The sequence below is a fragment of the Porphyrobacter sp. MBR-155 genome (assembly GCF_040547625.1).
Classification (GTDB): domain Bacteria; phylum Pseudomonadota; class Alphaproteobacteria; order Sphingomonadales; family Sphingomonadaceae; genus Erythrobacter.
This window is the reverse complement of sequence record NZ_JBEPQB010000015.1, coordinates 1-55,623: the sequence shown is the minus strand read 5'-3', so window position 1 is coordinate 55,623 and position 55,623 is coordinate 1. Positions and strand designations below refer to the sequence as shown.

52 protein-coding genes, 2 tRNA genes, 1 pseudogene and 1 riboswitch (1 of these 56 only partly in view) are annotated in these 55,623 nt (G+C 60.9%); of the genes and pseudogenes, 27 read left to right on the top strand and 28 right to left on the bottom strand.

What is annotated here, in order from left to right; genetic code table 11:
* Window positions 1-933: the 3' portion of a threonine synthase gene (locus ABIE62_RS14315; protein WP_354327028.1), read on the top strand. 291 nt of this gene lie to the left of the window's left edge; only the last 933 of its 1,224 coding nucleotides appear in the window; its start codon lies beyond the left edge, outside the window; the stop codon is at window positions 931-933.
* Between the two features lie 128 nt (window positions 934-1,061).
* Here ABIE62_RS14315 and ABIE62_RS14310 read toward each other — a convergent pair whose 3' ends face one another.
* The 4 genes from ABIE62_RS14310 to ABIE62_RS14295 all read right to left on the bottom strand — a co-directional run bounded on the left by ABIE62_RS14310 (window position 1,062) and on the right by ABIE62_RS14295 (window position 6,610).
* On the bottom strand, window positions 1,062-3,329 hold the full coding sequence (locus ABIE62_RS14310) for a penicillin acylase family protein (protein WP_354327026.1): 2,268 nt from the start codon (window positions 3,327-3,329) through the stop codon (window positions 1,062-1,064).
* A gap of 125 nt (window positions 3,330-3,454) precedes the next feature.
* A complete protein-coding gene (locus ABIE62_RS14305) occupies window positions 3,455-4,417 on the bottom strand; it encodes a TorF family putative porin (protein ID WP_354327025.1) in 963 nt (320 codons plus the stop codon).
* A 200-nt stretch (window positions 4,418-4,617) separates the two neighbouring features.
* Window positions 4,618-5,688, bottom strand: a complete 1,071-nt coding sequence (locus ABIE62_RS14300) for an NAD(P)-dependent alcohol dehydrogenase (protein ID WP_354327024.1) — start codon at window positions 5,686-5,688, stop codon at window positions 4,618-4,620.
* A gap of 127 nt (window positions 5,689-5,815) precedes the next feature.
* Complete coding sequence (locus ABIE62_RS14295; protein WP_354327023.1) at window positions 5,816-6,610, bottom strand: SDR family oxidoreductase; 795 nt, start codon at window positions 6,608-6,610, stop codon at window positions 5,816-5,818.
* Window positions 6,611-6,809: 199 nt separating this feature from the next.
* Between ABIE62_RS14295 and ABIE62_RS14290 the strand changes: the two genes are divergently transcribed.
* The 6 genes from ABIE62_RS14290 (at window position 6,810) to ABIE62_RS14265 (ending at window position 13,478) form a co-directional block, all read left to right on the top strand.
* The gene (locus tag ABIE62_RS14290) at window positions 6,810-9,203 is read left to right on the top strand and encodes a TonB-dependent receptor plug domain-containing protein (RefSeq protein ID WP_354327022.1); all 2,394 of its coding nucleotides are present in this window, start codon (window positions 6,810-6,812) and stop codon (window positions 9,201-9,203) included.
* Window positions 9,203-10,240 carry a phytase gene (locus ABIE62_RS14285; protein ID WP_354327020.1) on the top strand — a complete coding sequence of 346 codons (1,038 nt, stop codon included), beginning with the start codon at window positions 9,203-9,205 and terminating at the stop codon, window positions 10,238-10,240. The genes ABIE62_RS14290 and ABIE62_RS14285 overlap by 1 nt, the downstream gene beginning before the upstream one ends.
* A 9-nt stretch (window positions 10,241-10,249) precedes the next feature.
* A complete protein-coding gene (locus ABIE62_RS14280; RefSeq protein ID WP_354327018.1) occupies window positions 10,250-11,608 on the top strand; it encodes an alkaline phosphatase PhoX in 1,359 nt (452 codons plus the stop codon).
* 17 nt (window positions 11,609-11,625) lie between these two features.
* Complete coding sequence (locus tag ABIE62_RS14275) at window positions 11,626-12,189, top strand: hypothetical protein (RefSeq protein WP_354327016.1); 564 nt, start codon at window positions 11,626-11,628, stop codon at window positions 12,187-12,189.
* 174 nt (window positions 12,190-12,363) lie between these two features.
* Window positions 12,364-12,996 carry a 6-phosphogluconolactonase gene (locus ABIE62_RS14270; RefSeq protein WP_354327014.1) on the top strand — a complete coding sequence of 211 codons (633 nt, stop codon included), beginning with the start codon at window positions 12,364-12,366 and terminating at the stop codon, window positions 12,994-12,996.
* Complete coding sequence (locus ABIE62_RS14265) at window positions 12,993-13,478, top strand: NUDIX hydrolase (protein WP_354327011.1); 486 nt, start codon at window positions 12,993-12,995, stop codon at window positions 13,476-13,478. Before ABIE62_RS14270 ends, ABIE62_RS14265 begins: the two co-directional genes overlap by 4 nt.
* Here the strand turns inward: ABIE62_RS14265 and dinB are convergent.
* The gene (gene dinB, locus ABIE62_RS14260) at window positions 13,475-14,608 is read right to left on the bottom strand and encodes a DNA polymerase IV (protein WP_354327009.1); all 1,134 of its coding nucleotides are present in this window, start codon (window positions 14,606-14,608) and stop codon (window positions 13,475-13,477) included. The two genes, ABIE62_RS14265 and dinB, sit on opposite strands and share 4 nt — an antisense overlap.
* Window positions 14,609-14,735: 127 nt before the next feature.
* On the opposite strand from dinB, the gene ABIE62_RS14255 reads away from it, so the two are divergent.
* Entirely contained in the window at window positions 14,736-15,998 is a 1,263-nt protein-coding gene (locus ABIE62_RS14255; RefSeq protein WP_354327007.1) for a multidrug effflux MFS transporter, read from the top strand.
* Between the two features lie 126 nt (window positions 15,999-16,124).
* Here ABIE62_RS14255 and ABIE62_RS14250 read toward each other — a convergent pair whose 3' ends face one another.
* The 7 genes from ABIE62_RS14250 to crtY all read right to left on the bottom strand — a co-directional run bounded on the left by ABIE62_RS14250 (window position 16,125) and on the right by crtY (window position 24,846).
* Window positions 16,125-17,672, bottom strand: coding sequence for an acyl-CoA carboxylase subunit beta (locus ABIE62_RS14250; RefSeq protein ID WP_354327005.1), 1,548 nt, complete (start codon window positions 17,670-17,672; stop codon window positions 16,125-16,127).
* 162 nt (window positions 17,673-17,834) lie between these two features.
* Window positions 17,835-19,775, bottom strand: coding sequence for an acetyl/propionyl/methylcrotonyl-CoA carboxylase subunit alpha (locus ABIE62_RS14245; RefSeq protein ID WP_354327003.1), 1,941 nt, complete (start codon window positions 19,773-19,775; stop codon window positions 17,835-17,837).
* Window positions 19,776-19,889: 114 nt separating this feature from the next.
* The gene (locus ABIE62_RS14240) at window positions 19,890-20,864 is read right to left on the bottom strand and encodes a phytoene/squalene synthase family protein (RefSeq protein ID WP_354327002.1); all 975 of its coding nucleotides are present in this window, start codon (window positions 20,862-20,864) and stop codon (window positions 19,890-19,892) included.
* A gap of 91 nt (window positions 20,865-20,955) precedes the next feature.
* The gene (locus ABIE62_RS14235) at window positions 20,956-21,537 is read right to left on the bottom strand and encodes an LOG family protein (protein WP_354326999.1); all 582 of its coding nucleotides are present in this window, start codon (window positions 21,535-21,537) and stop codon (window positions 20,956-20,958) included.
* Entirely contained in the window at window positions 21,534-21,989 is a 456-nt protein-coding gene (locus tag ABIE62_RS14230) for an endonuclease domain-containing protein (RefSeq protein WP_354326998.1), read from the bottom strand. The genes ABIE62_RS14235 and ABIE62_RS14230 overlap by 4 nt, the downstream gene beginning before the upstream one ends.
* A 26-nt stretch (window positions 21,990-22,015) precedes the next feature.
* Complete coding sequence (locus ABIE62_RS14225; RefSeq protein WP_354326996.1) at window positions 22,016-23,587, bottom strand: phytoene desaturase; 1,572 nt, start codon at window positions 23,585-23,587, stop codon at window positions 22,016-22,018.
* Entirely contained in the window at window positions 23,584-24,846 is a 1,263-nt protein-coding gene (gene crtY / locus ABIE62_RS14220) for a lycopene beta-cyclase CrtY (RefSeq protein WP_354326995.1), read from the bottom strand. Before crtY ends, ABIE62_RS14225 begins: the two co-directional genes overlap by 4 nt.
* Window positions 24,847-24,970: 124 nt before the next feature.
* Between crtY and ABIE62_RS14215 the strand changes: the two genes are divergently transcribed.
* From ABIE62_RS14215 to ABIE62_RS14185, 7 genes are all read left to right on the top strand, one after another.
* Window positions 24,971-26,251, top strand: a complete 1,281-nt coding sequence (locus tag ABIE62_RS14215; protein ID WP_354326993.1) for a metal-dependent hydrolase family protein — start codon at window positions 24,971-24,973, stop codon at window positions 26,249-26,251.
* Between the two features lie 46 nt (window positions 26,252-26,297).
* On the top strand, window positions 26,298-27,356 hold the full coding sequence (locus ABIE62_RS14210; protein WP_354326991.1) for a DUF3179 domain-containing protein: 1,059 nt from the start codon (window positions 26,298-26,300) through the stop codon (window positions 27,354-27,356).
* Window positions 27,349-27,780, top strand: a complete 432-nt coding sequence (locus ABIE62_RS14205) for a thioredoxin family protein (RefSeq protein WP_354326988.1) — start codon at window positions 27,349-27,351, stop codon at window positions 27,778-27,780. Before ABIE62_RS14210 ends, ABIE62_RS14205 begins: the two co-directional genes overlap by 8 nt.
* Window positions 27,781-27,849: 69 nt before the next feature.
* Entirely contained in the window at window positions 27,850-28,452 is a 603-nt protein-coding gene (locus tag ABIE62_RS14200) for a carboxymuconolactone decarboxylase family protein (protein ID WP_354326986.1), read from the top strand.
* A gap of 58 nt (window positions 28,453-28,510) precedes the next feature.
* Window positions 28,511-28,618, top strand: a riboswitch (TPP riboswitch).
* A 41-nt stretch (window positions 28,619-28,659) separates the two neighbouring features.
* Window positions 28,660-30,564 carry a phosphomethylpyrimidine synthase ThiC gene (gene thiC / locus ABIE62_RS14195; RefSeq protein ID WP_354326984.1) on the top strand — a complete coding sequence of 635 codons (1,905 nt, stop codon included), beginning with the start codon at window positions 28,660-28,662 and terminating at the stop codon, window positions 30,562-30,564.
* Between the two features lie 94 nt (window positions 30,565-30,658).
* Window positions 30,659-31,045 (top strand): DUF6632 domain-containing protein, encoded by a 387-nt coding sequence (locus tag ABIE62_RS14190; protein ID WP_354326982.1) that lies wholly within the window; start codon window positions 30,659-30,661, stop codon window positions 31,043-31,045.
* Between the two features lie 71 nt (window positions 31,046-31,116).
* Window positions 31,117-31,641: a DUF3833 family protein gene (locus ABIE62_RS14185; protein ID WP_354326980.1), complete on the top strand. Its 525-nt coding sequence runs from the start codon at window positions 31,117-31,119 to the stop codon at window positions 31,639-31,641.
* 67 nt (window positions 31,642-31,708) lie between these two features.
* Here the strand turns inward: ABIE62_RS14185 and ABIE62_RS14180 are convergent, their stop codons facing one another.
* The 3 genes from ABIE62_RS14180 to ABIE62_RS14170 form a co-directional block, all read right to left on the bottom strand.
* Window positions 31,709-31,843, bottom strand: coding sequence for a hypothetical protein (locus ABIE62_RS14180; RefSeq protein WP_354326979.1), 135 nt, complete (start codon window positions 31,841-31,843; stop codon window positions 31,709-31,711).
* A 169-nt stretch (window positions 31,844-32,012) separates the two neighbouring features.
* On the bottom strand, window positions 32,013-32,648 hold the full coding sequence (locus tag ABIE62_RS14175; protein ID WP_354326978.1) for a DUF2726 domain-containing protein: 636 nt from the start codon (window positions 32,646-32,648) through the stop codon (window positions 32,013-32,015).
* An 87-nt stretch (window positions 32,649-32,735) separates the two neighbouring features.
* A complete protein-coding gene (locus ABIE62_RS14170; RefSeq protein ID WP_354326977.1) occupies window positions 32,736-33,221 on the bottom strand; it encodes a YaiI/YqxD family protein in 486 nt (161 codons plus the stop codon).
* A gap of 599 nt (window positions 33,222-33,820) precedes the next feature.
* Here ABIE62_RS14170 and ABIE62_RS14165 point away from each other — a divergent pair.
* The 3 genes from ABIE62_RS14165 to ABIE62_RS14155 all read left to right on the top strand — a co-directional run bounded on the left by ABIE62_RS14165 (window position 33,821) and on the right by ABIE62_RS14155 (window position 34,828).
* Window positions 33,821-34,033, top strand: a complete 213-nt coding sequence (locus ABIE62_RS14165) for a cold-shock protein (RefSeq protein ID WP_067407366.1) — start codon at window positions 33,821-33,823, stop codon at window positions 34,031-34,033.
* 113 nt (window positions 34,034-34,146) lie between these two features.
* Complete coding sequence (locus ABIE62_RS14160) at window positions 34,147-34,392, top strand: hypothetical protein (protein ID WP_354326976.1); 246 nt, start codon at window positions 34,147-34,149, stop codon at window positions 34,390-34,392.
* Between the two features lie 82 nt (window positions 34,393-34,474).
* Window positions 34,475-34,828: an HPF/RaiA family ribosome-associated protein gene (locus ABIE62_RS14155; RefSeq protein WP_354326975.1), complete on the top strand. Its 354-nt coding sequence runs from the start codon at window positions 34,475-34,477 to the stop codon at window positions 34,826-34,828.
* Between the two features lie 203 nt (window positions 34,829-35,031).
* Here ABIE62_RS14155 and ABIE62_RS14150 read toward each other — a convergent pair whose 3' ends face one another.
* Together ABIE62_RS14150 and ABIE62_RS14145 are read right to left on the bottom strand one after the other, a co-directional pair.
* Window positions 35,032-35,187, bottom strand: a complete 156-nt coding sequence (locus ABIE62_RS14150) for a DUF6538 domain-containing protein (RefSeq protein ID WP_354326974.1) — start codon at window positions 35,185-35,187, stop codon at window positions 35,032-35,034.
* Window positions 35,188-35,301: 114 nt separating this feature from the next.
* Window positions 35,302-35,391, bottom strand: a tRNA-Ser gene (locus tag ABIE62_RS14145).
* A 178-nt stretch (window positions 35,392-35,569) separates the two neighbouring features.
* Between ABIE62_RS14145 and hspQ the strand changes: the two genes are divergently transcribed.
* Complete coding sequence (gene hspQ, locus ABIE62_RS14140) at window positions 35,570-35,950, top strand: heat shock protein HspQ (protein WP_354326973.1); 381 nt, start codon at window positions 35,570-35,572, stop codon at window positions 35,948-35,950.
* Between the two features lie 5 nt (window positions 35,951-35,955).
* On the opposite strand, the gene ABIE62_RS14135 is transcribed toward hspQ, so the two are convergent.
* A complete protein-coding gene (locus ABIE62_RS14135) occupies window positions 35,956-36,813 on the bottom strand; it encodes an ABC transporter permease (protein ID WP_354326972.1) in 858 nt (285 codons plus the stop codon).
* A 115-nt stretch (window positions 36,814-36,928) separates the two neighbouring features.
* On the opposite strand from ABIE62_RS14135, the gene ABIE62_RS14130 reads away from it, so the two are divergent.
* The gene (locus ABIE62_RS14130; RefSeq protein ID WP_354326971.1) at window positions 36,929-37,639 is read left to right on the top strand and encodes a GcrA family cell cycle regulator; all 711 of its coding nucleotides are present in this window, start codon (window positions 36,929-36,931) and stop codon (window positions 37,637-37,639) included.
* A 63-nt stretch (window positions 37,640-37,702) separates the two neighbouring features.
* Here ABIE62_RS14130 and ABIE62_RS14125 read toward each other — a convergent pair whose 3' ends face one another.
* The gene (locus ABIE62_RS14125) at window positions 37,703-38,470 is read right to left on the bottom strand and encodes a queuosine precursor transporter (protein ID WP_354326970.1); all 768 of its coding nucleotides are present in this window, start codon (window positions 38,468-38,470) and stop codon (window positions 37,703-37,705) included.
* A 61-nt stretch (window positions 38,471-38,531) separates the two neighbouring features.
* Here ABIE62_RS14125 and ABIE62_RS14120 point away from each other — a divergent pair.
* Window positions 38,532-38,608 (top strand) — tRNA-Arg (locus ABIE62_RS14120).
* Window positions 38,609-38,938: 330 nt separating this feature from the next.
* On the opposite strand, the gene ABIE62_RS14115 is transcribed toward ABIE62_RS14120, so the two are convergent.
* The 4 genes from ABIE62_RS14115 to ABIE62_RS14100 form a co-directional block, all read right to left on the bottom strand.
* Window positions 38,939-39,520 (bottom strand): hypothetical protein, encoded by a 582-nt coding sequence (locus ABIE62_RS14115; RefSeq protein ID WP_354326969.1) that lies wholly within the window; start codon window positions 39,518-39,520, stop codon window positions 38,939-38,941.
* A 78-nt stretch (window positions 39,521-39,598) separates the two neighbouring features.
* Window positions 39,599-40,444 carry a hypothetical protein gene (locus ABIE62_RS14110; RefSeq protein ID WP_354326967.1) on the bottom strand — a complete coding sequence of 282 codons (846 nt, stop codon included), beginning with the start codon at window positions 40,442-40,444 and terminating at the stop codon, window positions 39,599-39,601.
* A complete protein-coding gene (locus tag ABIE62_RS14105) occupies window positions 40,444-41,175 on the bottom strand; it encodes a hypothetical protein (protein WP_354326965.1) in 732 nt (243 codons plus the stop codon). The genes ABIE62_RS14110 and ABIE62_RS14105 overlap by 1 nt, the downstream gene beginning before the upstream one ends.
* A gap of 134 nt (window positions 41,176-41,309) precedes the next feature.
* On the bottom strand, window positions 41,310-42,176 hold the full coding sequence (locus tag ABIE62_RS14100) for a 3'-5' exonuclease (RefSeq protein ID WP_354326964.1): 867 nt from the start codon (window positions 42,174-42,176) through the stop codon (window positions 41,310-41,312).
* Between ABIE62_RS14100 and ABIE62_RS14095 the strand changes: the two genes are divergently transcribed.
* Together ABIE62_RS14095 and ABIE62_RS14090 are read left to right on the top strand one after the other, a co-directional pair.
* Window positions 42,175-42,456, top strand: a complete 282-nt coding sequence (locus tag ABIE62_RS14095; RefSeq protein WP_354326962.1) for a hypothetical protein — start codon at window positions 42,175-42,177, stop codon at window positions 42,454-42,456. The genes ABIE62_RS14100 and ABIE62_RS14095 overlap by 2 nt on opposite strands.
* A 240-nt stretch (window positions 42,457-42,696) precedes the next feature.
* On the top strand, window positions 42,697-42,969 hold the full coding sequence (locus tag ABIE62_RS14090) for an ArsR/SmtB family transcription factor (protein ID WP_354326960.1): 273 nt from the start codon (window positions 42,697-42,699) through the stop codon (window positions 42,967-42,969).
* A gap of 55 nt (window positions 42,970-43,024) precedes the next feature.
* Here ABIE62_RS14090 and ABIE62_RS14085 read toward each other — a convergent pair whose 3' ends face one another.
* The 4 genes from ABIE62_RS14085 to ABIE62_RS14070 are packed head-to-tail and all read right to left on the bottom strand — an operon-like array spanning window position 43,025 to window position 47,716.
* On the bottom strand, window positions 43,025-44,059 hold the full coding sequence (locus ABIE62_RS14085; protein ID WP_354326958.1) for a hypothetical protein: 1,035 nt from the start codon (window positions 44,057-44,059) through the stop codon (window positions 43,025-43,027).
* Between the two features lie 43 nt (window positions 44,060-44,102).
* On the bottom strand, window positions 44,103-46,286 hold the full coding sequence (locus ABIE62_RS14080) for a topoisomerase DNA-binding C4 zinc finger domain-containing protein (protein ID WP_354326956.1): 2,184 nt from the start codon (window positions 46,284-46,286) through the stop codon (window positions 44,103-44,105).
* The gene (locus ABIE62_RS14075) at window positions 46,283-47,029 is read right to left on the bottom strand and encodes a PP2C family serine/threonine-protein phosphatase (protein WP_354326954.1); all 747 of its coding nucleotides are present in this window, start codon (window positions 47,027-47,029) and stop codon (window positions 46,283-46,285) included. The genes ABIE62_RS14080 and ABIE62_RS14075 overlap by 4 nt, the downstream gene beginning before the upstream one ends.
* 6 nt (window positions 47,030-47,035) lie before the next feature.
* Entirely contained in the window at window positions 47,036-47,716 is a 681-nt protein-coding gene (locus tag ABIE62_RS14070) for a vWA domain-containing protein (protein WP_354326952.1), read from the bottom strand.
* Window positions 47,717-47,848: 132 nt separating this feature from the next.
* Between ABIE62_RS14070 and ABIE62_RS14065 the strand changes: the two genes are divergently transcribed.
* Genes ABIE62_RS14065 through ABIE62_RS14050 form a run of 4 tightly spaced genes read left to right on the top strand, consistent with a single transcriptional unit; the run spans window position 47,849 to window position 54,907 of the window.
* Complete coding sequence (locus ABIE62_RS14065) at window positions 47,849-50,653, top strand: class I SAM-dependent DNA methyltransferase (RefSeq protein ID WP_354326950.1); 2,805 nt, start codon at window positions 47,849-47,851, stop codon at window positions 50,651-50,653.
* A gap of 13 nt (window positions 50,654-50,666) precedes the next feature.
* Window positions 50,667-52,718: a DEAD/DEAH box helicase family protein gene (locus ABIE62_RS14060; protein ID WP_354326949.1), complete on the top strand. Its 2,052-nt coding sequence runs from the start codon at window positions 50,667-50,669 to the stop codon at window positions 52,716-52,718.
* A complete protein-coding gene (locus ABIE62_RS14055; protein ID WP_354326948.1) occupies window positions 52,718-53,908 on the top strand; it encodes a GIY-YIG nuclease family protein in 1,191 nt (396 codons plus the stop codon). The genes ABIE62_RS14060 and ABIE62_RS14055 overlap by 1 nt, the downstream gene beginning before the upstream one ends.
* Before the next feature lie 30 nt (window positions 53,909-53,938).
* Entirely contained in the window at window positions 53,939-54,907 is a 969-nt protein-coding gene (locus ABIE62_RS14050) for a DUF6161 domain-containing protein (RefSeq protein ID WP_354326947.1), read from the top strand.
* Here ABIE62_RS14050 and tnpC read toward each other — a convergent pair.
* Window positions 54,852-55,544 (bottom strand): annotated as a pseudogene (tnpC, locus tag ABIE62_RS14040) (IS66 family transposase); the annotation flags it as partial. The gene ABIE62_RS14050 and the pseudogene tnpC sit on opposite strands and share 56 nt — an antisense overlap.
* Window positions 55,545-55,623 lie beyond the last annotated feature (79 nt).

Here is a 55,623-nt window from a genome sequence, read left to right as displayed (position 1 = left end):
GCACGGGCGGTGCTGGTCAAGGATGAAGGCCGCCTGCCGACCGGATCGTTCAAGGCGCGCGGGTTGGCACTGGCGCTGTCCATGGCCAAGGAGTTAGGGGTTGCCAAGATCGCCATGCCCACCAATGGCAATGCCGGCGCGGCGGCGGCGGCCTATGCAGCGGCGGGGGGAATCGAGGCGGTAATCTTCGCCCCGGAAGAAACGCCCGAAATCAACATCCGCGAAATCGCGGCATACGGCGCGCGGGTTTACCGGGTCAACGGCCAGATCGATGATTGCGGCAAGCTGGTTGCGGCAGGCAAGGACGCGCAGGGGTGGTTTGATCTTTCGACGCTGAAAGAACCCTACCGGATCGAAGGCAAGAAGACGATGGGGCTGGAACTGGTCGAACAGCTCGGCTGGCGGGTGCCCGATGTGATCTTTTATCCGACCGGGGGCGGCACCGGGCTGATCGGGATGTGGAAAGCCTTTGCCGAACTCGAAGCGATTGGCCTGATCGGCCCCGAACGTCCGCGCATGGTGGCGGTGCAGGCCGAAGGCTGCGCGCCGATGGTGCGCGCCTATGAGCAGGGGGAACGTCACGCTGTGCGCTGGGATGATCCGGCCACCGTTGCTGCGGGCATTCGTGTGCCGCAGGCGGTGGGCGATTTCCTGATCCTTGACGCGGTGCGCGAAAGCGGCGGGTTTGCAATTGCCGTGTCCGATGCTGCCATCGAAGAAGCGGTATCGGCGGTCGCCCGCGAGGACGGCACGTTGCTATGCCCGGAAGGCGGGGCGACGCTTGCGGCCTATGAAAAGGCGCTGCGCAATGGCCTGGTCAGCGCGGATGAGGAGGTTCTGCTGTTCAATTGTGCATCAGGGCTGAAATATCCGCTGGCCGATCAATCGCGGCGGCTTGACCGGCATCAGCCAATCGACTGGGCCAATTTGTGATCAGCTGAATTCTGCGCCCCATGCTTATACCAGCACGCTGAGATGCTCACGCATCACGCGCTGGAATTGCTCAAACGCCGCACAGGCTTAACCAAAGCGCGATGAGTCAGACTCATCGCGCTTTGGTATTACTCCGCTATTCGCTTGGCCGGGGTGATGGTTTGCGCTGCGATGTCATCGGCGTGGAACGGCAGGCGGTGCCAGGCCTTGGCGGCGTAGGCGTTGGTCTGATCGGTGAAGTGCGCGGAGGCCGGGTCGGTCGACTGGCTGTAGCTGAGGATCGCGTCGACCACCGGGCCAGCATCATCAAACCCTACGATTTGGATATAGCTGGTTCCGTGCACCGGCACCAATCCGCCGCCGGGTGCAGGGCGCGCGTCCTGATAATTGAGCACGCCTGCGGTGCCGGGGCCGCCGTGGATGGCGATGCGCTGATCACCGTCCCGCCATTGTTGCACGCTGCCCCATTCGGCATCGAGCGCAATCCCGGCGGCATCAAGTTCGGCCACCGCATCGCCCAGCGCGGCCAGCAGTCTGTCACCGATGGCCGCGGTGTTGAGATCGCGCGGGGTGTTGACCGGATCGGCGGCATCGAACGGCACCGCCCACAGTCCGGGGATGCGCGCAGCCTTGGCCCAGAACGCGCGGAACAGCGCCGCGCCCTTGCTGGACGCTTCATAGCGGCGATCCCAGCCCGCCAGCGCGGTGCAGCCGCGTGATGGCTCGGCAGCGTCCGCGCACAGCGCCAGCAGCGGTTCCAGCGTCATATCAGCGGCCAGCGTCTTGTTGGCGAACACCATCGCCTTGGCCCGCGCCCGGTCAACCTTGCCCGCTGCCAGCAGCGCCTCGGTTTCGGTGAAGTTCGACCGCACCCGCAGAGTCAGCTCGCTGGTATGGCCGCCAAGGATTGGCGAAAGCGCGGCGTGCGGCATGCGCGGATTGCTGAGCCAGTAGCTGTTGTTGGAGTTGGTGAGGTATTCGCGGGCGATGGTTGCGGCCTGATCGCTGGCGGGCATCAGTCCCGGTTCGGGGGTGCCGGGGGCCACGTCCCAATCACATTCCGCGCGCGTGCCGTCGAGCAGCGTGGCGAGCGAGGCGAACAGCCCGGAAATCGGGGTGGAACAGGCGGCGATCTTGGCTGCCGAAACATTGGGAACAGCGGTCACATCGGCGTGCAGCGCATCGCCGTGGCGATCCGCCGCGATGGTGTTGACCCACGGAATGCCGAGCGTTTCGCTCACCGCTGCGTTGATCTCGCCCACGCTTTTCGCCTGACCGATCCGCAGCCAGGTGTCGATCGCGCGCATATTGCCGCGATTGGCATCCTTCATTGCAAAGGCACTGGTCGCGCTCCACGTTACGCCCGATTGCGGGGCGACGAACACGGGGCCGTGGCGGGTGGAATAGAGCGTGCGGGTGACGTCCGGCGCGCCATCGGGCATCGGCACGGTCACGGTAAGCGGGGTCATCGCCACGCTTTCACCGTCGACCATATAGCGCGTCGGATCAGCCGGATCGAGCGTCAGCGCAAAAAGCGTGAAATGCCGCGCGGCGGTGACGGTGTGCGTCCAGGCGACATCGCGGTTAAAACCCAGCGTCGGGATCGGCGAACCGGCAATGCCCACCCCCATCGCGTCATAACCATCAGGGCCGCTGACGTGCATCTGCCAGAACCGGCTCGGCCCGTTCCACGGGAAATGCGGATTGCCGATCAGGAAGCCGCGCCCATCCGAAGTGGCATCGCCGCCGAATGCCCAGCCATTGCTGCCCAGCCCCAGCTCGTCCGCACGGGGAAGCGTCTGATCGAACCGGGCGAGCGTCTTGCCCGGAGGCGCGGCATTGGCGATGCCAGATGCCAGCGCCAGCGAACTTGCCAGCAGCATCTGTTTTTCGGTGAGGCGCAGCACATCATCAAGCGTGATCGGCTGCACCCAGGCCTTGCCCCGGCATTCGGCGGGCACACCCTCCGCGCCAGCATCTTTCAGGAAGCGGTTGTAGCCCGCGACATAGCCTTCGGCCAGCAACAGCGCCTCACGGCCTTGCGATTTTGCGCCTTTGCGCAGCATCGGCAGATCAATCATCGCGCGGAAGAACACGTCGGAAGAAAGGTTGTCGACCTCCTGAAAGCCCAGCACTGCCTTGGCTTCCGGCCCGAAATGCTGCGAGCGCGTGCCCGCCACGGTCGCGAATTCCTCTGCCAGCAGGCACAGGTTATCTTCGGCATAGGCATAGGCGACCCCGTATCCGACCCCCTGCCAGGTATCGGCGGTGATATGCGGGATGCCGAAAGTGGTGCGGGTGATGCTGGCTTCGTATCGGCTCTTGGCCTCAGCCTCGGCCACCGGGGTCAATGCCAGCGCAGCGCAGCCAACTGCCAGAACCGCAATCCGCTTCATCGTCTCTCTCCCGCATGCCTGTTATCAGTTGTCGGGAGAAACCTATCGGCAAGTGCTGGGAAAAGTAAAGGGGCGCCCTGCCATCCCGGCAGGGCGCCCCTTCATGCCAGCAATTGTGCCTGAGATCAGAACGCGGCCGTAACCGAGAACACTATGGTCGCATCAGCGATCTTGCCGCCGTTCAGTTTGGAAAAATTGGGTAGCAGAAATGCGCTGTCGGCAGCCGAGATGTCGGTGTCTACATAGGCGGCTGACAGCGTCAGCCCTTCAATCGGCACAACATCAATGCCCAGCGACCAATCGAAATAGGTGCCGGTCGGCGCGATGCTGGTGCCATTGGGGCCAAGCCCGGCATTGCCATCCGAATAGCCGATATGGGCATTCAGCGTGACCGGCGTACCGGAAATGCCATAGGCCGCGTCGCCATACAGGTAGAGGTTGTCTTCCTTGTCGCCCGGATCATCCGGGATACCGGCGGCGGCCGCCGCGCCGGTCAGGAACACCTTGCCCAGCGCCTCTTGCGACGGCGCGTAGGCGACCCCTGCGGTCAGCGATAGCGGGCCGATATCACCCGAGACACTGGCGTAAAGTTCGGCGAAATCGCTGGTGTCCGCGCCTTCGGGATACATGAACCAGGTGAGCCCCAGATCGAAATTGGCATTACCCGCGCTGAAGGCATAGCCGGCGATCAGGTCAAGTTCCGTATTGGCGCCGCCAAAGGTGCCCCATCCGGCGAGGCTAGAACCCCAGGTGCCGACATAAAAGCCGCTTTCATGGCCGATGGTAAAGCCGCCCTGGATGGCGATACCTTCGTCAGACTGCGAAACGCCGCGGAAGCGGTAGTCCGATGTCAGCGTGGCGCTGCCCGAAACGGTGATTGCCGGTTCGGCATCATCAGCGTGGCTGGCGGTGGCAAGGTCAATCGGTTCGATCGCGCGCAGCGAGCCAGCAGCCGGTTGGCTTTGACCGTCAGCGATTTCAAGAATGGGGCCGACATCGGCGTCTTGCGCTTCTCCGGCAAAGGCGGGAGTGGAAAGACAGGCGACGAGAGCGACGGCGGAAGCAGCCGAGGCAAAACGAATAAACATAAGGAACGCTCCATAGAGAGGGTTGGATCGTTCCACCTGCGTGCTGCGCGGAGCCTCTTGTTCTTTTGATCGGGCATCCGTCGCGGCGCACTCATGGCCTGCCAGATTCTTCGCACTTGCACAATTGTTTTGCGACCGGCCTTCCTTACATTCCGTTTGTTGCGTTGCAAACTTGCATCAGTCGCAATTGCGCTTTGCCCTCACGTTGTGCGCAAGCTCTCCATGTCGATCACGAAGCGGTATTTGATATCGCTGGCTTCCATCCGGTCATAGGCGTTCTGGATATCCTGCATCGCGATCACCTCGATATCGGGCAGGATGTTATGCTCCGCGCAGAAATCGAGCATTTCCTGTGTTTCAGCCAGCCCGCCAATGCCGCTGCCGGTCAACACCTTGCGGCCCAGCAGCACGCTGGTGTGCAATTCGGGCATCATCCCGATCATCCCGACCAGCACCTGCACCCCGTCGACCCGCAACAGGTGCAGATAGGGCACCACATCGTGCCGCACCGGAATGGTGTTGAGCACCATGTCGAACGTGCCGCGCGCGGCCTTCATCGCCACTTTGTCTTCGGTGTTGAGAAAGGCGTGCGCGCCCAGCTTTTCGGCATCGGCGCGCTTGCTTTCGCTGCGGCTGAGCACGGTCACCTGTGCCCCCATCGCCGCTGCCAGCTTCACCCCCATGTGCCCCAACCCGCCAAGCCCCGCGACGGCGACCTTGCTGCCGGGGCCGGTCTTCCAGGTGCGAAGCGGTGAGTAGGTGGTGATCCCGGCGCACAGCAACGGCGCGGCTTCGGCGCTGGGCAGGTTGGCGGGGACTTTGAGCACGAATTCCTCGCGGCACACGATCCGTTCGGAATAGCCCCCAAAGGTGGGTGTGCCATCGTGCCGGTCAACGCCGTTATAGGTGCCGGTATTGCCGCCATCGAGGCAATATTGTTCAAGATCAGCGGCGCAGTGGCGGCACTCCATGCAGGCATCGACCATGCAGCCAATCGCCACCCGGTCGCCGACCTTGTGACGGGTAACGCTCTCGCCCACAGCGCTGACCGTGCCGACGATTTCGTGTCCCGGCACAATAGGATATTTGGTAAAACCCCAATCGTTGCGCGCTGTATGCAGATCGGAATGGCAGATGCCGCAATGGCTGATTTCGATCAGCACATCATCATCGCGCAACCCCCGGCGGATGATCTGCATTGGCCCCACGCCGCTATCGGGCGCAGTCGCGCCGTAAGCTTTGGTGGGGTATTCGTTGGTTTGGGCAGGCATGATAAATCCTTTTGTTCGAGCACTGATCGCACCCGAAGGGTTCGCAAGTGCACCAAAGTGTTCCGGTGCCCGTCGGCCGGTAGGCCGCCCCTCGGAGGCGCTGGCGAAGCCAGCTAGCCGTGAGAGATCATTTAGGCGGCATTCTGATCGCCCCGTCCAGCCGGAACTGGTGGCCGTTGATGTAGGAATTGCGGGCAATTTCCAGCACCAGCGATGCAAACTCCTCCGGTTCGCCGAGCCGTTTGGGGAAGGGCACGGATGCGTTCAATTGCGCCCACATCGGCGGGTTGCGATCTTTCATCCCCAGCATCAGCGGGGTCGCGAAGATGCCCGGCATGACTGAATTGACCCGGATGCCCATGTCCATCAGATCGCGCGCCATCGGCAGGACGAGACCATTCACCCCGGCCTTGCACGAACCATAGATCACCTGCCCGATTTGCCCGTCCTGCGCAGCGACGCTGGCGGTCAGGATGATCGCGCCGCGTTCACCATCATCATTCACCGGATCGGCATTGGCCATGCCCAGAGCCGAGATGCTGGCGACGCGGTAACTCGCGACCAGAATCCCTTCCGCTCCGAAGGCGTAATCCTCGGTCGAAAGGCGTTTGAACGCGCCCGCCTGCTTGTCCCACCCCAGCGTCTTGCCGCGCCGTGAAGCCATCGCGCAGTGCAGCGTCACACGTTCCTGCCCGTGGGCCGCGCGCGCGGCGGCAAACCCGGCTTCGACGCTGGATTCGTCCATGATGTCGACATGGTGGAATGTCCCGCCAATCGCGGCTGCGTGGGCTTCACCCGCTTCGTCGTTAATGTCGAAAATTGCGACTTTCATGCCCGCTTCGGCAAAGGCCTGCGCGCTCGCCTTGCCCAACCCACTCGCGCCGCCGGTGACTACCGCTGCCATGCCCGGTTTGATCTTCATCGGTTCATTCTCCCACTGTCATGTTTGCCCGATGCTAGGCGCTTGCGCGGCGGTGCGCCACACCTCTCATTGCGGCAATTGCGCAACATTTCATCATGTCATTGATCCGTCATTGCGCGGTCGCGTGTCTGTCATTGCCCGCGGTTAAGCGCGTCCCCGGAAGCGGCCCCAAGTCGGGCCAGCACAGGGGAAATACCACATGATTCGCACCCAATTTCTCGTCGGCAGCGCGGCTGCGGCGCTCACAATCGGTTTGGCCGCGCCTGCCTTTGCCAACACTGCCGATCCGCAGGCGACCGCCGCTGCGCTGCAATCGGGCGGGGCCTTGGCCGAGACTGACGAGAGCGAGGACGACCGCATCCAGACCGCCAAGGAAATCGTCGTGCAGGGGAGCATCGGTTTTCGCAACCGCAGCGATTCTGCCGAGCCGATTCTGGTCTATGATGAAGAATATTTCCAACGCTTCGAACCGCTGACAGCGGGCGATGCGCTGAAACGTGTTCCGGGCGTGACCTTCCTGTCGGACGTGATCGAAAGCGATGGCGCACGGCTGCGCGGGCTTGACCCGGGTTATACCCAGATCCTGATCAATGGCGAACGGGTGCCGGGCGGCCAGTCCGACCGTTCGTTCTTCCTTGACCGCATCCCGGCCGAATTGATCGAGCAGGTCGAAATCGTGCGCTCGTCATCAGCGCGGCGCACCGGCGATGCGGTGGCAGGATCGCTCAATATCAAGCTGCGCGACGGGTTCTCGCTTGATGGCGGCTATGTGCGCGCGGGCGGACTGTTGTTCGACGATGGCGAATTCAAGCCTTCGGGCGGGTTTTATTACGGCGGCGAATTGGCCGGGGGGCGCGTGCTGATCGGGGCGAACGTGCAAGGGCGTTACAACCCCAAGGAAAAGTTCAGCCAGCGGTTCACCGACTCGCCCGAAAACAACCCCAATTTCCGCACCGAAGATTTCGACAACCGCGAAGACCAGACCGATACCCGCGACGGCACTGATTATGCCTTCAATGCCAGTTGGGGGATCGAGACCGAAACCACCGAGTTCGAAATCCTCGGCAATTTCGTGCGCACCGAACGCACTGAGGATGAACGCTCGTTCGAATATGACGATCCGACCGCGATCAACGGCCCGGTGCGCACGGCCAATCCCGGCAACCTTTTGACCGACAATGCCAACGTCAATGATATCACCACCGAAAGCTGGTCAGTGATCGCCAAGCTGGATCACGAATGGAGCCTTGGCGAAACCCAATTGCGGGTTGGCTACGCCAACTTCACCGATTTTCAGGACGAGTTTGAATTTGAGGTCGATTTCGACCGTTCAACCCCGCGCTTTACCGGCGACCTTCAGGTGGTCGACATCGATGACACGGAGGTTTTCGTCAATCTCGAACACGAATTCGAGCTGAGCGATAACCTGGAATTTGCCATCGGCGGGTTCTGGCAGGACAAGGATCGCGACACCAGCCTGCAGGCGGTGCGCAGCCGTTTCAACCTGACCGCGGCTGACCGCGAAGGATATGACCAGTTCACCCGCAATCCGGGCGAATTTGCGCCTGCCACCTTCCCGCCGCTCGATGCAACGATCACGCGGATTGAGGAGAAGCGCAAGGATCTCTATGCGTTGGTCGAAGGCGAGTATGACAGCCTCACCTTCGAAGTCGGGATCCGCTGGGAAAACACCGATGTGCGCATCGCCGACCTTGGCACGCCGGGTGCGCCTGAAATCACCAGCGATTACGACAAGTTCCTGCCGTCAGCCTCGCTGAAATATGAATTGGGCGATGGCCGTGTCACCCTGTCAGGCGCGCGCACGCTGCGCCGCCCGCGTTTCGATTTCCTGACGCCCAACCTGCTGGAGGCGGAACTGGGCGACAATGACTTCCTCGGCAACCCGCTATTGCTGCCGGAAACGGCGTGGGGCGGCGATCTGGGTTACGAACACAAGATCGGCAAAACCGGGGTCATCGGCGTCAATCTGTTCTACCGCGACGTGTCCAACCTCACCGAAATCGCCACCGTGCTCGATGCAGGCGGCGCGCCGGTCGAAGGTTCGGAAGGGCCGGGCACCTTTGTGTTCACCCCGCGCAACACCGGCAGCGGCGAAGTTTACGGGATCGAATTCGACGCCTCGTTCAGCCTCGCCTTTGCCGGCCTGCCCGACACCGGGGTGTTCGGCAACCTCGCGCTGCTCGATAGCAGCATCAGCGACGAATTCGGCAAGCGCCGCTTCAACGACCAATCCAAATATGTCTACAATTTCGGGGCGATCCAGAACCTGCCCGATTTCGGCGCGGCGTTCGGCGCGACCTACCGCAAGCAGGGTGAGGCGTTTGGCCGCGTGGTGGCAAGGGAAGTCTTCACCCGCTACGGCGCTGACTTGGAAATCTTCGTTGAAAAGCGGTTCGGTGACAGCCTGACCATCCGCGCGGTGGGATCGAACCTGCTCGACAGCACCAAGGATGAAGATTTCAACAAGTTCAACACGGTGCAGGAGCAGTTTGACCGCGATTTCGATGAGTTCGAACTGGAAAGCGAACGCGCCGGGCCGGTGTTCCAGATCGTGGCGAGGTATGCATTCTGATGATCCGGCCCTTTCACGGCTTCGCGCTGCTGACGATCGGGATCGCTGCTGCTTGCGCGACAGTGCCCCCGATCATCGGCGATCCGGCGGTGACTGTCACCGCAGTGGCGGAAACCGTCCCCGTCGGCACATCGAACGCGGATGCCGCCGATGATCCGGCAATCTGGCGCAATCCGGCCAATCCTGCGGCCAGCCTGATTGTCGGCACCGACAAGAAGGGCGGGCTGTATGTCTATGATCTGAAAGGCACGCAGCTTTCGTTTTTGCCCGCGCCGGGGCTGAACAATGTCGATCTGGTCGATCTGGCCGATGGAACGATCCTGGTTATCGCCAGCGACCGCAGCGATCTGGCGACGGCGCGGCTGTTCCTCGCGCTGCTTGACCCCGAAACCGCTGCTCTGACCCCGGCGGGCCAGATCGCGGTCGGGCCGGGAGAGGGTTATGGCATCTGCATCGCCAAGTCTTCCAGCAGCGTCGATGTAGCGGTGTTCAGCGCCCCCAAGAACGGCATCATCTACCGCACCATCATTACGCGCGGCGCAGCGGGCTTTGCCGGGGCCACCACCACGCTCGCCACCGTGGCGAGCCAGCCCGAAGGCTGCATCGCCGACCCGCGCACCGGCACGCTGTATATCGGCGAAGAAGTGGACGGGATCTGGGCGATCGACATGACCACCGGGGCCAAACGCATGGTCGCATCGGTCGATAACAAACTGCTGGTCGCCGATCTTGAAGGCCTCGCCATCGCACCCGAAGGCGATAACGGCGGTTATCTGGTGGCGTCATCACAGGGGGACAATGCCTACGCCGTGTTCCGTCTGCCCGATATGACCCCGGTGGGCCGGTTCCGCATTGCGGCGGGCACGTTTGGCAGCACCGAGGAAACCGATGGGATTGAACTCGACAACCGCGATTTCGGCCCGGACTTCCCCGGCGGCATCTTCATCGCGCAAGACGGGATCAATCCGCCCGCTGCGCAGAATTTCAAATATGCGCGGTGGGACGAAATTCTTGGCTTACTGGAGGCAGGGCAGTAAGCCGGGGGCATGACCATACCCTTCACGATCACGCCCGACCGTCGCCGCTTTCTCGGCGCGACCGCCTCTGCCTTTGCCGCGCTGGCAGCCAGCGGTTGTACGAACCGCAGCGCACCTGCAGGCAAGTCCCGCGCCGTCGCGGCAGGCAGCGGGTTTGGCGGTTATGGCGCGCTGGTGCCCGATCCGGAAGGGTTGCTCGATCTGCCCGAAGGGTTCTCCTACCGCGTGGTATCGCGGCTGGGTGATAGAATGGATGACGGCGGCACCGTGCCCGACCGCGCCGACGGCATGGGCTGTTTCGATATCGGAAATGGCGAAATCGCGCTGGTGCGCAACCACGAATTGCAGCCGCATCATGACGCAGGCGGCCCGATTGCCAAGGGGTTTGGCAAGCGTAATGGCGTGTTCGTTCCCGGCGGCACCACCACCATCGTGCTCGACGCGGCGACACTGGCGGTCAAACGCCAGTTCCGCAGCCTTGGCGGAACAATCCGCAATTGTTCGGGCGGGGTGACGCCGTGGGGCACCTGGCTTTCGTGCGAAGAAGCGCCGACCGGGCCGGGCCAGCGCTATGGTGATGGGCTGGAGCGCAATCACGGCTGGGTGTTTGAAGTTCCCGCTGCCGCGCCCGGTCTGGTGGACGCCGTGCCGCTCACCGCGATGGGCCGTTTCAACCACGAAGCCGCCGCCGTCGATCCGGCGACCGGCATCGTTTACATGACCGAAGATCGCGATGACGGCGTGCTTTACCGCTTCGTGCCGAACGTGCCGGGCAAGCTGGCCGATGGCGGGCGGTTGCAGGCGATGGTGATCGATGGGCTGGCCGATACGCGCAACTGGAACAGCCCCGCCATGCCGGTGGGCCAAAGCTACCCGGTGGGCTGGGTCGATCTCGACGGCGTGGAAGCCCCCAAGGATGATCTGCGCCAGCGCGCGGTAGCCAAGGGCGCAGCGCTGATCGCGCGCGGTGAAGGGCTGCATATGGGCACGGGCGAAGTGTTCGCCTGCGCCACCAGCGGCGGCGCCAAGGAATTGGGCCAGATCTTCAAACTGACACCGGGGCTGGCGGGCGCACCCGATAGGGTCGAACTGTTTTTCGAAAGCGAAAGCACCGATCAGTTCAACTATGGCGACAATCTGACCGTTGCCCCCAATGGCCACCTGATCGTGTGCGAAGATCAATATACCGACGTGGTCGACAACCACCTGCGCGGGGTGACGCCGCAGGGCCGCGCCTATGAATTTGCGCGGCTGCGCATCCAGACCGAACCGGCAGGCGCGTGCTTCTCACCCGATGGCAAGTGGCTGTTCGTCAACGCCTATTCCCCCACCGCCACGCTGGCCATTACGGGGCCTTGGACGGCTTAGGGAACGGGCCTTAGGCCATGGACGGCTTTCTGCTCGCGCTGTTGCTGGTGTTCGCGCTGGCGCTGGGCGGGCGCGATCAATGGTTGGTTGCGCAACTGGCCGATGCGTTGGAGCGCAGTGCGCCCTTGCTGGTGATCGGTGTCATGACGGCGACGATCAGTGCGGCGGTGATGGCATGGGTCGGCGCAGAGTTTGCCGCGCTGCTGCCGCGCCGCGCAGCGCAGATGCTGGTCGCCTTTGCGCTGGGTCTGGCCGCGCTGGAACTCGCCTGGCCGGTGCGGATGAAGCCGCCGCAAGAACCCACCCGTTCGCTCGGCGCCATCGCCATCGTGCTGCTGGCGCGTCAGATTGGGGATGGTGCGCGCTTCGTGGTGTTTGCACTGGCGGCGTGGGCCAATCTGCCTGCCGCCACCGGGTTGGGCGGCGCGCTGGGCGGTGCGGCGGCGGTGGCGCTGGGCTGGGGCGTGGGGACGGCTGGGCTGGCGCGCTGGCCGCTGCGCCCGTTACGGCTGGGGCTGGCCTCTGGCCTGATTGTTGCGGCGCTATTGATCGGTTTGAACGCTCGTTTCGTGCCATTGTGATCGCTTTATACGATTATTGCGGGTGATTATCTTGTGCATCCCAATGCGCGGCGGCGCTGATGGCCGAACAGCAGGTGTGGTTCCTCAAGGCGTTACTGGCGTAATCGCGGCCGATTGCTACAAGCGGGCTGTTTCCGGTTATCCGGGAGCAGCCCTTTTGCTATATGCAGGCCCATGCCCAACATCACCATCATCGCAAATTCCGATACGCGCGCGATTGCCGATTGGCTGGCACGCTATCTTGGCACCGCCGGATCAACGCCCGCAATCACGATTCCCGGCGGATCGACCCCGTTCCCGATCCTCGCTGACCTGATCGCACACCATGCGGACAGCATCGATTGGGCGGGGTTGTCGGTCTGGCCGAATGACGACCGGATCGTGCCGGAGGATCACGAAGCATCGAACACCGGAAAGATCCGCGCGCTGATCGAACCCGCCGGTGCACACATCGCCGCCTTGGCTGAGGATGCCGTGCCGCCGCATTTCGCGCTGACATGGCTGGGCATGGGGGCGGATGGTCACATCGCCTCGCTGTTCCCCAACACCAACCCGCAGCGTGATGATCCGCTGGCCATTCGCCGCCTGACGCCTGACCCGCTGCCCGCAAATGCGCCGTTTGACCGGATCACGCTGACCATTCCTGCGCTGCTGGATACCGACGCGATTGTGTTCACCCTTGGCGGGGCGGCGGATAAGCGCGCGGTGTTTGACGCGGCACTGCGCGGCGAGCATGATTTGCCAATCGCACGGCTGCTGCGCGGCGCGCAGGAACGCGGCGATATTCCTATTACTGTGTTTGCATGATGCCCCATGTCCTTCCCGCTCCGCTGCACCGCGCCCTGCTGCCACTGGCGCACCTTGTCAGGCATTATTGGCGGCGCTTGCGCAAGGAGCCGATTGCGGGGGTCAGCGTCATCATCACCAATCTGAACGGTGATGTGCTGTTGCTCAAACATTCCTATGGCCCGGAAGTGTGGGGGCTGCCCGGTGGGGGCCTCAAGTCAGGGGAAAACCCGCTTGCCGCAGCGCAACGCGAGGTGTGCGAAGAAATCGGCATCACACTGGCCCGGATTGAAGCCATCGGGGTGATCGAGGAGGTCATTTCGGGCGCGCCGCACACCGCGCACCTGTTCGCCGCGACCTGTGATCAGCGGCCCAAACCCGATCGCCGCGAGATTATCGAGGCGCGGTTCTTCCCGTCGCATTCGCTGCCCGAACCGCTGGGCCGCATTACCCGCGCCCGGATTGAGGCGTGGCGCGCGCGGGGGATGGGGGAACGCAGCTAAATCAGCCGCAATTGCGCATCGTCGCGCGGCGCTTTGCTCTCATCTGCCCCTTCAAGATTGCCGAGCGTCAACCCCATCAGCCGGATCGGCTGAGGCAGCGGCAATTCCGCCGCCAGCAGACCGCGGGCGAGGGCGGCAAACTCCTCCCGGCCGGAAACCCAATGCGGCACGGACGCAGCGCGGGTCATGGTGCGAAAATCGCTGAATTTCAGTTTGAGCGTGACAGTGCGCCCACGCGCTTGCGATGCCTCGATGCGTTCCCACACGATGGCGATGATATTCTCCAGCGTTTCGCGCAAAGCCGCGCCGCTGCCGATATCCTCGCTGAACGTCCGTTCCCCGCCGACCGATTTGCGCACGCGGTGCGCGGCGACGGCGCGCAGGTCGATGCCGCGTGCGGCGCGGTAGAGGTAATCGGCCATGCTGCCGAAATGCGTCCGCAGAAACGCGATGTCCTTGCCCGCCACATCCGCCCCGGTGGCAATGCCGAGCGCCTGCATCTTTGCCTCCGCCTTCGGCCCGACCCCGTGGAACCGCCGGATCGGCAAGCCCGCCACAAACGCCGCGCCTTCGCCCGGGCGGATCACGCACAGCCCATCGGGCTTGTTCTGATCGCTGGCAATTTTGGCGAGGAACTTGTTGTAGCTTACCCCCGCGCTGGCGGTCAGGCCGGTCTTGGCGCGGATTTCCTGCCGGATCAGCATGGCGATGCGGGTGGCGCTGCCGATGCCCAATCGATCATCGGTGACGTCGAGATAGGCCTCATCCAGACTCAGCGGTTCGATGACGGGCGTGTAATGTTCAAACACCCGGCGGATCTGGCGGCTGGCTTCCTTGTAAGCATCAAAGCGCGGGCGCACGAAAATGAGATCGGGGCACAGGCGCTGCGCGGTGACAGACGGCATCGCGCTTCTCACCCCGAACTTTCGCGCTTCGTAACTGGCCGCCGCCACCACCCCGCGCCCGCCGGCCCCACCAACCGCCACCGGCAGCCCCCGCAATTCCGGATTGTCGCGCTGTTCAACGCTCGCGAAGAAGGCGTCCATATCGACGTGGATGATCTTGCGCAGGCCCGGCTGATCATCGGGCGCGTCTGCGTCGCCTTGGGGTGCAGGCGGATCAGTTTCCATCAACCCAGAATAGAACCTTCATCGCTGCGAAGGAACTGTTGCTGGAAATTTTCACCCAGCGCCTCATTTTGTGCATATGCGAAAAGAACTGTGGCCTTCGGGCAAACCTCTTGGCAAAGGCCACCGCATGGCTACGCCGCCCGCCCCTTCATCCCCCGCCCACACGGCGCGTCATAAGCCCTTGGGCGAACGCGAGCTGTTGTGGATGATGGCGATGCTGATGGCGCTCAACGCCTTTGGCATCGATGCGATCCTGCCCGCACTGGATGCGCTGGCGGCTGACCTTGCGGTTGCAGGCAATGACCGGCAATTCGTGATCGGGGTGTATCTGCTTACCGCCGGGATGGGCGCGCTGGTGCCGGGCGCGCTGGCCGACCGCTTCGGGCGGCGGCCGATCCTGCTGGGGGCGATTGCGGTCTATATCGTGCTCTCGCTCGCCAGTGCGATTGCGCCGACTTACGATGCGTTGATCGGTGTGCGCGCGGCGCAGGGGTTTTTCGCCGCCGGGATCATTGCGCTGCCGCCCGCGATCATCCGTGACCGCGTGGGCGGCGACAAGATGGCCCGGATGATGAGCGTGATCTTCGTCATCTTCCTGATGGTTCCGGCGATTGCGCCGTCGATCGGCGAAGTAATCCTGATGGTTGCCGATTGGCGTGCGATCTTTGGTGTGATGGCGGCGGCGGGCGTGGGCATGTCGGGCTGGGTGTATTTTCGCCTGCCCGAAAGCCTTGCCCCGGAAAACCGCCAGCCGATCCGCCCGCGCACGATTGCGGTCAATATGACCAGTGCGCTCGCGATGCCGAGCGTGGTTGGCTATGTCTTCGGCAGTGCGCTGGTGTTCGGGGCCTTGTTCGGCTTCATCAATTCCTCGCAGCAATTGATCACCCAGACCTTTGGCGCGGGTGACATTTTCCCGCTGGTGTTTGGCATCTGCGCGGGATCAATGGCGTTGGCGAGCTGGTCAAATTCGCGCATCGTCGAAAGGTTCGGCGCGCGGCGGGTGAGCCACACGGCGTTGTTTGCCTTTATCGCGGTGAGCATCGTGCAGGTGATCTTCGCGTTCCAGCCGGGCGAGCAGCTGTGGCACTTCGTCCCGCTGATGGCGATCAACATGGCGCTGCTCGGCTTTATCGGCAGCAATTTCGGCGCGATTGCGATGAACCCGTTTTTTGCCATCGCGGGCGCGGCAAGTTCCGCCCATGGGTTCGTGCGCATGACCATGGCGGCGCTGCTGGGCGGGGCGATTGGTTATGCCTTCGATGGCACCGCGCGCCCGCTGGCGCTGGCGCTGTTGGCGAGCGGGCTGACCTGTCTGGTGCTGGTGTTGCTGAGCGAAAAGGGCAAGCTGTTCGGGCCGTCCGATGCCGAGGCGGGGATGGGAAGGTAATCCTCCCCCTTGGGGGAGGGGGACCATGCGCAGCATGGTGGAGGGGACTCACCGCAAGCGCCGCCTTTCGCTGAGACTCCCCTCCGTCAGCGCTTGCGCGCTGTCACCTCCCCGCGCCGGGGAGGGTTACTCCGCCCCCAACCGCCTCCACGCCAGCCCGGCAAATTCGCACAATAGCGGGCGCGTGTCGCGGGGGTCGATGATGTCCTCGACATTGAAGCGTTCGGCGCTGCGGAAGGGCGAGGTGACTTTGGCCAGCCGTTCGCGGATTTCCTCCAGCAAGGCTTGCGGATCGTCGGCGGCTTCCAGTTCGGCCTTGTAGGCCACCTCCAGCCCGCCCGCGATGGGCAGGCTCCCCCAATCGCCGCTCGGCCAGCAGTAGCGGTATTGATACGCTTCCGCATTGCTCATCGCGCTGCCCGCAATGCCATAGGCGCGGCGCAGGACGATGCTGGCGAGCGGCACGGTGGCGCGGTAGATCGCGTTCATGGCATTGACGCCGTAACGGATCGTCCCCGCCATTTCCGCCTCGCGCCCGATCATGAAGCCGGGGTTGTCGACCAAGTGGACGATGGGGAGCCGGAACTGGTCGGCGAGTTTGACGAAGCGTTCGACCTTCTCGCTGGTCTTGGCCTCCCACGATCCGCCGAGATAGCTGGGATCGCTCGCCACCACCGCCACCGGCCAGCCATCGAGCCGCGCGAGCGCGGTGATCGCTGCGCGGCCCCAGTGCTTGCCTATTTCGAACAGGGTGCCTTTATCGAGCACCATGTCGAGACAGCGGCGCATCGAATAGACCTGTTTGGGATCGCGCGGGACAAGGCTGAGCAACGCTTCCTCGCGCCGGTCGGCGGGATCATCACAGGCGGCACGGCGGGCGGGTTGCCCGACATATTCGGGCATGAAGCTGAGGAAATGCCGCGCACGGGCGAAGGCTTCGGCCTCGGATCCCACCTCGTCATCAACCACCCCGTTGCGAGTGTGGATGTCGACCCCGCCAAGCTCTTCCTTGGCCTGTTGGTGATCGGTCGCGCCCTTGTAGCCCTCTCCCAACCCATCGACCACCGCCGGGCCAGCAGCGAACAATTGCGAAAGCCCGCGCACCATGATCGAATAATGGCTCGCCACCACCCGCGCCGCGCCGAGGCCTGCAGTCGGCCCCAATGCGAGCGCCACGACCGGCACGGTGTCGAGGTTCGTCACCACATCGCCCCAGCCAGGCACCGCGGGGATATAGGTCGAGCCGATCTGTTCGAGCGTCTTGACGCTGCCACCGCCGCCGGTGCCGTCGATCATGCGGATGATCGGCAGCCGCAATTCGTGCGCCATCATCTCGGCCTGCACCATCTTGCGCGCGATGCCAGCGTCTGCCGCGCCGCCGCGAATGGTGAAATCGTCGGCGGTGGCGACCACCGGGCGGCCATTGATCAGCGCCTTGCCGAACAGGAAGGGGGCGGGGGTGACGCCTTGAAGATCGCCGTTGGCGTCATACTTGGCGGAACCGGCAATCTTGCCGATCTCGCGGAAGGAGCCTTCGTCGCACAAAGCCGCGAGCCGCGCGCGGGCGTCCATCTTGCCGCGCCCGTGCTGCCGCGCAACCTTGTCCGCGCCGCCCATCTGCTCGGCCAGCGCCTCGCGGGCGCGCAGTTCTTCGAGTTCCTTGGCCCAGGTCATTCCCTCTCCCTCATCCCGTCATTGCGAGGAGCCGCAGGCGACGCGGCAATCCAGAGTCCAACGCAAACCGCTCTGGATTGCTTCGCTGTCGCTCGCAATGACGAAAAGTGGGAGGGACCCAAAACTCTCCATCGTCATCCCAGCTTGCGCTGGGGTGACGGGTTACGTTTCGGAAGAAGCAGGCACCACGCGGCACAACACCGCTTCAACCTGCACCTGCCCGCCCGCGCTGACCGCCAGCCCCTCGACCACCCCGTCGAACGGCGCGGTGAGGGCGTGTTCCATCTTCATCGCCTCGAGCACCAAGAGTCGCTGCCCGGCGGTGACGGCCTGCCCCTCGGCAACATCGACCGCGATGACCTTGCCCGGCATCGGCGCGACGATTGCGCCATCGGCGGCAGAGGCTTGGCCGGTGCCGTCGTGGCGAAGCGACAGCATGAATGTGCGACCACGGGCGACCACCAATGCGTGTTCGGGGTAGATCACCTTGCTGGCCGTCAGGCTGTCATGTGCGTCTGAACCATTCGGCAGGTCTACCCAGACTGCATCGAGATTGGCGGGAAGCGTCGTCCCCCCGACGTTGACAGCTGCAATCTTGCGTGGCGGTTGGTTCAGCCGAAACCCCATCGGCTTGTTCCGGACCGCGAAGTATGTTCCCCCGAAGGCCTCTATTGCGAAGTCCGTGGCGAGTTCGCTTGCTGCATCGTCGATCAGCGCCTGAGGCGGCAGATCGAGCGATTTGAGTTCATCGGCGTGTTCTTCAATGAAGCCGGTCGAGAGCCTTCCTTCGCGGAATGCCGAATGATCGAGGCATTCGAACAGGAAGGAGCCGTTCGATACCACTGGCCAAGTCCAACTGCGGCCGATGACCTGTTTGAGGTTATCAATCGCATCCTCGCGACTTGCTGCATGGGTGACGAGCTTCGCAATCATGGGATCATAATTCGGGCTGATGGCGTCGCCTTCTTCGACGCCTGTTTCGATCCGGTCACTGGGCCCGTAATCGCACAGATGGAAGTGTTCCAGCCGCCCCGTGCTCGGCAAAAAACCCTTCGCCGGGTCTTCCGCATAGAGCCGCGCCTCGATGGCGTGGCCGTTGATCGACAGCTCGTCCTGCCGCTTGGGCAACGGCTCACCGCTCGCGACCCTCAATTGCCACTCCACCAGATCGACCCCGGTGATTTCCTCGGTGACGGGGTGTTCCACCTGAAGGCGGGTGTTCATCTCCATGAAGAAAATGCGGTCGGCGCGCAGGCCGTCGCTCGCATCGGCGATGAATTCGATCGTGCCTGCGCCCTCGTAATCGACCGCTTTCGCCGCGCGCACGGCGGCGGCGCAGATCGCCTCGCGGGTGGCGGGGTCCATACCGGGGGCGGGGGCTTCCTCGATCACTTTTTGGTGACGGCGCTGGAGCGAGCAGTCGCGCTCGAACAGGTGGACGACGTTGCCGTGGGCATCGCCGAACACCTGCACCTCGATATGGCGGGGCGAGGTGATCCACTTTTCGAGCAATACCTCGTCATTGCCGAAGCTGGCCTTGGCCTCGCGGCGGCAGGATTCCAGCGACGCGGCGAAATCAGCCGGGTCATCGACCTTGCGCATCCCCTTGCCGCCGCCGCCCGCGACCGCTTTGATCAGCACGGGATAACCGATCGCCTCGGCCTCCTTGGTCAACCGCTCCACCGATTGATCCGCGCCGAGATAGCCGGGAGTGACGGGAACGCCCGCCGCCATCATCAGCGTCTTGGCCGCGTCTTTGAGGCCCATCGCGCGGATGCTGGCAGGCTTGGGGCCGACCCAGATGAGGCCAGCGTCGATCACGGCCTGCGCGAAGTCGGCGTTCTCGGAGAGGAAGCCATAGCCCGGATGGATCGCGTCCGCCCCGGTTTGCTTGGCAGCGGCGATGATCTTTTCGCCAACGAGATAGGATTCCGCAGCGGGCGAGGGGCCGATATGCACCGCCTCATCAGCTTGGCGCACGTGCAGCGCCTTGGCATCGGCATCGGAATAGACCGCGACCGTGGCCACGCCCATGCTGCGCGCGGTGCGGATGATACGGCAGGCAATCTCGCCGCGATTGGCGATCAGGAGTTTGGTGATCATGGGGATGGGGTTAGTCTAGGTTTCGACGAAAGAAAACCACTCCGACTATAGTCTTCCCGGGCTTGACCCGGGACCCCACTTCTTTTCCCACCTCGAAAAAAGCGGGACCCCGGATCAAGTCCGGGGCGACGGGGAGGGAGTGGCGGGCCGAAAATCCGCGATGCCCCAGTCGATCCCGCCCTTGGGCACCTTCTCGCGGTTGATCACCGCCGATAGGAACGCGCGCACGCCATACAGCGCCTTTTCCGCGCGCGGCACATAGGTGCGGCTGTTCCACGCCTCCGGCCCGCGCGCCCGCACCTTGCGGCCAATCGCGCCGTAAATGCGCGCGGCGGACAGCACCGCCCAGCGGCTGCGGAAGGGGAGTTTCGCCGCGCCCACCCGCGCCGCCGCCTCGTGTTTCTCCACCAAAGCCACCAGCCGCGCGGCCATCGCGGCCAGCTCCTTGCGGTGGTGCGGTTTGGTGTGCTGACCGGGTTCAATGTCCTGCTGCACCAGCCATTCGATCGGCAGATAACACCGCCCCGCCGCGTCATCTTCAACGATATCGCGGGCGATGTTGGATAGCTGGAACGCCAGCCCCAGATCATTCGCCCGGTCGAGCGTTTCCTGATCCCTCGGGTCAACCCCCATCACCACCGCCATCATTACGCCGACCGCGCCCGCCACGTGGTAGCAATAGCGCAGCATATCGGCCTCGGTGCGCGGGCGCCAATCTTCCGCATCCAGCTGAAACCCGGCGATCACATCCTCGGCCATTTGCGGGGTGAGGCCTACCTCGCGCGCCACCAAGCCAAACGCATCAAACCCCGGATCGCCTGTCGGCTTACCCGCAAAGGCCAACGCGGTAAGCCTGCGGATATGGGCAAGCCGCGCGCCCAGATCGGACTGGTCGCCCAGCACTCCGCCCATTTCCTGATTATCGGCAATATCATCACACCGGCGGCACCATGCGTAAAGCAGCCACGCCCGCTCGCGCGTTTCGCGGTCGAACAGGCGTGCGGCGGCGGAAAAGCTTTGCGATCCCACCTTGATCGCCAGCCGTGCGTGTTCGACCAGCGCGGCGCGTTTGGCGGGGGCGACCGTCATTTCCAATTATGTGCATCCCCGCGTAGGCGGGGACCTCGTGCAATGTGGCGGGAGGTCCCCGCCTGCGCGGGGATGCGCACTTCGGGGAACATTACAGCTCCTCGGCCTTCATGCGGAAGATCGGGGTGTGCGGCTGATAATCGGCCATCTTGGCGAGCAGTTCGGTGATCGTATCCGCCGCGATCAGGATGTTCTGGTGCGCGGGCCGGACAAACCCGACCGCCGCCATTTTCGCGTTGAAAGCCAGCAGATCGTCATAGAAGCCAAAGGCGTTGAGCACGCCGACCGGATCGGAGTGATAGCCCAGCTGCGACCAGCTCATCGCCTCCCACAGCTCGTCCATCGTGCCGACCCCGCCGGGCAGGGTGATGAAGCCATCCGACAGATCGGTGAATTTCTGCTTGCGTTCATGCATGCCTGATACGCTGATCAATTCATCGCAATCGTGATTGGCAACCTCGGCGCGCACCAGCGCTTCGGGGATGATGCCGATGACCTCGCCGCCTGCGTCCTTCGCGCCCTTGGCGACCGCGCCCATCAGACCCAGCCTGCCGCCGCCATAGACCAACCCGATCCCGCGCGCGGCCAATTGCGCGCCGACATCATAGGCCAATTGCACATAGCGCGGGTCTGCGGGCGAGGCCGAACCGCAATAGATCGCAAGTCGTTTCATGCGCGTTCCTCCCCTGCAAGGGGAGGGGGACCAGACGCAGTCTGGTGGAGGGGCGAGCAGGTCATGCGTTCAATTCTCTCATCACAGATTTGCACCAGCCGCTGAACCACAGCCTCGATATCTTCAAGCACAAGTTTCGCCGGAATGCGCGTTGTGGCGATGCCCTGCTGCCTCAAAAACGCCGAGCGAACCGCATCCTTGGCGATTACTGAAGCACTATCATGCGCCTTTCCATCAACTTCGATCGCCAACCGTGCCTTGGTGCAAAAGAAATCGATGACGTAAGGCCCTGCCGGGTGCTGGCGGCGGAACTTGTGGCCTCCGGGACGCTTGCGCAGTGCTTGCCAGAGGGCGACTTCCGGCGGAGTCATTTCGGCGCGGAGTTTGCGGGCGAGTTTCACAGTGTCACTTTGACCTCTGATTATCGCTCGCCCCTCCACCATGCTGCGCATGGTCCCCCTCCCCTGAAGGGGAGGATTCACGCGCCCACCTTCGCCAAGTCTTCCAGCATCAATCCCGCCGTTGCCTTGGCGCTGCCGACCACGCCGGGAATGCCTGCGCCCGGGTGGGTGCCTGCGCCGACAAGGTAGTAATTGTCGATCACATCATCGCGGTTGTGGCCGCGCAGGTAGGCGCTTTGCCACAGCACCGGTTCAAGGCTGAAGGCGCTGCCCATGTGGGCGTTCAGATCCTGTTTGAAATCCTTGGGTGCATAGCTGAATTTGGTCACGATCCGGTCGTGGATGTCGGGGATCAACCGGCGGCCCAGTTCATCCAGGATCATTGTTTCCAGCTTCGGCCCGACTTCGTCCCAATCGAGCGGCATCTTGCCCATGTGGCTGACGGGGACGAGCGCGTAGAAGGTGCTTTTGCCTTCGGGCGCCATGCTCGGATCGGTGACGGTCGGGTGGTGCAGGTAGATCGCGAAATCTTCGGGCACCACGCCGTGTTTGTAGATATCGTCGAGCAGGCCTTTGTAACGCTTGGCGAACAGGATCATGTGGTGCGGGATACCGGGCCAGGTGCCCTCCAGCCCGAAATGCACCACAAACAGCGAGGGGCTGAAACTCTTGCGGTTCAGCGATTTGGCCATCCGCTTGCCGCGCTCGCTGCCCGACAGCAGGTCTTTGTAGGAATGCATGATGTCGGCGTTGCTCGCCACCGCATCGAACCGCTGACGGAACCCGCCTGCCGTTTCCACTTCGGTTGCCTTGGTGCCGAGCGTGTGCACCTGCACCACCGGATCGCCGATGCGCATTGTGCCGCCGAGCCGTTCGAAATGGCGCACCATGCCGGCGATCAGCCGGTTGGTGCCGCCGCGCGCCCACCATACGCCGCCGTCTTTCTCCAGCTTGTGGATCAGGGCATAGATCGATGATGTGTTCATCGGGTTGCCGCCCACCAGCAGCGAATGGAAGCTGAAGGCTTCGCGCAGCTTGGGGTGTTCGATATAGCGCGACACCATCGAAAAGACCGAACGCCACGCCTGTTCCTTGATCAGCGCGGGCGCGGCTTTCAGCATCGATTTGAAATCGAGGAACGGTTTGGTGCCGAGTTTCAGATAGCCTTCTTCATACACCCGCGCCGAATATTCGAGGAAGCGGGCGTATCCGGCCACGTCCGCCGGATTGAGCTTCGCGATTTCGGCGTTGAGGCTGTCTTCGTCGTTCGAATATTCGAAGTTGGTGCCGTCTGGCCAGTTGAGGCGGTAGAACGGCATGACCTTCATCAACTCGACATCTTCGGCGATGTCGTGGCCGGTCAGCTGCCACAATTCTTCAAGGCAGGGCGGATCGGTGATGACCGTCGGCCCGCCGTCAAAGGTGAAGCCTTCGCGCTCCCAGAAATAGGCGCGCCCGCCGGGCTTGTCGCGGCCTTCGATCACGGTGGTGGCGATGCCCGCCGATTGCAGCCGGATCGCCAGCGCCATGCCGCCAAAGCCTGCGCCGATCACGCAGGCGGTGCGGCCGGCGTAACGTTCGGCAAGGGCGGGATGGATGCCCTTGGCACCGGGGGTATCCGCGAGATTGAGCTTCACATCGGCGCTCATGCCGGGGTCTCCATTTTCAAAGGCTTGGTGTCTAAAGGTTTCCCTGAGGAAAATAGCGCACGAACGGCGCGTCCGATAGCTACGGGAGGCTTGCCGGTGAGGATGCGTAGCCGATCGGGCCAGGTGGAAAGTCCGGCATAGAAGCGTTCGACCAATGCGCCTTGCAGCGCGTAGAAATGTTCGAACACCACGACGCGCTTGTTGGGCTCGGCAGCCTCGAACAGCATCCGGCTGAGCATCCGGTAATAGGCGGTGGCGCGCCAGTGGCGTTTGGCCCGGCGATGGCAGAAGGCGGCCAGTTCCTCGCCCGTCAGCGCGGGCCGCGCGGCGATCACCTGCGCGATGGCGAGCGCATTATCGACCGCAAACGGCAGAGTGTAACTGGTAAGCGGGTGCGAAAATCCGCCGCGCGCGCCTGCCAGCGCCACGCCGGGGATCGCCACTTCGGCCAGCGCGGCGTTGAAATCTCCGCCCGAAATCACTGGCAGGATGCCAGCTTCCTGATCCACCACCTCGCCCTTCCACCCGTTGCGATGGGCGTAGTCGGCCACGCGGCCTTTCAGCACCTCGGCGTCCATGCGCGGTTCGTCGGCGTAGTAGGTGTCTTCCACGAACACCTCGGTGGGCGATAGCGGCAGGACATAGACAAAGCGATAGGCCGCGCCGTTGCCATAGGGCGCGACCTGATCGACGCTGGCGTCCATGATGACGGGGCGGGTCAGGCCGTGGGGTTTGTCGCAGCGCAATTGCTGGCCAAGGAACACCTGCCAGCCGCCTGCCAGCTGCGCGGAAGAACGGAACGCGCGGCAATCGATCACGCGCTTGGCCGCCAGCCGCGTGCCATCGGCCAGCGTCACCCCGCCCGCATCAAGGCTGGCCGCCTTGGTGCCCAGCATCACGCGGTCAGCAGGCAATTCGGCAATCAGCTTGGCATGAAACTCCGCGCTGGCGAGCGAGCGGTAAGCTGTCGGTAAGGTGCGGGCCAAGGCGGGAAAGGTGATGTCATAGCCTTCATCCCAAGCGTTGAGCGCGAAGCCCGCCATCAACCCCTGCGCCTGCGCCCCAAGATCGGTGGCAAACCAGCTCCAGCGGTGGTGCCCGCCAAGGCTGCGCCCGGCCTCGACTAGCGCAAACCGGCACCCCGGCGCATGGCGGTGCAGCGCCAGCGCGATCAGCCCGCCCGCCAACCCGCCGCCGACGATGATCACATCATGCGGCGTTCCAGCGTTGATTTGCGGGGGTTGCGGTGAATTGGCCATGCCCTGCGGCCCTAGGCGAGGGCGCGCCCGACGGCAATGTTGCGCGTGGAACGGGGGCTTGCCTTGCCGCACCACTCGGCGCATCACCGCGCAACGCAAGAACATTCGAGGGAAGAGGCGTTTCATGACAGCAAAGCTTGGTAAGCGCATGGCCGGTGTGGCCGTGCTGGCGGCGGCACTGGCCGCGCCTGTGGCCGCGGAAACCGTGGCGATCCGCGCGGGCAGCGTGCTGGCCGACGCCGCGAGCGAGCCGAGCGGCCCGGCGACGATCATCGTCACCGATGGCAAGGTCGTGTCGATCACGCCGGGACATGGAGCGGTGAGCGCCGACCGCGAGATCGACCTTTCCGCCAAGACCGTGCTGCCCGGCCTGATTGATCTGCACACCCACCTGACCGGCGATCCGGGCGGCGATTTCTGGAAGGAAGCGACCGAGCCTGATGAATGGGGCGTGGTCGTCGGCGCAAAGAATGCGCTGGTAACGGTGCGCGCAGGCTTCACCACCGTGCGCGAAGCGGGCAGCGCCACCGAAACCGCCTTTGCCTTGCGGCGTGGCACCGCCGAAGGGTTGGTTCCGGGCCCGCGGATCATTGCCGCTGGCCCGGCGCTGGCGATCATCGGCGGCCATGCCGATGTCAACGGCTTCCGCCCGGAAGTGAATGAACTGCTCGACAGCGGTTTCACCTGCACCGGGGCCATCGAATGCGCGGCCAAGGTGCGGCTGGCCAGCCAGAACGGATCGGACGTGATCAAAATCACCGCCACCGGCGGGGTGCTGAGCCAGCAGGGGCGCGGGTTGGAAGCGCATTTCACGCCAGAAGAAATGAAGGCGATTGCCGATACCGCCCACTCGCTCGGATTGAAGGTGATGGCCCATGCCCACGGCGCGCGCGGCATCCAGCAGGCCGCCGAAGCCGGGATCGATTCGATCGAACATGGCACCTATCTTGATGAAGCGGCGGCGCGCGCGATGAAGGCCAATGGCACGGTGCTGGTGCCGACGCTGATGGCGTTGGAAGGCGTGTCCGAAGGGCTGGGCAAGGGCGTCTATACCCCCGTGGTTGAAAACAAGATTCGCGCCGTGCAGCCGCTGATGGCCTCGCTCGTCAGCCGCGCGCGGCAATTTGGTGTGACCGTGGTGTTCGGCACTGATGCGGGCGTGTTCCAGCATGGCCGCAATGCTGAAGAATTCGCATTGATGACAAAGCAGGGCATGTCGAACCGCGAGGCACTGGCCAGCGCCACCACCGGCGCGGCCAAGGTGCTGGGTATGGAAACCGAGATCGGTCGGATCGCCCCCGGCTATTCCGCTGATATTATCGCGGTGGATGGCAACCCGCTGGCCGATGTGACCGTGCTGGAGAAGGTTGGTTTCGTGATGGTGCGCGGGCGGGTGATCGAGTAACTGCCAAACTGTAACCTGCTGCGGGTTTGCCGCGAACCCGCAGGGTATGAAACATCCACGCCTGATTGTGCTCGCCCCGGTTGTTGCCATCGTCAGTTTGGGACTCACCAGCCTTGCTGTGGTTGGTGCCAACCAGACCGCCAGTTCGAACGATACCGCCAGCGCGCAGCCCGTGCTGGTCAGCGCCCAACGCCCGCCGTCGCGGTGGACAAGCGAATTTTCGACTGATTTTAGCAAGTCGATCATCCCCTTTGACGAAGTGAGCGAAGGCGGGCCGGGCAAGGACGGCATCCGTTCGATTGACAACCCGCAGTTCGCCCCGGTCAATGCCCGCTATCCGATGGAGCTTGGCCCCAAGGAACCGGTCATCAGCTTCAGCCATAACGGCGAAGCGCGCGCCTATCCGCTGCGCATTCTGATTCGCCACGAAATCGTCAATGATGTGATTGGCGGCCTGCCAGTCACCGTCACCTACTGCCCGCTCTGCGATAGCGCGGTGGTGTTTGATCGGCGGTTTGATGGCCGGGTTCTGGATTTCGGGACGACCGGCAAACTGCGCTTTTCGGACATGGTGATGTATGACCGGCAGACCGAAACATGGTGGCAGCAATTTGTCGGCGGCGGGTTGATTGGCGAATATGCGGGCCGCGAATTGACGATGCTGCCATCGCGGGTCGAATCGCTGACGCTGTTCAAATCACGCTTCCCCGGCGGCCAGATCCTGCTGCCCGCTGTCGAAATGACGCAGGTCTATTTCAACCCTTACGAAAATTATGACGGGCGCAATCGCCCCTATCCGTTTTTTGAAGGCGATCTGCCGCAGGATATTGAACCGATGGCGCGGGTGGTGGCGGTGGGAGACAAGGCATGGAGCCTGCGCAGCCTGTCACGTCAGGGCCGGATCGAAGATGGCGATATCGTGCTGACGTGGACGGCGGGGCAGAACTCCGCAGTCGACACGCGCGACATTTCGCGCGGACGCGATGTTGGCAATGTGGTGGTGCAGCGCAAATCCGAAGGCGGATTGGTCGATATCCCGCACGATGTGACCTTTGCCTTCGCCTTTTTCGCGATGCGTCCGGGCGGGGAGATTATCGATGAGTAATGTGGCTATGCAGCCGGGGAATACCGGCATGATCGCGCGCGTGATCGCGGCACTGCTGGCGGCGCTGGCGCTGGGCCTGATGGCCATGCCTGCCGCCGCCGCGCAGGTGCAGAAATTTGACGAACAGGTTCTGGCCAAGGCGCAGGCGCAGGGCCGCCCGGTGCTGGTTGATGTCTATGCCGATTGGTGTTCGGTGTGCCGGGTGCAGCACAAGCAGATTACCGCGATTACCGCCGATCCGGCCTATGACCGGCTGCTGGTGCTGCGGCTGAATTATGACACCCAGAAAGCCGAACGGCGCAAGCTGAATGTGCCGCGCCAAAGCACGCTGATCGCGTTCAAAGGCCGCACTGAAACCGGGCGGGTGGTCGCCGCGTCCGATCACGCCACGATTGCCGCGCTGTTGCAATCGACGCTGAAATAAACGGGCTGCGCGATCCCGCGTCGTCGGCTATGGGCGGGCGGCGTTTCCCCCGATCAAAGGATACCCCCGATGTCGTTTCTGCCTTCCCTGCCGCGCCGCACCAATCTGACCGACGTGATGAAGGCGTTTCCGCTGGCGTGGGAACCGATGCTGGATTTCCACGATGTCGTGCTGCGCGGTGAAAGCCCGCTTTCGATTGGTGAGCGTGAACTGATCGCCGCCTATGTCTCGGCGCTTAACCAATGCCATTTCTGCTACAACGCGCACCGGGTCTATGCCGAAAGCTATGGCTATGCCCCCGAAGTCTGCCCCGCGCTGATCGATGACCTGGCCAGCGCGCCGATTGATGACCGCCTGCGCCCGGTGCTGGCCTATGCGGGCAAGCTGACGCTGCACCCCGCACAAGTGACCGACGCCGATATTGCCGCGATCCTTGCGGCGGGCTGGGATGAGCGCACGGTGGCCGATGCCAACAAGGTGACGGCGCTGTTCAATTACATGAACCGCGTCATTCTGGGCATGGGCGTGGATGATTTCGAAGATTACTACGGCCGCCGTCTGGCCGCTGTGCGCGAACAACCCATCGAGGAACGCCGCGCCGCCAACACCGCCGACATCGGCAGCCAGCATTACCGCAAGTTCGGGGTGCAGCTGGGTCTGGTCAACGCCTGACCCTAGAGGCCTGACCCTGCGGATGGGGCTGGATTCCCCTCCCGATCTGATCTAACCATAGCCATCCCCGGGGAGCTCGTGTGAGCTGAGAGGCAGGTGTCACGCCCTGCGACCCGTCGAACCTGAACCGATTAATATCGGCGGAGGGAGCGGGCTGGTCTGATCGCCACAAGTCCGCGCTCCATCCGCTTTGAGGAGAGAGCAGACATGGCCGACATCAATTCACCGGTAGAAATAGGCGTCACCACCGGGCCGATCCGCGGCAGCCGCAAGATTTACGTCGGCGCGCGCACTGGCTCTGGCATCCGCGTTGCCATGCGTGAGATTGACCTTGAGGGCGGGGAGCCTTCGGTGCGGGTTTACGACACCTCCGGCCCCTATACCGATCCCGATGCCGCCATCGACATCAACGCCGGCCTGCCGCAACTGCGCCGTGACTGGATCATGGCGCGCGGCGATGTTGAGGCTTACGACGGGCGCGAGATCAAGCCTGAGGATAACGGCCAACTCGGCCCCGACCGCAGCGGCGGCGTCCCGCAGTTCCCCCACCCGGTCAAACGCCCGCTGCGCGCGCGTGCGGGCATGAACGTCAGCCAGATGCACTACGCGTGCCAAGGCATCATCACGCCCGAGATGGAATATGTTGCCGAGCGCGAAAATATCGGCCGCGAAATTGCCGCTGATCTGGTGCGCGACGGGCAAAGCTGGGGCGCACAAATCCCGACCATCATCACGCCGGAATTCGTGCGCGATGAAATCGCCCGTGGCCGCGCGATCATCCCCAACAACATCAACCACCCCGAAACCGAACCGATGGCGATCGGGCGCAACTTCCTTGTCAAGATCAACGCCAATATCGGCAATTCTGCCGTGGCATCGAACGTGGCAAGCGAAGTCGACAAGATGGTATGGGCCACCCGCTGGGGTGCGGATACGATCATGGACCTGTCCACCGGGCGCAACATCCACGACACCCGCGAATGGATCATCCGCAATTCCGCCGTGCCCGTCGGCACCGTGCCGATCTATCAGGCGCTCGAAAAGGTCGGCGGGGTGGCCGAGGAGCTGACCTGGGAAATCTTCCGCGACACGTTGATCGAACAGGCCGAGCAAGGCGTGGATTACTTCACGATCCACGCTGGCGTGCGCCTCGCCTACGTCCCGATGGCGGCCAAGCGCGTCACCGGGATCGTATCACGTGGCGGCAGCATCATGGCGAAATGGTGCCTCGCCCATCACAAGGAAAGCTTCCTCTACGAACATTTCGACGACATCACCGAAATCATGAAGGCGTACGACATCGCCTATAGCCTTGGCGATGGGTTGCGCCCCGGCAGCATCGCGGATGCGAACGACGAAGCGCAATTCTCCGAACTCTACACGCTGGGCGAACTCACCCATCGCGCCTGGGCGCAGGATGTGCAGGTGATGATCGAAGGGCCGGGCCACGTGCCGATGCACAAGATCAAGGAGAACATGGAAAAGCAGCTGCAGGTGTGCGGCGAAGCTCCGTTCTACACCCTCGGCCCGCTCGTCACCGATATTGCGCCGGGGTATGATCACATCACCAGCGGCATCGGCGCGGCGCAGATCGGTTGGTATGGCACGGCGATGCTGTGTTACGTCACGCCCAAGGAACATCTGGGCCTGCCCGACCGTGACGATGTGAAGGTTGGCGTGATCACCTATAAACTCGCGGCCCACGCGGCGGACTTGGCGAAAGGCCACCCGGCGGCGCAGGTGCGCGACGATGCATTGAGCAAAGCGCGGTTCGAATTCCGCTGGCGCGATCAGTTCAACCTCAGCCTCGACCCCGAAACTGCCGAGCAATATCACGACCAGACCCTGCCGGCCGAAGGCGCGAAGTCAGCCCATTTCTGTTCGATGTGCGGGCCAAAGTTCTGCTCGATGCAGATCAGCCAGGACGTCCGCGATTTCGCCGCCAAGCAGAACGAAAGCCCCGAAAGCTTCCTCGCCTCGGAGAAACTGGGCGCGGATACGGCCGAGGCCAGCCGTCAGGCGGCGATCAAAGGCATGGAGGAAATGAGCCGCAAGTATAATGAAGGCGGCCGCGAACTTTACGTTGGCGCAGGCGGGCGCGAGCACGACTAATCGCAATCCCCCACGATTGGCGGCGCTGGATTGACTGGCCCGGCGAAACGGCAGACACTCCGCATGGGGCTGTGTCATTTGGGGGATCGACATCATGAACGCTTATCGCCTGCTGCAAATCCTGCTGGTCGCTTTCGGGGTGGTGTTCTGCCTGATCTGGCCGCTGGCGATCGTCTGGCCATCCGGCTGGGCGTGGCACGAAGGCCCGCCGATGGCCTCGCAATATTACATGATGATCGTGGGGGTTTACGCGACGCTGGGCGTGTTCATGATCCTCGCCGCGCGCGATCCGCTGAAGCACGTTTCGCTAATCTGGTTCGTCGCCGTGTCGAGCGCGGTTCACGCCGCGATCATGGCGGTGCAATCGCTGGACGATCCGATGCACCGCGGCCATCTGCTGGGCGATGTCCCGGCGCTGCTGCTGGTGACGCTGGCGTTTGCGGTGCTGTTGCCCAGGGCGCAGCGCGGCGCGGCGGCGTAACCGGCGCACGGCGGCTAGTGTCAGGGACAAGGGAAAACGAACGAATGCAAGTTGCAAGAGCAAGCGGGCGCATGAGCGGGCAAAGAGCCGCAGGGCTTGCGTGGATTATAGCGGCGATGGTGGCGGTTGGATTGGCTGTTTCGGCGTTCCAGGCCCAGGCATCCGCCACCGCCACGCGGTTCGACCCGGCGGCGTTCTTCACCGGTCGGACCACCAGCCAGGGCACGCTGAAGCAGATCCTTTCTTCCACCAAGACCACCCGCGTTTCCACCTTCGGCACCCGCCAGCGCAACGGTGACATGGTGCTGGAACAGGAAGTGACCATCGGCGACCAGCCGACACGCTACCGCACCTGGCGCCTGCGCGAAACATCGCCCGGCCAATTCGGCGGCACGATTTCCGACGCCGCCGATGATCTTTCGGGCACTCTGGCTGGCGATACCCTGACGCTGACCTATACGATGGACAACCACCTGCGGATCCACCAGGTCATCACGATCAACCGCGACGGCCAAAGCGCCAGCAACGTGATGCGCATCCGCCGGTTTGGCATCACCGTGGCCCGGCTGACCGAGACGATCCAGCGCGAGCGGTAATTGCAAAGCGCGACAGGTCAGGCTGATCGAGCCTTGGGGTTAGCGCGCTGGGATTAGCGCGCTTGCGTCAGCCGTTCTTCATATTCTCCAGCCCCTTGATCCCGCCGGGCTTCTGGCTGGGCTGACTGGCGTTGGTCTTCGGCCCCTTATCCTTCTTGGGCTTGCGCGCTTCCTTGCTTTTCTTCTGTTGGCCCTTGGCCATCGGCTGTTCCTAACGGGCGAAATGCCCGCCGCGAGGCGTGGGCCTGATGGGGGGTGGTGTCAATGTGGGGGGGCATTCCTCCCCTCCCCGTGGGGAGGGGTTGGGGGTGGGAGGGCGGTTGCTGATGTGGGAATTGGGTGCAATGCTAGATCGGTGACGCCCCGACGGCCTATTTTTCAGGCACCAGCTTCTCCACCAACACCCGCAATTCCCCCGGCGTTGTGTGTCCGGCGACCACCTCGTGATAGCCGATCCCGGCTTTGCGTAGCGCCTCTTTCTTTACTGCGTCGCGAGCCGCCGCGCTGGTGCCAGTATGGTGGCCTTTGCCCTGATATTCCAGCGCGTGCCGGACGCAGCATTTTTCGTCCATCAGCGCAAAATCGACCCGCTTTGAGTTGACTGCGAAGTAAGCGTCTCGGTCTGGGCTGGCGAGGAATTCACCAAGGCTGACTTGTGCCATCACTTGCCAGCCGGGGTTGCGGGCGATCACGGCTTTGTCGAGCGCAGTAAAGACATTGGCTTCAGAACGATTGAGCAGTGGGCGCTGCGCAAATTCGGCTTTACTCACAATCTTGAGCTGGTCGGCAGCGTAATCCGCGCTGGGTTCCTGCTCGCGACCTCTGTGGCTTATCGGAACGAGCTTCGCTTTGTCTTTCGCATAATTGCGTCTTCGCCAATACGCTTTGCGCTTCTGCGCGTTATAGTGATTGGTCAGGCGTTCAACACCTATGCCGATGGCCGCGCCAATGCCAAGCACGACCAATAGCACCATGGGGCGAACAAGAAGGACGTCTATGGACTCCATGCGGGACATTAAATCCTTTATGTTCTCATGAGTGTATGCGGATCCTTAGGTTATCACAACCCACCCCCTCTCCACCGTCCCCACACCCTAACCCCGCGCCAACCCCACCAGCACCCTATCCAGCGCCTGCAAGAACCGCGAGCGGTCCGCCTTGCTGAACGGCGCGGGGCCGCCTCCCACTCCGTCCATCCCGGCGCGCAGGTCGGCCATGATTGCTCGGGTGGCTATCGCTCCTCCGATGCTGGCGGGGCTGAATTCGTCGCCATTGTGTTTCAGCACCCGCGCGCCCGCTTTCAGGCAGCGGTCGGCCAGCAGGATGTCGGCGGTGATGACCACGCAGGTGTCTTTGGGCAGCGCATCCGCAGCCTCGGCAATCCAATCATCCGCCGCGTCGAAGCTATCGCTGACCACCACCCGCCGGATGCGCGGGCTGTCCGGGATGCGGAAGGGGGCGTTGCTGACCACGCGCACGTGCACTTCGGGGCGGGGGGGCTTGAACCGCTCGGCAACGCGATAAATCTCGTCCTTCACCGGGCAGGCATCGGCGTCGATCAGGATGATGATGGGTGACATCGCGCCAGTCTAGAGCATCGTGCTGAAAAGTAGGAACCGGTTTTCGGTTTTTAACGATGCGACAAGAAAACTGGAGCGGGGCGGGCGCGGTAAATGGTACTGCGCGCTTTCCTACACACTCCGACCTCGGCCATCCTGCCCGGATGAAGCACACAGCCGCCCTTATCTCGCACGTCTTGAGGCACCCCGTCGCCCGGGCCGGTTTTCGGTTCCTGGACAGTGTAACATGTGTCTCCTACACGGCGCAGCCAAGGTGCAGCCAAGCAGCGCAAACGGTGCCGCAGGCACCGCAAGGCCGACCGGCCGCCCGCAGCGACCGAAGGGCGCGAGGATTTCGCATCGCGGACGCGATGCGGAACACAAGGAATCCACAAATTAGGCGTTTGGCGCAAACCGTGCTACACCATCGGGGCTGGCGTCGAAATTTGCGACGGACTTCGAAATTTGCGCTCCGCCGCTTGCCATCGGGCCCGCACACGCGGCTCCCCACCGGCCCCGGCGTTAACCAGACGACGACTTCCTTTCATCGGACGATACGAAGCACTATCCCGCCCGCATGTCGCGGAAGGGCAATTGATTGTTCTTGAAAGGAACAGACTATGAGCAAGACCGGAACCGTAAAGTTTTTCAACACCGACAAGGGCTATGGCTTCATTCAGCCTGACGATGGCTCGTCGGACAGCTTCGTGCACATCACTGCCGTGCAGGCAGCAGGCATGCACAGCCTCGATAAGGACCAGCGCCTCAACTACGATCTCGAACAGGGTCGTAACGGCAAAGAAAGCGCTGTGAACCTTTCGGCCGCTGACTAAACAATACCGGCAGGGCGGGGCGCGATGGTGCTCCGCCCGCCATTCCCGGCCCGCCCCCGCGGACGACCAGAACCGGACGACCGCCTCCCCCATCTCCCGGCAGGATATTCTTGATGGCCCAGACCTACGAATTCTACTGCGAACGCGCGAACGAAGCAGCAGCGCTTGCTGACCGCGCGACGCTCGACAATGTGCGGGAGCGCGAATTGCGGTCGGAAAAGACCTGGCGCGGGCTGGCTGAACAGGCGCGCAAAACCGCAGAAGAACGGGTGAAGGCCGATACCGTGCGCGCGGAAAGACGCGCCGCAGAAGCCGCCGACGCAGCTGAGGCGGCAGAGGCAGTTTACTCGGACAATTGACCGCGCAGGTCTGGAAAAAGCGCAGGTTCCTCCCCATGTTGGAAGTGGCAAAAGCCACAACTCAGCCAAGGAGACAGCCGCGATGACCACCATGCAATTCCAGTTCAATTCCGATAGTTCGGTAATGGGAACAGCGGATGTGGCGACCCGGATCGAACAGCAGGTGCGCCACCGGCTCGCCCGATTCGAAGACCGGCTGACGCGGCTGGAAGTCCATGTCAGCGATGATAACGGACGCAAGGGCGGCGGCGATGACAAGCATTGCACCATCGAAGCGCGCCCGCGCAGCGGCCGCCCGATCGGGGTGACAGGCAAGGCGGGCGATGTTGACGCAGCGGCGCGGATTGCGGCGAATACGATGGCAGAACGGCTCGAACGGGTATTCGGCAAAGCAGAACGCCACCGCCACGATCCGTCGCCCGATAAACTGCTTTAGATGTTCAGTGTCTCGCTTGGCGGAGGAGCCCCTCTGGCTTGAGTCGGATACGGGCTTCAGCCTCAGACTCGATGAGCTAATCGCATCGTGCTCTGGTTAAGCCCGTTCGGCGCTTGAGCGTAAGACCGTATGCCCCTCTCAGCGGCTGGCCTCAATCTGGGCGCCGACAACAACCCAGGGCAGCGCGATGCGCCGCCGAACGCTCATAGAACTCCCAGCCGCGCTGGGCCTTGATGGCTTGCAGTTTCGAGGGTGATGCGGACTTCCGACGTGCCGAAAGTGGAACGAACACCATAAGGAGCGGGGCGGCGGAAGACCCATGCCGAACTTCTCCGATGGAGATAATGATGGCCTTCCAAGCGCTACATTCTGCCTCTGCTACAGACCACTTTTGCAGAAATTTTGTAGAAAAGCGAACAATAAAACACATGAATTATAACGTGTTGAACTAAATTAAGCGCTTACGGAGAGACTGGCGGAGAGGGTGGGATTCGAACCCACGTTACCGTTGCCGGTAAACCGCATTTCGAGTGCGGCGCATTCGACCACTCTGCCACCTCTCCGCGAGGTCTGTCGCACACGGGTGCGCCGCGTGGTCGGGGCGGCAGGCGACAGGGAGCGCGCGCGTTAGCCCAAGCATTGCCCCTTGCCAAGTCCCGGAAAGCCACAAAATGCGGGCATATCTCGCACCTGCACCATCGCGCTGCTTGTTTTGGCGCGTTGAAAGTCCATATTCCGCCTATGGAACGCGCAGAGTTCTTCTCAAGTCAGGCCGGGCGCACCATTGTTGCCCCGCGGCAGACCCGCGCCCGCTTCGGCATCGGAGACGTGGTGCGCCACCGCCTGTTCGCCTTTCGCGGCGTGGTGTTCGATATCGATCCGGTCTTTGCCAATAGCGAAGAATGGTATCAGTCGATCCCCGAGGATATCCGCCCGCGCCGCGATCAGCCGTTTTATCACCTGCTCGCCGAAAACGAGGATTCCTCCTACGTTGCCTATGTCAGTCAGGGCAATCTGGTGGCGGATGCCGATGGCGGGCCGGTCGATCATCCCACGGTGCGCCAACTGTTCGACAGCTTCAAGGACGGGCGCTACAAAATGCGCAGAGCCCTGACCCATTAGGAAGTTCAGCTTTTCAGTTTCCAGCCTGAACGCAGCAGTGCATAGGTACCCGCCGCCAGCGCTGCGTTGACCACCGCCAGGCCCCCTGCAGCCGCGATTACAGTCGTGCTTGACCCCATGTCGGTGGCCCCCAGAAAGCCATAGCGGAAGCCCGAAATCACATAGAAAAACGGGTTCATCCGGCTCACCCACTGGAACGCGGGATCAAGGTTGTCGATCACGTAAAACGTGCCCGACAGCAGCGATAGCGGGGCGATGATGAAATTGGTGATCGCGGCGTTGTGATCGAACTTTTCAGCCCAGATCGAGGTTGCCAGCCCCAGCGTCGCCAGCAACAGCGACCCCATCAACCCGAACCACACGACCGCCCAGGGGTGCGCCATACCGAGCGATACGCCCGGCCACAGCGCCATCGCCAAGGCAACGGTAAAGCCCACCGCAATCGCGCGGGTGATTGCGGCGGCGATAATCCCGCTCATCAACTCGCCCGGCGAAAGCGGCGGCATCAACAGGTCGATGATCGTCCCCTGCATCTTGCCCGCCAGCAGTGAAAAGCTGGAATTGGCGAAGGAATTCTGCATCATCGCCATCACAATCAGCCCGGGCGCGACGAAACTCGCAAACGGCACGCCGAGCACTTCGCGTCCTTCGCGACCCAAAGCGACCGTAAAGATCGCCAGAAACAGCAGCGTGGTAAAGGCGGGTGCCCAGATCGTCTGCATCTGCACCTTGAGAAATCGACGCACCTCCTTCATATAGAGGGCGAACAGACCCACGCGGTTGATCCCGGATATCACCGGGACACCGCGAGGGGAAAACCGGGCGCTTCCACCGGTCTTGTCAGACAGGTTCTTTTCAGTCACGGGAGCGGCGCGGAAAACGGGTTTAATGAAGCTGGTTCGGCCATGGCACAGGTGCCTAGGCTGCGCAGGGTTTCATGACAAGTATCCGCCGCAAGCACAGGAACAGGTAATACATATGAGCTGGACGGACGAGCGCATCGAGACGCTCAGAAAAATGTGGGAAGGCGGCGCCACCGCCAGCGAGATCGCAACCGAGCTTGGCGGGGTCAGCCGCAATGCTGTGATCGGCAAGGCGCATCGGTTGGGACTGAAAGCGCGCCCTTCCCCGGTGAAGGCCAACGACAAGAAGAAGGCCCCGGCCTCAAGGAAGCCGGTTGCTGCGCCCACGCCCGCTGCCGCGCCGCGTTCCGACGCAGGCGAGCGGACGGCCGCAATCGCGCCCCAACGTGCATCAATCCGCCCCACGGTAGTCGCAGCCCGGAGCGACGTGGCCGAACAGAGCAGCCACACAGGCCCCTCCCAGCCAGTTCCTAACCCGGCGTCCGATCTGCCCAAGATTGTTTCGGTCGGCCCCGGTGGCTTCCTGCGTCAGGGCCCCGGTGATCAGCAGCCCCCGATCCCACCCGCTCCGCCGCGCCGCCTTGTGCCAGCCAAGCCGAGCCCGGAAATCGCCGACAAGACCAGCCTGCTCGATCTGTCGGAAAAGGTCTGCCGCTGGCCGATGGGCCATCCCGGCGAACCTGATTTCCACTTCTGCGGCCAGCAGGTGAACCCCGGTTTCCCCTATTGCGTGGAACATTGCGGCCGTGCCTATCAGGCGCAGCTGCCGCGCGGCGTGCGTCGTCCGCCACCGCCGCTCCCGTTCGGTGGCCCGCGCGTGCGTTAGGATCAGGACTTCTGTGGTTGCCGCCCGTGATGCAAGAGGGTTCCCACATTCCAGCTCGGTGCTCTATGTCGGTTTGGCGCTGCTGCTCGCGAAGGGTGAAAAATTGGTATCGAGGTCGAACAGGTCGACGCCCTCGGCGGACTTCAGCTTGTTCACCAATACATAAGTCACCGGAGTCAGCATGGCTTCCCACGCCACTTTCAGCGCCCAGTTGGTGACGATCACGGTCAGCACATCCTGCGTCGTCCAGATGCCGAGGAACGCGATCGGGTAAAAGATCAGGCTGTCGACGCCTTGGCCCACGAAGGTCGAACCGATGGTGCGGCTCCACAACATCCGGCCTTTGGTCAGCACCTTCATCTTGGCCATGACGAAGGAATTGACGAATTCCCCGGCCCAGAACGCGGTGATCGAAGCAAGCACGATCCGCCAGGTGCTGCCGAACACTTCTTCGTAGGCGGCCTGCCCCGTCCAGCTATCGGCGGGCGGCATGGCGACCACGACAAAGCTCATAAACGCCATGAAGGTAAGCGCGCCGAACCCGGTCCAGATCACCCGGCGCGCCTTGGCATAGCCATAGACCTCGGTCAGCACATCGCCGATGACATAGCTGACCGGGAAGAACAGAATGCCCGCGCCAAAGGTATATCCCGCCACGGTGGATAGCTTGGCCGCGCCGATCAGGTTCGACAGCAGCAAGATCGCCACGAAGGCAGCCATGACGATGTCGTAATAGCGGAAGCTTCCGGGTGCGCGGCTGGTGGCGATGATCCCGTCGGCAGGATCGCGGTCAAACGCGGCGGCGGGATCGGAAGGAGAGGTGTTTTCCATCGATAGACCGGTTAGCGCGATTCCCTTGAGCCGCAAAGCGCGCTATTGGGCTTCCCGGCGCGCGCCCGTAGCTCATCTGGATAGAGCGCGAGACTTCTAATCTTGAGGTAGCAGGTTCGAGTCCTGCCGGGCGCGCCAAGTCCTTGTGCGATTGCACTAAAGATGCACCATCGGTGCATAAAGCTGCGCCGCGATGAGGTGCATTATACAGGCCGCACAAAGCGTGAACTTCAGCGTTTGAGTGCGCACAGCGACTCATACAAATATCAGGTTGCAGCGAAAGCCCCTCATTTTTGCAAATGAGGGGAACGGGGATGCTAGCTACGAAGTGCTTCCTACGCCTTCGCGAGCTACGCCGGTTGAATATTGATCGGTGCGATCCTTTACGAGGGTCGTCTTCCTGCCAGCGCAGTTCGGAAATCGTCGGTAGGAGCTAGAAATACTAGGCTATGCCTCATCCGCGGGGGCCTACAGCCGCGGGGCCAGCTTCACTCTATCGAGGATGTGCCAAGCCTGAAAGGCTGCCATAAGCTGACGCACTTCCCTAGCTGTCGAGAAGTGCTGGAGATAGATCGACCACAACGCCATAGCTTCGAGCGGTGCGCGGCGATGCCATTTAAGCGGCGTCGACTCTGGTCCTGGCATATCAAGGCCAAGCGCTTCTCCACTGGCGGTGATCTGGTCATCGCTGCAACACAGCGGAAGCAGTGTCGTTCCGGGTAACACCCGCGCAAGTCGTCCATTATCGAGAAGCGGAAGGCCGGCGCTTAGATTGTCGGTGCATTGCAGATATTCCGTCCATGGCTGGCGAACCAGCAGCTGGGCATTATCGGGGATGATGCGGCAGATATCGGCGATGATTGCATCCCGATCCTGGATCGGGTCGAAACGCGCATGGACCAGCTCAAAACTTGCTTCGCTTTTTCCGACCCGGGTTACGGTGAACAGCGCGATACTCGAGATTCGTGAGCCACGCTGGAGCTCTGGGGCTGTGCGGACAAAGACGAGTGAGGACAGGATCTGCGGATGGCTGAGGCGGATATGGCGCATCGGATCAGCTTCCAGTTGGAATTGCGCGACAGCACGATGAAGGACGACTTGGGGCGGATTCGCAGCCACAGCGTGCCGTTAATCTTGCTCCGGCATGGTTGTTCGGGCGCTGATATCGCGATCACAGAAAGCAAGCTTCATGAAGTGCTCGCTTAGGGCCCGCGCGCCTTCGCTTGACACCATTTCGCTCCAGTGGTCCCAGCGATCGATTCGCTCGACCAGCCAGAGGTAGAACTGATCGCGGGCATAGGAATCAGCAGCAGGCCATGACATCGTCCACAAGGTGCTCCGCACTGGGATCTCATTTGTGATGTGGAGGCCAATCAGTTTTACACTTGGCAAACCATCGATTGTGTCCGTCGCAAACCTGTGAAGCATGCGCTCGGCAACCTGCTCCGCTCTTTTCACCTTGTCTGCTGCATCCGCCCAATCTTCCCGGCCGCCATTCGACCGGTTGGCCAATATCCAGTCCATGCCGACATTGTCCTCGGCATCATCGAGCTTTCTGGTGGCGATCAGCATCGCCAGAACTGCCCGGCCTTCGTGAGTCAAGCGGTCGCGGTGATTGGTAATCAATCCGGCCGCAATTAAGAAGGCGTCGAAAAAACGCGCCAGATGCCCGTCGGCCTGGAAAATGTCTCTGACGCGCTCTTCTTCGCCGACAAAGCGGCCATCCACTATGGCCAGATAGCTCGCTATGAATTCCAGCGTAGGGTCACTGCGAGACGGACACAGACCAAGACGCCCTTCCCAGAACGCCTGACGGACTGAGCCCCAGGTGCGCCCATCCTCGTCTACCAGTGGCGGCTCTCCGGGGACATCGCCGGTGGAAACCAACCAGTATCCCCATGGCAAGGAAGGGTGCCTGCCATTGCCGTAGCGCGTGCTTGAGTCCCCTCCGAATTCGTTGAACCGCCCGATCATCACGCACCGCCTTTCGTGCTGGCGGGTGGCGGAAGTAAGCGCCGCAAATGGTCAGATTCCGGATGGTCCGCCTGTGCTTCCATCATCGATTTAAGTTTACGCGCCAGCTTGATGCAGTTTTCGTAGACGAAGTGCTGATCCCGATAGACGTCGCCCTTGCGGCGATCCACCGTGTTGTCGGGAACCAGATCTCCCGGGTGGTTGGTGTCGAACCCAAGCCACCAGACATCTTCATGGAATTCATCTTCGGTAGTCTGGACACTGCGGTAATCCTGCACCATCCTGACCCTGGTTACATGACATACGGTGTATCGTTCCTTCCTTGGCTTGCCCCATGCAACCCTCGCAAAACGGTTAACCTCACAGGCCTTGCTATATGTCACCCCTCCGTGAACGACTCGCGCAATCCCAATCGGAATTGCGTCAACATTGAAGCCGAATAAGGGATGGACCGGCCCAACCCCCGTATAGCCCGAGATTGTCCCGTCCTCTTGGCGAAGCATGATGCAGCCAAGTCCGGTCTCCGCGTCGATCCACGCCACCTTGTCCGCTTCATTGTGCCACGGACCGTCGCCATCCGGCTTCCTGTCCGGGTTGTGGTAAATCTGAAGGGCAGTGATGCTTGTGCCTGCCACAGGATAGGCAACTGGTGCTTCGTTAATCAGGCCGTCGGGCAATTTTGAAGCCTCGGCTTTAGTGACTGCGCCTCTTTTTGCTGGTCGTTTTGCCATGATTGCTCCTTTCTAAGCACGTGTTTAAAAGTAGACATGTGAGATATGTGCCACCTCCACCCTTGTCAAGTATATAAAGCTAGACATCGAGGGTGGCCGTATTAGCCTTTGGGTCATATCGCCAGCTCATTGAGCTATTTGCGTCGGCGGTAGCGGTCGAATGCGGTCAGCCGTGTGAGGCGTGGGCCAAGGGTTCTAGCGAGCTTGCCAGGAGCATAGACTTCGTGGGCAAGCCATGCCTCTTCCTCAGGGAAGTCACGATCGAAGACTTCCCGCCACCACAGCTTGGCGTCGGGATCCCATCTGTAGCCCCGCATTCTCAAGACATCCTTTGTGGAAATAGAGGCCCCCACAGCCTCGATCAGCCAGCTATCGCCAGACGAGCTTGCATCAAGCTCCCACAAAAAGGTCCGCCCATCGGTGCGCTCGTGGGAGAGCAAGGTGATCACAGCATCGACATCGCCTTCCGCGCGATGAGCGTCATAGAACCAGCCGAGTTGCGTGCACAGCCAGCCCAGGGCACGTCCTTCGAATCCGGCCGCGCGCCAATCGATTTCCGAACAGGAACACGCCCAGCGCGACTGAGGAAGATTGGGCAGGCGACGCTCAACCAGGGGCCGGTCGAAGGCTGCATTGTGAGCGATGATGACTGAGGCTGACGACAATACGTCAATGGCAATGCGGTCATCAATCCTACGGCCAACAAGATCCTGATCGGTGATGCCGGTGAGCCTGATAACGTCTTCGGACAGGGGAACGCCTGGATCCTCTCGCCACGACCACGATCTGCCAATCTCGACGATATGCCCAGAGGGCCCATACTTGAAGCGGCGCACAGCCAATTCGATGACTTTGTCGTTCTCCGGATCGAGACCGGTTGTTTCGACGTCGACGACAGCTGCGACATTAAGCGGGTCGTCAGGATCACCGAAGCCTGTCTCACCGACTGCAAGGTGTATGCGCCGAAGCTGACGAATGTCGGAGGGTTGCGGATCAGGCATGGGCAACCTCCAGCTCCCTTCCAAGTCCATCGACATCGATGAGTGCCTCGAGTTCGTCGCCATCGATATCGAGTTCGAGGCCCAGGCCATGCAGCAGAATAGCTTTGCAGCATCCATTTCTATCCATGCAGGCTTCGATTGGAGGCTGACCGCGGAACAGCGCAAGCGACGCAGTCATCCAGGCCAGAGGATCGACGGCCAAGCCTTCACGTTGCATCCGCGCGCCCGTCTCGGCCGCCACGCAAGCAATGCGGATGAGAGCAACGCGGTCGACTACTAGGGTTCCGCCAGTCTTCGATCCTAAAGGGTCGAGATTCCAATCAGGTGAGCGTCTCGATAGCTCGGTGTCACCTACGCTACTAATAGTGCCGACACTACACATGGCACTTCCTCCTCTCTGTCCATGCCAAGAAATTCAGCATGGTCAGGGGGTATATAGCTTATTACTTCAATTATTCAATAGGTATTGAGGCATTGAATATTTCTTGCCTTTAGCGAGGGTCAGGGTTATCTTTCAAATATGGAAAAATCAGATGTTGTCGCGAAACTTAGTGCTCTTGCTCAACCAGTCCGCCTGGACATTTATCTTGCTATCGCAGCTCACCCCAATGGCTTGTCTTCAACCCGGGTAGCGGAAGAGGCTGGTGCAATGCCGACGAATACGTCGGTGCATTTGTCAGTGCTCCGAAATGCAGGGCTGGTGACAGCGACGAAGGTTGGCAGGACGGTTACCTACCGGGCAGATACCGGTTCAATGAGCGGACTCGTCCAATTCCTTTCGGACACCCAGTAGGGCGAACACTAATCTTCAGCACCACTCTCGGGCGCGAAGACCAGAGTGGCTCGCATTACCAATAGCGTTCCAGTCCGAGATCGTGAGGATCAAGCAAGTTTGGCTCCCAAACATTGATATTGGCACTTTCCCCGTCTGTCGGGGAAACGAGCAAGCCGCCATACCAAAGAACGTCACGGGCCACGTCAGCAACGATATCAAACTGTGCTTCATCATCCCAATCTGGTCCGAGTGACCAGAGCCGCCTTAAGGCCGCAACCAAATCATCTAGGAAAGGCCGAAAGCCAGCTTGGTCAATTGCTATTTGCGCCTCGTCACTCAGGCAAGCCTGATCATCCAACCCATCGAGATGTCCATAGGCGTATGAAGCAATGCGCATCGGCTCCAACAGCGGAGCTGCGATTTCTAGCGCAGCTCGGTCCAAATCGTTATGCTGCCAGAAGGAGGTCCGCGCCGTTTCCGACTTAGTGGCGGACACCCCTAAAACTCCAATCAATCCCTCCTCGTAACGTTCAAGCTGCTGTGCGCCAAACATCGCGCTCAGTCGGCAAGCTGCATATTCCTCCCAGCAGGCTTCGACGATCGGAGCAAAAAAGGCCTCAACGTAATCCGAGTAATTGGCTTGCAGAATTCGTCCGGGAAACGCGCGGTCCTTTTCTGTCGTGACCTCCACGTGCGCGCATTCATGAGCGAGGAGGTAAAGGGTGTCGGAAAATCCAACACCTTCCTCACCGTCCTCAGTTTCTTCTAACCCGTGCAGGTAATGCGCATTGAAGACCATGTGGACCTTCACGGCACCATCCCGCAGGACTGCGGGAGCCATCGCGACCCCGACAAGCTGATCGTCATTTGAACGGGTAAGCGGTCGAAGCCCTTCAACTCCGCGGTCAAGGCCGAGGAGAGCATCATCGTAATCGTGCGCGACGGTAACACCGTCGAGGCGCTCCAGATTGATGTATCTGCTGATAGACCGGATGTAGCTCGCTACAGCGTTGGCCATTGCCGTGGCCACAGCATCGTCCTGAAAGCCCTGCATCGAAAACGAGATCGTCGAAGGTGCGGTTGGAAGGGGATCAGCATGGGTGTTCACCGACAATGCTCCTCTTGCCTGTCAGCCTGATAGTTCACACAGGTCACGAGCGGGTCCCCTTACAGCTTGGATAACGGGAGCAACCCCAGAACGAGTTGCCGGCATTGCGACCGCGCCTTGCAACACGCCTGACCATTCTCGATCCACATCTTGGGCAGGACACCCCTCCACTGGCAGTCGCTGGTGGAGGTGGTGGCGAAGGGGAAGGAGAGGGGGACAGGACAGTTTGTCGAATTGGCTTCGGCCGTGCGGTGCTCGGAACTGGGATTGCCGCACGTGCAGGTCTCGAAGGTTTAGGAATCCCCAGAAATGCAAGGTCGGCTTCGAGCTGCGCCCTTTGTTCGGCGAGTGCGGTCAACCTTGGGTTCGCTTGCTGCAGTCTTGAGCGCATCCCAGCTGCTGACTGCTGGAGTTCAGCCTGCCCCCCGTCAATCTTCTTTGCCAGTGCAGATGCCCGATTGGCGAAATCAGCATCGAGCTTCGCTTGTGCAGCAGCGTCAGACGGCGTCGGGTTGGGATTGTATTGAAACCGCCGTTCGAGCCCAGCTCTCCACTTCATGAGCTTGTCGGCGGTCGCTGGCCCAAAGCCAGGTATATTCAAGATGGCGTTCTGCTTGACGTCGGCCGCAGACTCGATGCCGTAGGAGACAAGCACCGCCTTCTTGGCCTGACCAATACCGGAGATGCTAGCGCGCCTGATCAGGAAACGATCAAGATACTCGGTAAGTTGACGGTTGCGCCGGTCATTCTGAAGCTTGGTCTGAGCCTTTGCCTTCTTGGCACTGAGGCCTTTGTATTCCTCAACTGCATCTTCAAGCTCGAGGTGCAGATCGATCAAGCCAGTCAGGCCTGTCGACTTTCGCCATTCCGAAAGCGCTCGATCCCATTCGCTCTCTGTCTGGCTATAGATCCGACGCCACTCGGCCTTGTCAGGGCCGCCCTTATCGAATTGACTCCAGGCAACGCCGAAAGCGATCAGCCATACGATGAAGGCGTCAGGGAAATAGGCAAAACCAGCAACGCCGCCAGATGCCGCAGCGCCAGACAATAGCTTGTAGCCTATCTTGCCGGACTTCGCCTTCTTTGCATCCTCGCTGGGATCGAGATTGAACGTTGGGACGGGTGGGGACGCGGTGTTGGGATCAGGCAGCACCACAGCTTTGATCGCCGCCCATGCCTTATCGACGTTGAAATTTACGAGGTTAACGGTCGCCTTGCCCACGGTAGCGACAGTCGAGATGAAAAGCATGGCGCCGGTAGCGGCTTCCATCCGGCACCATGGGCACTTCTTCGCCGTTGAGGGGTAGAAGTGCATTCCATCGGTGCTGCACCGGCTGAACTGACGCTCCAGTCCCTGCAGCATCGACACCCATTCAGATGCTGAAGGCCTATCAGCGGGATTGAGCCCAAACGCCCGCTCAAACCCGTTGGATATGTCGGCGGGAAAATCATCGAGCGACGGGAGAATGCCGGGCGGTGAAACGCCTGTTTTTCGATTCCTGCTGTAGGCGAACAGGTTCGCAGCGATCATTTGATCAAGGGAAAGATCGCTGCCCTTCAGCTGTCCCGCGTAAGGGTGCCGCCCCATGAAAAGCAGACGGAAAATCGAGACCGCCAGAGCGAAGTTATCATGCTCCTTGGTGCGGGGAACCCCTTGCAGTGATCGTCCATGCAACTCAGGTGCGGTGAAATCTGGCTTGCCGACAAGGCACGGGTAAAGCTTGCCGCCGATTTCGAACTGAAAGCTGTCCGCGTCGATCAGGGCAACCATCGCCTCTGAGGAGACCAGAATGCCTGACTCATTCAGATCGCCGATCACGCAAGGCGAACTATGCACCTGTGCAACAGCTCGAGCCGTATTTGCAGCCGCCCGCACAAGGAAACGGAAGTCAGCCTTGGGGAAATGCGTCTTACGGTCTTTCGGGCCATAGAGTTGATGCAGCTCGTGAAAGCCCTCCACCAGCCTCATCGTGAAGCCGGCAAACTCGCCAGATCGCAGGCTGACCAAGCTATCCGGATAGGCAACAAGGCTGGATGACTGAGCGAGGCCATTCTTGACCATGGCTGAGACTTTGGCTTCGCGGTCAGCGCGCTTATCTTCGAAATAGACCTTTACGGCTTTGCGATAGGGGCCATCCAGCAGATAGACGGTTCCCTCGCCACCCTTCGCGATCTGCTTCGCTACCGGCAATCGCTTACCGCCGACGTAAAGTTCAGGCAGCTTCATCGTGACGACAGAAGCAGCAATGTCTTGTCATCGTCCGTTTTATCGCAGACCTTCGGACCGCGCAAAAAGGCGGCGAGCGCAGACGACAGTTTGGCATCCTTGCCCGGCTCATTCAGGGCATCGACCGGAGCGATCATGGTGTTGAAGAACGGCTCATGAGGTGCATCATTGCGATGATCGAGAACTAGGTTCTCAATCCCGTCGCTGAAGACAGCGAAGCCCGTCCACTCCCCTTCGTGCCTTTCCAGACGAAGACGGGGCATCGGATCATCGGTGGCGAAATAGGTTGTCGAAGCAAACTCGCCGTTCTCGGGCGGAGAAATTGTTTCCCACGCAGCCCCCGTGCGAGCAACTATCGCTCCGTCGCCAATATGCGCCGTCAGGATCTTGTTTCCGGTAGCCACGAGCATCACCAACGTTGAGGCAAAGGCACGCCGGGTCGTTTCTCGTTGTTCGGCCGCCATTGCAAGCCGATCACGTGCTGAATCTACCCAAGACCAGACGTCATCATCTTCTGGAAGCACTCGACCAACGCGGAAATGCGCACGGAGCGACTCACTCAATGTCCGGACAAGGACCGATGCACCCTCTCCCCCGAACGGGGCAGAACCTGCACCATCACACACAATCGCACATAGAGCCCCGGAGCCGGTCAAAAAACAGGACATTGCATCCTGTTTCCTGGTCCCGAGCCGCAAATGTGAACTGCCTATCTCAGAGGCTGCGGCCCACCGCCAAGCCATGACAGACTAGCCTGCAACAGCCCATCCATCTGGTGCCATAGGGTTTACCAGCGCCACTTTATCGCTAGGTGTCGACTGGGAGACCGAGCTTAGCGAGCTTGAGAGCCAAGCGAATAGTTCACTAAATGCAAGGCCCCTGAGCATCAAGGGCTGCCTCGTCGCGATCTGACCAAGCACGCCGATGTCGGCACCTTGAACGCCAACAGCGTAGAACATAAATTCGTTACGCTCCTCGCCTTCATGGACGAGCCTTGCAGCATTCTTCCAGCTGTCAGTTGGTGCTCCATCAGTGATCAAGAACACCCACGGCCGGTAATACTTGATGGAGTTTGCGCGGTAGCGGTCCTTTCGCTCACGGAGCAGTTGAATGCCCCGCTCTATCGCCTCGCCCATAGGGGTCGCACCAGACGGTCTCAGAGTCTCAGGATAAAAGCCATCAATCGTCGTGAAGTCTTGCTGCACCTCGACTGGACCGAAGGTAACAACCGCGATCTCGACCCGTTTCGATGCCAGGGAATCTTGGCTGAGTTCATCGCGGAACTGCGCGAGACCGTTGTTGAGCTCTTCGATTGGCCTGCCGGACATCGAGCCCGATACGTCAAGGAGAAGGACCACAGGGCAACGCTGCTCTGGGTTCTCCGCAAATTCAGGATCCCCAAACGGCTGCTGCTCGAAGTCATTGTCCATACGATCTCGCTCCCTTGCTCGAAGCCTAACCGATTTTATCCGATTATGCCGATGCTTACACTCACACTTCTAAGGCGAGACGCCGCCTCTGGTCAATGCGTTCGGCACACCTGACCTCTGGACTCTGGGGCAATGACCATTGTGGAGGAGGAACTTGGAGCAATCTGTAGAACATCCTATAAGTGCCTGAATCATGGGGACTGCATGCTAAACACGATTGAAATCGAGGAAAGTTTGGAGACGCTCGTCGGTGATGTAGCGGACCGCACCTGCACGTTGCACGACTTCCCCTTCCGGCTAATGGAAGCCTACTCCGCATCCAGAAACGAGATCGCTAAGCTCAGGATGAAGCATTCTCCGGGGCTCATGGCCGCCGACTTGGTATGGCCAAAGAAGCTCATTTATCGAGCAGCCGATCGTGGCCAGGTTCAATCGACGATCGAGACCCTCAAGGCCTCACTCATCGGGAAGAACGGGAAGGTAGCAAAAAGCGTCCCCCGGTTCTTGATGAGCACAGATGGCGATGAGTTCCTGTCAGTCGATCTTAAGACGGGCGAAACACCGGCATTCGACCGTCTTGCCGACTTGCCTGTAAACTATGACTTCCTGCTTCCGATGTTCGGTGTCGAGCGGTATCAGCCGGCGCCGGAAACCGTCGCTGATGTCCGCGCGGCTCGGCACATGGCGAAATTCCATGATGCCATCCGGGACGCCAACCCTGATTGGGGCGATGATCGCGTCCACGATCTCAACCTCTTCATGACCCGGCTGCTGTTCTGCATGTTTGCAGAAGACACCGGCATTTTCCCTGACAAGCTGTTCCTCGAGACTTTACGCCGGGAGGCTGTCGATGTCGGTGGATCCGACACGAAGCGAGTCATCGAAGACATCTTCCTCGCGCTGGACATCGCCGACAAGGTCACTAGGCGGGCAAAAGGCGTCCGATCACAGCGTATTGCGGCTGACTTCCCGTATGTGAACGGCGGTCTGTTCCGCGATCATACCGAGGTGCCGAACTTCAATCGGCGGGCCCGACGTCTGCTGCTTGAGGCTGCTGGGCTTCACTGGGATCAGATCCACGCAGACATCTTCGGATCGATGATCCAGGCAATCGTCCAGACTGACATGCGGGCCGACTTCGGCATGCATTACACATCTGTGCCGAACATTATGAAGGTGCTTGATCCGCTGTTCCTCAATTCTCTGAGGGAACAGCTTACCTCGGCTGGCGATAATGTGAAGGCGCTGGAGAAGCTGATCGACCGGATCTCCCGCATCCGTGTTTTCGATCCAGCTTGCGGTTCCGGCAACTTCCTGATCATCGCATATCGTGAGCTGCGCATCATTGAGACTGAAGCGTTCAGACGAATCCGCGACGTGAAGCGCAAGGGGCAGTTGGCGCTCGCTGACTTCCAGACCGGCATCAAGATCAGCAACTTCTACGGCATCGACCCTGTCGATTTCGCCTGCGAAACCGCCAAGCTATCGCTGTGGATCTCCCAGTATCAGATGAACAAGAAGCTGGACGAGATATGCTCGGCTCCTACCCCAGCTCTGCCCCTGACAGATGCTGGTCACATCGTCGTCGGGAATGCATTGAGAAAAGATTGGGCTGACGTCTGCCCTCCGCGGTCGGATTCTGAGGTCTTTATAGTTGGTAATCCACCTTATCTTGGAAGCAATCTCCAAGACGACGAACAGAAAGAAGACGTATCCATAGTTTTCCGGAACCATACAAAGTCATTTAAAAAGCTGGATTATGTGGCTGCATGGTATGCAAAGGCAGCTCAATACAACCAGATTTCCGGCGGGCAAGCTGCCTTCGTGGCCACCAATTCGATTTGCCAGGGAGAGCAAGTATGCATTCTATGGCCAATTATATATTCATTTGGCCAGGAAATTATATTTGCCTATACATCATTTAAGTGGAAGAATAATGCAACGAACAATGCTGCTGTAATCTGTGTGATTGTCGGAATTGGGGCGCAGGGCAGCCGGCCAGCGAAAATTTTTTATGAAGATCGGTCATTTCCGGCGGATAGCATAAATCCATACCTTGCTAATGCGCCAACAGTTATCGTTTTTCCAAGATCATCCTCGACATCCCTTCCCCAAATGAGCTTTGGCAATCAGTTTCTAGACGGAGGAAACATGATTTTCTCTGAGGAACAGAGAGCTGAACTATTTGATAAATACCCTCAGAGCGAGAAATATTTTCGACAAATTTTAGGTTCAAAAGAACTTATTCAGGGAGACGTTCGTTATTGCCTGTGGATAACAAATAAAGATATCGAGGAGGTTCAATTGATACCTCCGATATGCGAGAGGCTAGAGCGTGTCAGGATCTTTAGAGCGAGTAGTCCGCGTCAAGGAACCAATCAATTCGCCAATTCACCTCATCTTTTTCCCTTAACGTCGAGCCCTCCACAAGAAGCTCTCGTAATTCCGAGAGTCTCCTCTGAGAGACGTCTTTACATTCCATCGGGTTTTGCCACTGATCGGCATATTGTTCCAGACTCAGCGTTTGCTGTTTTGAAGGCGCCGACTTGGCTTTTCTCGATCATTAGCTCAAGAATGCATAGTGCTTGGACGGGTGTCGTTGGAGGGCGACTGAAATCAGATTTTAGATACTCTAACACTCTGGTTTATAATACATTCCCTGTTCCAGATCTATCCCAAGAGCAATTATCTTGCCTTGAGGGGCGCGCACTGAGTGTCCTTGGAGCAAGGGAACCATACTTTACTGACGGCCGGAATTTGGCGTGGCTTTACAACCCCGAGACCATGCCCTCTGATTTGCTTCAGGCTCACCATGAACTCGATGATTACCTCGAGACGATCTACATCGGCCGCCCCTTCAAGGACGATGCCGAGCGCCTGGAACACCTGTTCAAACTCTACGCCCGGATGACCAAAACTGCGGCCAAGGCTGCCTGATCGGGAGGAAACGATGCCAGACTTCATTAAGGTCGAATACGGCGCCACCGGGGCCAGCAAATCCATTGATACGATGGGGATGCGCGAGATGCAGTCGACTGCGTTCGATGCACGCAATGCCCAGTATCTGCTGCTCAAGTCCCCTCCGGCTTCAGGCAAGAGCCGGGCCCTCATGTTCATCGGGCTCGACAAGCTCATCAACCAAGGCCTTCGCAAGGTCATCGTGGCGGTGCCCGAGAAGTCGATCGGTAACTCCTTCCGCTCTACGCTGCTCACGGAGCATGGCTTCTTCGCGGACTGGACCGTCCAGCCTCAGAATAACCTCTGCGATATGCTGGGCGGCGAAGGGGGAAAGATCAACGCCTTCATCCGGTTCATGGAGAGCGATGACGAGATCATCGTCTGCACTCATTCAACGCTGCGTCATGCATTCGATCGGATCGTCAACGAAGGTTCTGGCATCGACGCATTCAAAGACTGCGTCCTCGCGGTCGACGAATTCCACCACGTTTCGGCCGATGCCGACAACAAGCTTGGCGAATTAATCCGCGCAATCATTGCCGAAGGCACGGCACATCTGATCGCCATGACCGGGTCTTATTTTCGCGGTGATCAGGTTCCAGTCCTGCGGCCGGAAGATGAAGAGAAGTTCGCCCGGGTCACCTACACCTACTACCAGCAGCTATCCGGATACGAACATCTCAAGACGCTAGGGATCGGCTACAACTTCTACCATCGCAGCTACCTGACCGCGATCGGAGAGGTTCTCGATCCCAACAAGAAGACCATCATTCACATTCCCAGCGTCAATTCGCAGGCTGCCCTTGGTGATAAGATCAAGGAAATGAACAGCATCCTCGATGTGCTGGGCGATGTTTTCGAAGTCGATGAGGTGACGGGGTTCCAGCATCTGCGGACGCCTGAGGGCCAGGTCCTCAAGATCGCGGACTTGGTAACACCTGATACTCAGCAGCAGGTGCTGAATGGGCTTCGTGGAGTGAGGGAAAAGGATGACCTCGACATCGTCATTGCGCTTGGCATGGCGAAGGAGGGCTTTGACTGGATCTGGTGCGAACATGCGCTGACGATCGGCTATCGCGGGTCTCTCACAGAGGTGGTGCAGATCATCGGGCGGGTTACTCGCGATGCGCCCGGAAAGGCCCATGCCCAGTTCACCAATCTGATCGCCGAGCCCGATACCGAAGACGAAGTTGTGCGCACGGCCGTCAACGACATGCTCAAGGCCATCGCCTGCTCGCTGTTAATGGAGCAGGTTCTGGCCCCAAACTTCAACTTCCGCACGCGGCCTACCGATGATCGGTTCGATGGAACTGCTCGGCCTTCGGTGAAAATTGATCTCCATGATCCAGAACCAGTCGTCGAGGTGAGTGGCCTTAAGGAGCCGACCAGCAAGAGGGCGCAGGAAATCATACAGATGGATATGACGGACCTGATGGCAGCCGTGCTGCAGGACTCGCAGGTTCTTCGCGCTAGCCTGATCCCCGATGAGTTTCCGGCAGAGACAATCAACCAGCACCTTATCCCGGACATCATTGCCCGGCGGTATCCTGATATTGCTGAAAACGAGGAAGACCTTGAAGCCATCCGGCAGAACGTTGTTGCAAGGCGCGCGGTGCTCTCCAAGCTGACTCAATCTAGCCGTGCCTCAGGATTGCCGCCGTCCGAAGAGGAGGGGGCTACTGAAGGACAGAAAGCTCATGCGCAATTGCTCAAGCTGACTTCGAAGTTCGTCTCGATCCCTGATCTGAACATCGACCTGATCGATCAGGTTAACCCCTTCCAGCAATCCTACGAGATCCTCTCGAAAGCACTCGGGGAATCGGTCCTGCGGCGTATCCACCAGTCTATTGCCGAGACCAGAATCGAGATCAGCGAGGCAGAAGCGCTGGCGCAGGTTCCGCGTATTCGCACATTCAAGGAACAGCATGGGCGAGAGCCGAACATCAATGCTGCAGATCCGATTGAGAAACGTATGGCTGAAGCCCTGGCATGGATCAGAGCTGCGGCCATTCGGAGGCAGAAGGAAAAGGATCAGGCGGCCTGATGTCTCGGTCATCGAGCGCCTTTTATGAACTGCTGGATCAGCTCATCACTGACAAGGATGATCTGTTTGTGCCTGAGCTCCGCAAGGCTCCGAACCGGGCAGATGACCAGTCCCGGTTGTTTCTCGAAATCGTGGCCTTCCGTGAGAAGACCGGCAGAGCTCCCGACCCATCGTCACGATCCCCTGAAGAAATGCGCCTCGGCGTTCGGCTGACAGCATTCCAGAAGGATCCCAGCAAGGTCGCTGCCATGCAGGATTTTGACCAGTATGGCCTGCTCCAGCACGCAGCCGAAACACGTAATGAAGTTCCCGCAAGCCTCGATGATCTGATTGCCAGTGGCGATGATCTTTTGATCACGCCAGACGACCATATCTTCGAATTCAATGCTACCCCAACACCCAAGCCGAAGGCCGAGGCCGACATCATCGCCGAGCGCGTTCCGTGCGCGGAGTTCGAGAAGTTCGCTCCGATATTCGACGAGGCGATTGCTGACATCGCAGCAGGCGCCCGTTCGACAGTGCCGACAAGCTCCACCTATCAAATCGCTGTAGGCGATATTTTCATCTTAGAAGGCCAGCTCGCCTACATCGCGGACGTTGGGCCATGGATGACACGGACAAAGGGCGACCAAAAGGATGCGCGCCTGCGGATCATCTATGACAATGGCACTGAGAGCGGCCATCTTCTGCGATCATTCGGCAAGGCACTCTACCGCGCGGACAACAGCAGGCGCGTCCTAGCACCGCAAGCGGGACCTTTGTTCAGCGGTCAGGAAGCCAAGGTCACCGGGTGCATATACGTCGCTCGCACCCTTTCTCAGGATCCGGTGCTTGCAGATTTGAAACACCACATGCTCAAAATCGGATCCACGGTCGGAACGGCAAACGAGCGGATCGCCGGGGCTGCAAACGATCCGACGTTCCTTATGGCGCCGGCCGGGGTCGTTGCGGAATACGAGACGAAGGGCGTCCCACCGAAGAAGATCGAAGGTTTGCTGCACCGGTTCTTCTCAGGTGCGTGCCTGAACGTCCGATTGCCTGACCGGTTTGGCAAATCGGTTGATCCCCGTGAATGGTTCATCGTGTCACCAGAGGCAGTCGAGCAAGCGATCCGGCTCATCGCGACGAGGAGGCTGCACCTCTATCGCTACGATGTTGGCGATGATGTCATCGTTGAACGGTTGGCCTGATGGTGAGACTTTGAAAGGGGTTGAATTGAAGTGAGCGTTGCGGACGACATCAAGAAGAACGCTGCCGATAACCGTCAGTCGAATCGCAACGAGTTCAGCGCTCTTCGCCAGCCATGGAGCAATCTAGAGACATCGGTTGGCGATTATCTTACGAGGCATCCCGAGCGGATTGATCAGATCCCGCAGGTCATTCATTCGAATGCCAACCTTCCCAAAGCGTTCACGGTGGACTCGAAGATCGGCAAAATGATTGCCGATATCGCAGTGGAATCCGGAGCACTGCAGGCTTCGGGGGCCCTTAGATTCCATATGGCAAATGACTCCGAACAGGTCATTCAGCAGATGTCGAAGGTGCAGGTCGCGGGGGTCATCGACCTGCAACAGCGTCTGTCGGGGCTTTCATCTAAGAGCATCTCTACGGCCCGGAGCGCTGCCAGGAACATGGTTGCCTCGCTATCGGAGGACGTTGCAAAGCATCGGCAAGAGCTAGCCGATAAGGAGGAAATGCACAGAACGCGCCTCCAAGAGCTTGTCGACGAAAGCGAACGTCAGAAGGCCGACGTTGAGGAATGGCGTTCAGCCACGGAGGCGTCGATCTCGGAAATTCGCTCTGAGTGGGATCAGCGATTCCAAGAAACACACGAGCAATTCACTGAAAAGCTTCGTATTGAGGCGCCAGTGAAGCTTTGGAACGACAGGGCTGCCACTCACCGGGAGGCTGCCAGAGTATGGCAGAGGGTGTCCATTCTGGCTGCAATTGTGGGAATGGGTTTGGCGGCGCTCTTTGCGTGGGGAGCACTGTCCCTTGCAGCATGGCTCTTTGCGGACGCTTTCGTCGTGGCGAAGGGAGCGCCGCTTCCCTCAGGCCTCAGGCCAACATGGCAGTATGAAGTGATCTTCGCCTCGGGTGCGACGTTGCGTAAGCGTGTGCTGAAGGCCGCGGTCAGGCTGCCTTTGCGAGGTTGTTTTCTGCAGTCGGCTGCCAGTTCCACGGCATGAGTTCGTCCCATCGCGATGCGGGCCAGTCTGCTGCGATCCGGGCGATGACATCGGCGATATAGGCCTGCGGCTCGAGACCGTTCATCTTGGCGGTCTCGATAACCGAGTAGATCGCGGCGGCGCGTTCACCACCGGCTTGGGAACCGGCGAACAGCCAGTTCTTTCGACCGATGGCGATGGGGCGGATGGCTCTTTCCGCGATGTTGTTGTCGATCTCGAGCCGACCGTCATCGAGGAAGCGGGTGAACGCCTTCCATCGTTTGGTGCCATAGCGGATAGCCTTCGCGGTGAGCGACTTTGGCGCAAGTTTGCGCAGGGCATCATCGAGCGCGGCGCGCAGCGCCGTTACCAGCGGCTGCGACCGCTCCTGACGGATACTTCGTCGGATCTCGGCGGGCTGGCCCCTGATCTCGGCTTCGATGGTGTAAAGCTGGCCGATACGGCCGAGCAGGTCAGTGGTGAGCGCGGTAGGCTGCTGCTTGTGGCGCTCGAACAGCTCGCGTCGAAAGTGCGCCCAGCAGGCAACTTCCGATATGCTGTTGCCAGCGTAAAGCGCGTTGAACCCGGAGTAAGCGTCGGCCTGGAGGAAGCCTTGGAACCCGGCGAGTTCACGCTTGGGATTGGACTTGTAACGGTTTTGCGCCGGTCACCGATCTCACTATGCCACCCTGGCTTCGAATGCGAGCGGGCTGATGCCGCCCAGATACGAATGGCGG

Excerpts from the sequence above, each read along its gene's own strand:
- ABIE62_RS14310 (WP_354327026.1), bottom strand. The coding sequence starts at position 3,329 with ATGAAGCGGATTGCGGTTCTGGCAGTTGGCTGCGCTGCGCTGGCATTG.
- ABIE62_RS14305 (WP_354327025.1), bottom strand. The coding sequence starts at position 4,417 with ATGTTTATTCGTTTTGCCTCGGCTGCTTCCGCCGTCGCTCTCGTCGCC.
- ABIE62_RS14300 (WP_354327024.1), bottom strand. The coding sequence starts at position 5,688 with ATGCCTGCCCAAACCAACGAATACCCCACCAAAGCTTACGGCGCGACT.
- ABIE62_RS14295 (WP_354327023.1), bottom strand. The coding sequence starts at position 6,610 with ATGAAGATCAAACCGGGCATGGCAGCGGTAGTCACCGGCGGCGCGAGT.
- ABIE62_RS14290 (WP_354327022.1), top strand. The coding sequence starts at position 6,810 with ATGATTCGCACCCAATTTCTCGTCGGCAGCGCGGCTGCGGCGCTCACA.
- ABIE62_RS14285 (WP_354327020.1), top strand. The coding sequence starts at position 9,203 with ATGATCCGGCCCTTTCACGGCTTCGCGCTGCTGACGATCGGGATCGCT.
- ABIE62_RS14280 (WP_354327018.1), top strand. The coding sequence starts at position 10,250 with ATGACCATACCCTTCACGATCACGCCCGACCGTCGCCGCTTTCTCGGC.
- ABIE62_RS14275 (WP_354327016.1), top strand. The coding sequence starts at position 11,626 with ATGGACGGCTTTCTGCTCGCGCTGTTGCTGGTGTTCGCGCTGGCGCTG.
- ABIE62_RS14270 (WP_354327014.1), top strand. The coding sequence starts at position 12,364 with ATGCCCAACATCACCATCATCGCAAATTCCGATACGCGCGCGATTGCC.
- ABIE62_RS14265 (WP_354327011.1), top strand. The coding sequence starts at position 12,993 with ATGATGCCCCATGTCCTTCCCGCTCCGCTGCACCGCGCCCTGCTGCCA.
- dinB (WP_354327009.1), bottom strand. The coding sequence starts at position 14,608 with ATGGAAACTGATCCGCCTGCACCCCAAGGCGACGCAGACGCGCCCGAT.
- ABIE62_RS14255 (WP_354327007.1), top strand. The coding sequence starts at position 14,736 with ATGGCTACGCCGCCCGCCCCTTCATCCCCCGCCCACACGGCGCGTCAT.
- ABIE62_RS14250 (WP_354327005.1), bottom strand. The coding sequence starts at position 17,672 with ATGACCTGGGCCAAGGAACTCGAAGAACTGCGCGCCCGCGAGGCGCTG.
- ABIE62_RS14245 (WP_354327003.1), bottom strand. The coding sequence starts at position 19,775 with ATGATCACCAAACTCCTGATCGCCAATCGCGGCGAGATTGCCTGCCGT.
- ABIE62_RS14240 (WP_354327002.1), bottom strand. The coding sequence starts at position 20,864 with ATGACGGTCGCCCCCGCCAAACGCGCCGCGCTGGTCGAACACGCACGG.
- ABIE62_RS14235 (WP_354326999.1), bottom strand. The coding sequence starts at position 21,537 with ATGAAACGACTTGCGATCTATTGCGGTTCGGCCTCGCCCGCAGACCCG.
- ABIE62_RS14230 (WP_354326998.1), bottom strand. The coding sequence starts at position 21,989 with ATGCGCAGCATGGTGGAGGGGCGAGCGATAATCAGAGGTCAAAGTGAC.
- ABIE62_RS14225 (WP_354326996.1), bottom strand. The coding sequence starts at position 23,587 with ATGAGCGCCGATGTGAAGCTCAATCTCGCGGATACCCCCGGTGCCAAG.
- crtY (WP_354326995.1), bottom strand. The coding sequence starts at position 24,846 with ATGGCCAATTCACCGCAACCCCCGCAAATCAACGCTGGAACGCCGCAT.
- ABIE62_RS14215 (WP_354326993.1), top strand. The coding sequence starts at position 24,971 with ATGACAGCAAAGCTTGGTAAGCGCATGGCCGGTGTGGCCGTGCTGGCG.
- ABIE62_RS14210 (WP_354326991.1), top strand. The coding sequence starts at position 26,298 with ATGAAACATCCACGCCTGATTGTGCTCGCCCCGGTTGTTGCCATCGTC.
- ABIE62_RS14205 (WP_354326988.1), top strand. The coding sequence starts at position 27,349 with ATGAGTAATGTGGCTATGCAGCCGGGGAATACCGGCATGATCGCGCGC.
- ABIE62_RS14200 (WP_354326986.1), top strand. The coding sequence starts at position 27,850 with ATGTCGTTTCTGCCTTCCCTGCCGCGCCGCACCAATCTGACCGACGTG.
- thiC (WP_354326984.1), top strand. The coding sequence starts at position 28,660 with ATGGCCGACATCAATTCACCGGTAGAAATAGGCGTCACCACCGGGCCG.
- ABIE62_RS14190 (WP_354326982.1), top strand. The coding sequence starts at position 30,659 with ATGAACGCTTATCGCCTGCTGCAAATCCTGCTGGTCGCTTTCGGGGTG.
- ABIE62_RS14185 (WP_354326980.1), top strand. The coding sequence starts at position 31,117 with ATGAGCGGGCAAAGAGCCGCAGGGCTTGCGTGGATTATAGCGGCGATG.
- ABIE62_RS14180 (WP_354326979.1), bottom strand. The coding sequence starts at position 31,843 with ATGGCCAAGGGCCAACAGAAGAAAAGCAAGGAAGCGCGCAAGCCCAAG.
- ABIE62_RS14175 (WP_354326978.1), bottom strand. The coding sequence starts at position 32,648 with ATGGAGTCCATAGACGTCCTTCTTGTTCGCCCCATGGTGCTATTGGTC.
- ABIE62_RS14170 (WP_354326977.1), bottom strand. The coding sequence starts at position 33,221 with ATGTCACCCATCATCATCCTGATCGACGCCGATGCCTGCCCGGTGAAG.
- ABIE62_RS14165 (WP_067407366.1), top strand. The coding sequence starts at position 33,821 with ATGAGCAAGACCGGAACCGTAAAGTTTTTCAACACCGACAAGGGCTAT.
- ABIE62_RS14160 (WP_354326976.1), top strand. The coding sequence starts at position 34,147 with ATGGCCCAGACCTACGAATTCTACTGCGAACGCGCGAACGAAGCAGCA.
- ABIE62_RS14155 (WP_354326975.1), top strand. The coding sequence starts at position 34,475 with ATGACCACCATGCAATTCCAGTTCAATTCCGATAGTTCGGTAATGGGA.
- hspQ (WP_354326973.1), top strand. The coding sequence starts at position 35,570 with ATGGAACGCGCAGAGTTCTTCTCAAGTCAGGCCGGGCGCACCATTGTT.
- ABIE62_RS14130 (WP_354326971.1), top strand. The coding sequence starts at position 36,929 with ATGAGCTGGACGGACGAGCGCATCGAGACGCTCAGAAAAATGTGGGAA.
- ABIE62_RS14125 (WP_354326970.1), bottom strand. The coding sequence starts at position 38,470 with ATGGAAAACACCTCTCCTTCCGATCCCGCCGCCGCGTTTGACCGCGAT.
- ABIE62_RS14115 (WP_354326969.1), bottom strand. The coding sequence starts at position 39,520 with ATGCGCCATATCCGCCTCAGCCATCCGCAGATCCTGTCCTCACTCGTC.
- ABIE62_RS14110 (WP_354326967.1), bottom strand. The coding sequence starts at position 40,444 with ATGATCGGGCGGTTCAACGAATTCGGAGGGGACTCAAGCACGCGCTAC.
- ABIE62_RS14105 (WP_354326965.1), bottom strand. The coding sequence starts at position 41,175 with ATGGCAAAACGACCAGCAAAAAGAGGCGCAGTCACTAAAGCCGAGGCT.
- ABIE62_RS14095 (WP_354326962.1), top strand. The coding sequence starts at position 42,175 with ATGGGCAACCTCCAGCTCCCTTCCAAGTCCATCGACATCGATGAGTGC.
- ABIE62_RS14100 (WP_354326964.1), bottom strand. The coding sequence starts at position 42,176 with ATGCCTGATCCGCAACCCTCCGACATTCGTCAGCTTCGGCGCATACAC.
- ABIE62_RS14090 (WP_354326960.1), top strand. The coding sequence starts at position 42,697 with ATGGAAAAATCAGATGTTGTCGCGAAACTTAGTGCTCTTGCTCAACCA.
- ABIE62_RS14080 (WP_354326956.1), bottom strand. The coding sequence starts at position 46,286 with ATGAAGCTGCCTGAACTTTACGTCGGCGGTAAGCGATTGCCGGTAGCG.
- ABIE62_RS14075 (WP_354326954.1), bottom strand. The coding sequence starts at position 47,029 with ATGGCTTGGCGGTGGGCCGCAGCCTCTGAGATAGGCAGTTCACATTTG.
- ABIE62_RS14070 (WP_354326952.1), bottom strand. The coding sequence starts at position 47,716 with ATGGACAATGACTTCGAGCAGCAGCCGTTTGGGGATCCTGAATTTGCG.
- ABIE62_RS14065 (WP_354326950.1), top strand. The coding sequence starts at position 47,849 with ATGACCATTGTGGAGGAGGAACTTGGAGCAATCTGTAGAACATCCTAT.
- ABIE62_RS14060 (WP_354326949.1), top strand. The coding sequence starts at position 50,667 with ATGCCAGACTTCATTAAGGTCGAATACGGCGCCACCGGGGCCAGCAAA.
- ABIE62_RS14055 (WP_354326948.1), top strand. The coding sequence starts at position 52,718 with ATGTCTCGGTCATCGAGCGCCTTTTATGAACTGCTGGATCAGCTCATC.